The 57,671-nt window shown below is 52.0% G+C and carries 43 protein-coding genes and 1 riboswitch (1 of these 44 running past the window's edge); of the genes, 5 read left to right on the plus strand and 38 right to left on the minus strand.

Annotation, left to right across the window (positions count from 1 at the left end; genetic code table 11):
• Window positions 1-591 precede the first annotated feature (591 nt).
• The 16 genes from queF to ACFQ88_RS34200 form a co-directional block, all read right to left on the minus strand.
• A complete protein-coding gene (gene queF, locus ACFQ88_RS34125; RefSeq protein ID WP_239629881.1) occupies window positions 592-1,092 on the minus strand; it encodes a preQ(1) synthase in 501 nt (166 codons plus the stop codon).
• Between the two features lie 132 nt (window positions 1,093-1,224).
• Window positions 1,225-1,268: riboswitch (PreQ1 riboswitch) on the minus strand.
• 373 nt (window positions 1,269-1,641) lie between these two features.
• A complete protein-coding gene (locus tag ACFQ88_RS34130) occupies window positions 1,642-2,436 on the minus strand; it encodes a hypothetical protein (RefSeq protein WP_379461668.1) in 795 nt (264 codons plus the stop codon).
• A gap of 451 nt (window positions 2,437-2,887) precedes the next feature.
• Window positions 2,888-3,451, minus strand: coding sequence for a peroxiredoxin (locus ACFQ88_RS34135; protein WP_239629883.1), 564 nt, complete (start codon window positions 3,449-3,451; stop codon window positions 2,888-2,890).
• A 61-nt stretch (window positions 3,452-3,512) separates the two neighbouring features.
• Complete coding sequence (locus ACFQ88_RS34140; protein ID WP_239629884.1) at window positions 3,513-3,755, minus strand: glutaredoxin family protein; 243 nt, start codon at window positions 3,753-3,755, stop codon at window positions 3,513-3,515.
• Between the two features lie 34 nt (window positions 3,756-3,789).
• A complete protein-coding gene (locus tag ACFQ88_RS34145) occupies window positions 3,790-4,713 on the minus strand; it encodes an NAD(P)/FAD-dependent oxidoreductase (RefSeq protein ID WP_379461670.1) in 924 nt (307 codons plus the stop codon).
• 228 nt (window positions 4,714-4,941) lie between these two features.
• On the minus strand, window positions 4,942-5,688 hold the full coding sequence (locus ACFQ88_RS34150) for a winged helix-turn-helix transcriptional regulator (RefSeq protein WP_379461672.1): 747 nt from the start codon (window positions 5,686-5,688) through the stop codon (window positions 4,942-4,944).
• Window positions 5,661-6,062: a Fur family transcriptional regulator gene (locus ACFQ88_RS34155; protein ID WP_239629887.1), complete on the minus strand. Its 402-nt coding sequence runs from the start codon at window positions 6,060-6,062 to the stop codon at window positions 5,661-5,663. Before ACFQ88_RS34155 ends, ACFQ88_RS34150 begins: the two co-directional genes overlap by 28 nt.
• Window positions 6,063-6,236: 174 nt before the next feature.
• A complete protein-coding gene (locus ACFQ88_RS34160) occupies window positions 6,237-6,677 on the minus strand; it encodes a protein-tyrosine phosphatase family protein (RefSeq protein ID WP_379461675.1) in 441 nt (146 codons plus the stop codon).
• A gap of 4 nt (window positions 6,678-6,681) precedes the next feature.
• A complete protein-coding gene (locus ACFQ88_RS34165; RefSeq protein ID WP_379461961.1) occupies window positions 6,682-7,152 on the minus strand; it encodes an ArsI/CadI family heavy metal resistance metalloenzyme in 471 nt (156 codons plus the stop codon).
• Window positions 7,153-7,168: 16 nt separating this feature from the next.
• Window positions 7,169-7,594, minus strand: coding sequence for an arsenate reductase (thioredoxin) (gene arsC / locus ACFQ88_RS34170; protein WP_379461677.1), 426 nt, complete (start codon window positions 7,592-7,594; stop codon window positions 7,169-7,171).
• Window positions 7,595-7,632: 38 nt separating this feature from the next.
• Window positions 7,633-9,042, minus strand: a complete 1,410-nt coding sequence (locus tag ACFQ88_RS34175; protein ID WP_379461679.1) for an arsenic transporter — start codon at window positions 9,040-9,042, stop codon at window positions 7,633-7,635.
• A gap of 22 nt (window positions 9,043-9,064) precedes the next feature.
• Window positions 9,065-9,376: an ArsR/SmtB family transcription factor gene (locus ACFQ88_RS34180; RefSeq protein WP_239629892.1), complete on the minus strand. Its 312-nt coding sequence runs from the start codon at window positions 9,374-9,376 to the stop codon at window positions 9,065-9,067.
• 632 nt (window positions 9,377-10,008) lie between these two features.
• Window positions 10,009-11,487 (minus strand): copper amine oxidase N-terminal domain-containing protein, encoded by a 1,479-nt coding sequence (locus ACFQ88_RS34185; protein WP_379461681.1) that lies wholly within the window; start codon window positions 11,485-11,487, stop codon window positions 10,009-10,011.
• Between the two features lie 56 nt (window positions 11,488-11,543).
• On the minus strand, window positions 11,544-12,071 hold the full coding sequence (locus tag ACFQ88_RS34190) for a P-loop nucleotide/nucleoside kinase family protein (protein WP_379461683.1): 528 nt from the start codon (window positions 12,069-12,071) through the stop codon (window positions 11,544-11,546).
• Window positions 12,072-12,106: 35 nt separating this feature from the next.
• Window positions 12,107-13,207 (minus strand): ABC transporter permease, encoded by a 1,101-nt coding sequence (locus ACFQ88_RS34195; protein ID WP_379461685.1) that lies wholly within the window; start codon window positions 13,205-13,207, stop codon window positions 12,107-12,109.
• Entirely contained in the window at window positions 13,204-14,154 is a 951-nt protein-coding gene (locus tag ACFQ88_RS34200; RefSeq protein ID WP_379461687.1) for an ABC transporter ATP-binding protein, read from the minus strand. Before ACFQ88_RS34200 ends, ACFQ88_RS34195 begins: the two co-directional genes overlap by 4 nt.
• A 433-nt stretch (window positions 14,155-14,587) precedes the next feature.
• Between ACFQ88_RS34200 and ACFQ88_RS34205 the strand changes: the two genes are divergently transcribed.
• Window positions 14,588-15,757, plus strand: coding sequence for an ABC transporter substrate-binding protein (locus tag ACFQ88_RS34205; protein ID WP_379461689.1), 1,170 nt, complete (start codon window positions 14,588-14,590; stop codon window positions 15,755-15,757).
• Between the two features lie 91 nt (window positions 15,758-15,848).
• Here ACFQ88_RS34205 and ACFQ88_RS34210 read toward each other — a convergent pair whose 3' ends face one another.
• Window positions 15,849-17,282 (minus strand): S-layer homology domain-containing protein, encoded by a 1,434-nt coding sequence (locus ACFQ88_RS34210; protein ID WP_379461691.1) that lies wholly within the window; start codon window positions 17,280-17,282, stop codon window positions 15,849-15,851.
• 237 nt (window positions 17,283-17,519) lie between these two features.
• Between ACFQ88_RS34210 and ACFQ88_RS34215 the strand changes: the two genes are divergently transcribed.
• Window positions 17,520-19,652, plus strand: coding sequence for a GMC family oxidoreductase (locus ACFQ88_RS34215; protein ID WP_379461693.1), 2,133 nt, complete (start codon window positions 17,520-17,522; stop codon window positions 19,650-19,652).
• 90 nt (window positions 19,653-19,742) lie between these two features.
• On the opposite strand, the gene ACFQ88_RS34220 is transcribed toward ACFQ88_RS34215, so the two are convergent.
• Window positions 19,743-20,933 (minus strand): ABC transporter ATP-binding protein, encoded by a 1,191-nt coding sequence (locus ACFQ88_RS34220; protein WP_379461695.1) that lies wholly within the window; start codon window positions 20,931-20,933, stop codon window positions 19,743-19,745.
• Window positions 20,934-21,094: 161 nt separating this feature from the next.
• Window positions 21,095-22,513 (minus strand): MFS transporter, encoded by a 1,419-nt coding sequence (locus tag ACFQ88_RS34225; protein ID WP_379461697.1) that lies wholly within the window; start codon window positions 22,511-22,513, stop codon window positions 21,095-21,097.
• Between the two features lie 241 nt (window positions 22,514-22,754).
• Between ACFQ88_RS34225 and ACFQ88_RS34230 the strand changes: the two genes are divergently transcribed.
• The gene (locus tag ACFQ88_RS34230) at window positions 22,755-23,348 is read left to right on the plus strand and encodes a TetR/AcrR family transcriptional regulator (protein ID WP_379461699.1); all 594 of its coding nucleotides are present in this window, start codon (window positions 22,755-22,757) and stop codon (window positions 23,346-23,348) included.
• A gap of 186 nt (window positions 23,349-23,534) precedes the next feature.
• Here ACFQ88_RS34230 and ACFQ88_RS34235 read toward each other — a convergent pair whose 3' ends face one another.
• The 8 genes from ACFQ88_RS34235 to speB (ACFQ88_RS34270) all read right to left on the minus strand — a co-directional run bounded on the left by ACFQ88_RS34235 (window position 23,535) and on the right by speB (ACFQ88_RS34270) (window position 33,775).
• Window positions 23,535-25,589 carry a molybdopterin-containing oxidoreductase family protein gene (locus ACFQ88_RS34235; protein ID WP_379461701.1) on the minus strand — a complete coding sequence of 685 codons (2,055 nt, stop codon included), beginning with the start codon at window positions 25,587-25,589 and terminating at the stop codon, window positions 23,535-23,537.
• 202 nt (window positions 25,590-25,791) lie between these two features.
• Window positions 25,792-27,105, minus strand: coding sequence for an MFS transporter (locus ACFQ88_RS34240; RefSeq protein WP_379461703.1), 1,314 nt, complete (start codon window positions 27,103-27,105; stop codon window positions 25,792-25,794).
• 74 nt (window positions 27,106-27,179) lie between these two features.
• Window positions 27,180-28,112 (minus strand): oligopeptide ABC transporter permease, encoded by a 933-nt coding sequence (opp4C, locus tag ACFQ88_RS34245; RefSeq protein ID WP_379461705.1) that lies wholly within the window; start codon window positions 28,110-28,112, stop codon window positions 27,180-27,182.
• A 20-nt stretch (window positions 28,113-28,132) separates the two neighbouring features.
• Window positions 28,133-29,083: an ABC transporter permease gene (locus ACFQ88_RS34250; protein WP_239629907.1), complete on the minus strand. Its 951-nt coding sequence runs from the start codon at window positions 29,081-29,083 to the stop codon at window positions 28,133-28,135.
• Window positions 29,076-30,113 carry an ABC transporter ATP-binding protein gene (locus ACFQ88_RS34255; protein WP_379461707.1) on the minus strand — a complete coding sequence of 346 codons (1,038 nt, stop codon included), beginning with the start codon at window positions 30,111-30,113 and terminating at the stop codon, window positions 29,076-29,078. The genes ACFQ88_RS34250 and ACFQ88_RS34255 overlap by 8 nt, the downstream gene beginning before the upstream one ends.
• A 31-nt stretch (window positions 30,114-30,144) precedes the next feature.
• Window positions 30,145-31,116 (minus strand): ABC transporter ATP-binding protein, encoded by a 972-nt coding sequence (locus ACFQ88_RS34260; RefSeq protein ID WP_239629909.1) that lies wholly within the window; start codon window positions 31,114-31,116, stop codon window positions 30,145-30,147.
• Between the two features lie 23 nt (window positions 31,117-31,139).
• Window positions 31,140-32,777, minus strand: a complete 1,638-nt coding sequence (locus tag ACFQ88_RS34265; protein WP_379461709.1) for an ABC transporter substrate-binding protein — start codon at window positions 32,775-32,777, stop codon at window positions 31,140-31,142.
• Between the two features lie 17 nt (window positions 32,778-32,794).
• Window positions 32,795-33,775, minus strand: a complete 981-nt coding sequence (speB, locus tag ACFQ88_RS34270) for an agmatinase (protein WP_239635570.1) — start codon at window positions 33,773-33,775, stop codon at window positions 32,795-32,797.
• A gap of 364 nt (window positions 33,776-34,139) precedes the next feature.
• Here speB (ACFQ88_RS34270) and ACFQ88_RS34275 point away from each other — a divergent pair, with 364 nt between their 5' ends.
• Window positions 34,140-34,739, plus strand: a complete 600-nt coding sequence (locus tag ACFQ88_RS34275; protein ID WP_379461711.1) for an ANTAR domain-containing response regulator — start codon at window positions 34,140-34,142, stop codon at window positions 34,737-34,739.
• 85 nt (window positions 34,740-34,824) lie between these two features.
• Here the strand turns inward: ACFQ88_RS34275 and ACFQ88_RS34280 are convergent, their stop codons facing one another.
• The 10 genes from ACFQ88_RS34280 to speB (ACFQ88_RS34325) form a co-directional block, all read right to left on the minus strand.
• Entirely contained in the window at window positions 34,825-36,168 is a 1,344-nt protein-coding gene (locus ACFQ88_RS34280; RefSeq protein ID WP_379461713.1) for an SGNH/GDSL hydrolase family protein, read from the minus strand.
• 24 nt (window positions 36,169-36,192) lie between these two features.
• Window positions 36,193-37,503 carry an ABC transporter substrate-binding protein gene (locus tag ACFQ88_RS34285; protein ID WP_239635571.1) on the minus strand — a complete coding sequence of 437 codons (1,311 nt, stop codon included), beginning with the start codon at window positions 37,501-37,503 and terminating at the stop codon, window positions 36,193-36,195.
• On the minus strand, window positions 37,503-39,758 hold the full coding sequence (locus tag ACFQ88_RS34290) for an FAD-dependent oxidoreductase (RefSeq protein WP_379461715.1): 2,256 nt from the start codon (window positions 39,756-39,758) through the stop codon (window positions 37,503-37,505). The genes ACFQ88_RS34285 and ACFQ88_RS34290 overlap by 1 nt, the downstream gene beginning before the upstream one ends.
• Window positions 39,759-39,860: 102 nt before the next feature.
• Window positions 39,861-41,465: a response regulator gene (locus ACFQ88_RS34295; protein WP_379461717.1), complete on the minus strand. Its 1,605-nt coding sequence runs from the start codon at window positions 41,463-41,465 to the stop codon at window positions 39,861-39,863.
• Window positions 41,437-43,206: a sensor histidine kinase gene (locus ACFQ88_RS34300; protein ID WP_239629915.1), complete on the minus strand. Its 1,770-nt coding sequence runs from the start codon at window positions 43,204-43,206 to the stop codon at window positions 41,437-41,439. Before ACFQ88_RS34300 ends, ACFQ88_RS34295 begins: the two co-directional genes overlap by 29 nt.
• Before the next feature lie 92 nt (window positions 43,207-43,298).
• On the minus strand, window positions 43,299-44,888 hold the full coding sequence (locus tag ACFQ88_RS34305; protein WP_379461720.1) for an extracellular solute-binding protein: 1,590 nt from the start codon (window positions 44,886-44,888) through the stop codon (window positions 43,299-43,301).
• 64 nt (window positions 44,889-44,952) lie between these two features.
• Window positions 44,953-45,822, minus strand: coding sequence for a carbohydrate ABC transporter permease (locus ACFQ88_RS34310; RefSeq protein WP_239629917.1), 870 nt, complete (start codon window positions 45,820-45,822; stop codon window positions 44,953-44,955).
• 14 nt (window positions 45,823-45,836) lie between these two features.
• The gene (locus ACFQ88_RS34315) at window positions 45,837-46,787 is read right to left on the minus strand and encodes an ABC transporter permease (RefSeq protein ID WP_239629918.1); all 951 of its coding nucleotides are present in this window, start codon (window positions 46,785-46,787) and stop codon (window positions 45,837-45,839) included.
• 266 nt (window positions 46,788-47,053) lie between these two features.
• On the minus strand, window positions 47,054-52,240 hold the full coding sequence (locus ACFQ88_RS34320) for a golvesin C-terminal-like domain-containing protein (protein ID WP_379461722.1): 5,187 nt from the start codon (window positions 52,238-52,240) through the stop codon (window positions 47,054-47,056).
• 435 nt (window positions 52,241-52,675) lie between these two features.
• On the minus strand, window positions 52,676-53,794 hold the full coding sequence (gene speB, locus ACFQ88_RS34325; protein WP_379461724.1) for an agmatinase: 1,119 nt from the start codon (window positions 53,792-53,794) through the stop codon (window positions 52,676-52,678).
• A gap of 257 nt (window positions 53,795-54,051) precedes the next feature.
• Between speB (ACFQ88_RS34325) and ACFQ88_RS34330 the strand changes: the two genes are divergently transcribed.
• Window positions 54,052-54,660, plus strand: a complete 609-nt coding sequence (locus tag ACFQ88_RS34330) for a transglutaminase-like domain-containing protein (RefSeq protein ID WP_379461726.1) — start codon at window positions 54,052-54,054, stop codon at window positions 54,658-54,660.
• Between the two features lie 681 nt (window positions 54,661-55,341).
• Here the strand turns inward: ACFQ88_RS34330 and ACFQ88_RS34335 are convergent.
• Window positions 55,342-57,671 carry the 3' portion of a YhgE/Pip family protein gene (locus ACFQ88_RS34335; RefSeq protein ID WP_379461728.1) on the minus strand. Its footprint extends 346 nt past the window's final position, so only the last 2,330 of its 2,676 coding nucleotides appear in the window; its start codon lies beyond the right edge, outside the window — the gene reads right to left on this strand; the stop codon is at window positions 55,342-55,344.

The following is a 57,671-nucleotide window of genomic DNA, read 5'->3' on the forward strand; positions in this document are numbered from 1 at the left end:
GGGTTCCGGGTTCCGGGTTCGGGGTTCGGGGTTCCGGGTTCGGGGTTCCGGGTTCGGGGTTCGGGGTTCGGGGTTCGGGGTTCGGGGTTCGGGGTACCGAGCTTACTTTCCAGGGCTCGGCATTTAAGCAGCCTAGTCCATGTACTGTCTCTGGATTGATTCGGCTGTAGCCTACGAATAACCAATAACTTAGCGAAGCCCGGACGCTCTTTTCGGCACAACGAGGCGGTCGGTTTAACCCCGCTGTTGAGCACGATCGCTTTTTCCTAGCCTCTGTAAATGCCTCTCATCGAACCGACCGATTACCTCAGCAGTCCTATGCGTTCTCGGATAAGTCGATCACATGGATCATCGGCACGAAGACCTTCCGCTCAGCAGCATTGTTGTACCTACGAACCGTTCCACAGAACAACAAAACCTCCATTTCCGCTAATGCGAAGCCCATTCTGAGTTCATCGAAATAACCAAAGAATCGGTTACCGATGCTATCCCAAAGAGCTCCATACGGAAATGGAGGTTTATATGCTTGAAGTCCAACAGCCGGAGCCAGCCATTTAGTGACATAGCCCTGCTGGCTAAATGCCGTCCGGATTAACGGTTGTCCACTTTTTCCGGATACATGTCGTGGTTCATCAAGCGGTGCTCGGCCATCGCTTCATACTTCGTTCCGGGACGTCCCCAGTTACAGTACGGATCGATCGAAATGCCTCCGCGTGGAGTGAACTTGCCCCACACTTCGATGTACCAAGGATTCATCAGGCTAATCAGGTCGTTCATGATGATGTTGACGCAGTCCTCGTGAAAATCGCCGTGGTTGCGGAAGCTGAACAAGTACAGCTTCAACGATTTGCTTTCGACCATTTTGATATCCGGAATGTACGAAATATAGATCGTTGCAAAATCCGGCTGTCCGGTCATAGGACACAAGCTTGTAAATTCGGGGCAATTGAACTTGACGAAGTACGGACGGTTCGGGTGTTTATTGTCGAACGACTCCAGCAGCTTCGGGTCATAGTCGAATATATAGCGGGTTCCTTGATTGCCCAATAGCGTAATGTCTTTCAGTTCTTCATTAGTTCTTCCTGCGGACATACAAAAATCTCCTCCTTGTTTTCTGTCGGCCGCTTACGCCGTAACGAAAAGAAGAACGAGATTTGTTGGAGAACGTGCCTGCTCTGTTAGGATGAACTAAAGACGAAATAAACGTACCGGTAACGGCAACGTCTGTCCTTAGTTTTTTATAGAGGGAGTTCGCGAACCTCTCCTGGAACGGGCGGGTGCTCGTGCCAGCTTCTTCTTTTTTCTATCGTACTATACCATAGCCTGTGCGGAAATGCACGTGCAACATGCTGGAATCGCCGCACAGCCCAGAGACAAAACTTCAACAGCCGGGACCAAATTGGACCCCGGCTTTGATCTTCGACGTCCTCCGCTTCAGTCAGCGCGGGTGGATGCTACGCCCCCAGGACCAATGGTACCTCGGGTTTGATCTTGCTGACCTTCTCTTCCCGCACCCAATCAGCCGGCGGATGCAGGATGCTCCAGCATTCACAGTCTAATGACCCCAGCTTTAACCTTTCAGACTTTCCTATCCCTCACCGATTCAATCAGAGGCATGCAGGATGCTCCAGCACCCAGTATCTAGTGGGCCCCGGCTTTGATCTTGCTGACCTTCTCCTCACGCTCCGATTCGGTCAGCCGCGGACAGGTAAAGCAATAGCCGTGTCCCGTGTCCGTCTTATATGCAAGACAGCACACCGCCTTGATTCGCATTTGCTCTCCCGGGATCCGCGGATTTTCCATCATCCGGAATCTGATGTCGAACGGATTTTTTTTGCGCCCGAACACTTCAGGCTCAAGACTGTAGAACAGCGTGTCAAAATCTTGCCGCACCCGCTCGCGCTCCTCGTCGGTTTGCGCTTCCTGCAGCCAGCGGTCCATAGCGTAATGCATCCGGGTACCCATCACACCCCACAGCTGGCCTACGTTAATACCGGCCGCTTCCGCTACACTTTCAAGCAGCGGCTTCACTTGCTGCCCATAAAAAGCTTCCATGGCCGCAAGAACAGCAGCCTCCCGGTTCTCAGCCGGCAGCGGCTCGGCTACCCACGAATTGACCCGAAAAGCTACCCCCGTGCGATGCTCGATCTTGAACAGCTGCACCTCAACCCGATCCAAAGACAAGCTGGCAACTGCATTATCATGCCATAACGAGTATTGAAATGCCGCACACACAGCTCCGAACCAGCTTGCAAAATAGGTTCCGGCCACATCCGTCTCCAGCGCTTTAATAAGCGGCGCATAAGTGCCTATGAACGATGCGGCTCCTTCCTGATGGAGCAGGCTGGACAAGGTGGCGCCATACATCGTATCCGGTTTGTCCTCCAACGTAACATAAAACTGTTTGTCGTAGTACGCGGCATCAAAGCGCTCCATAACTTCCGTTCCCCGCTTTCTCAATTAAGTGATGGTCCATCATCATGATCTAACGTGCGCCTAGCTAGGCACATCCCGGGATTAACCGGGGTTTATATTGATCAGCCGTCTGGCTAAATTATGCTCTATATCGTGATAACGAGAATCATTATCATTATAAAGACCCTTATAATTATTGTCAATCAATACCACGTCTTTTTCGAGCCCCCCATCGGGAAAAGACACAAAAAAACCGCACAAAGTGGAGCTTTGGCATCGAAGTCAATCAGATACTTTGCTGGGAGCCCCGATTATAAATTCTATATGTGCAAAAAAAACCGCACTCTCTGCGGCGGAAGATGCGGCTTCCATCCACAGGATGTGCGGTTGTTTCGTGTTGAATAACTGGCCATCTGCTCTGCTCACCATAGAGGCAGAGCAGTGCAGACCTTCGGATCAGCTAAACCGGGGATTACAACGTTTTTTCGCCTTTTTTCCAATTTGCAGGGCACAAGCCTCCGGACTGCAGAGCTTCAAGAATACGAAGCGTCTCATCTACACTGCGTCCTACGTTCATATCGGTGACCACCTGGTAGCGGAGAATACCCTCCGGATCGATGATGAACAAGCCGCGGTGAGCCGCTCCGCTCGCTTCATCCAGGACGCCGTAGGCGCGCGCCGTTTCTTTCTTGAAGTCCGACGCCATAGGGTAGCTGATCGCTCCAATGCCTTGCTGGTCGCGCGGCGTGTTAATCCATGCGCGGTGCGTGTAAATGCTGTCCACGGAAATGCCGATTACATCGCAATCTAGCTCCAGAAATTTATCGTAATGATCGCTGAAGGCGATAATTTCCGTCGGGCATACGTACGTGAAGTCGAACGGCCAGAAAAAGACCATCAGCCAGCGGCCGCGATATTGCTCCAGAGCCACGTTCTCCTCCAGTGTTTCCAGATTTTTCGTCGATGGAAGGTCGAACGAAGGAGCTTTCAACCCGATTCTTACCGTTTCCGTAACTGCTGCAGATGCTGTTGTCATATTAGTTCATCCTCCAAATGATTTATAAGGTGTATTTTGCTGTAGCTATATCAAGCTTTGCTTATTGAGCCAACGCTTTTTTGATGCGTGTCGGATTCAAGCCGAGAATTTTCGTTTCTCCGATGACGGTAACGGGGATAGAGCTCATTCCCATTGCTTCGAGTTCATCGCGGTATGTCTCGTTATGATCGATGTTGCGATCTTCGAAGGGGATGTTTTGCTCGGTCAAATATTTTTTCAGCTGGCTGCAATAGGTGCAAGTTGTGCTGGAGTAGACGATAACTTGGGATGCGGTTGTAGACATGGCATGATTCCTCCTTGGGTTCGGTTGAATTAGTTTATTTATACTGCGGGATCAATTGCTCCCGCCTGTGAATGAACTTGTCCACCGCCATCGCGGCGATAGCCCCGTCGGCTGCGGCGACAACCGCCTGTTTGACAGGCGATTTGCGCACTTCTCCGGCTCCGAACACGCCGGGCACCGGCGATTGCATATATTCGTCGAGCACCATGAAGCCGTTCTCGTCAAGCGGAACCTGATCCTGCAGGAAGTCGGTTCCCGGCTTGCTGCCCGAGAGAAAGACGAACACGCCGTTTACGTTTAGAAGCTGCTCTTCGCCGCTCGCCTGCTTCACGCGGACACCTTCCACATGTTGTTCTCCGACGATTTCCAAAGGGCGTGAGCGGAAGTACACATCCGTGTTCCCCATCTGCGGCAGCTCGGATACCCCTTGCAGCTCCGCCCGGGGCACGATAAAGTGGATTTTCGCGGCGATTTTGTTCAGCGCAAGCACCTCATCCAACGCTTCCTCGGAATCGCCGATAACAGCGATCTCCTTGCCCTGATAGAATGCTCCGTCGCAGGTGGCGCAGGTGCTCACCCCTCTGCCCAGCAGCTCCTCTTCGCCCTGCAGCATCCGGTTGCGCCCTTTGGAGCCGGTCGCAATAATGACCGCCTTTGCCTCGAACATGCCGTCGGCGGTGAACACATACTTCGTGTCCCCTTCCAGATCAACCGCCGTAATGCTCGTCTGCTTGAACTCGGCGCCGAAGCTTGCCGCCTGGCTGCGAATCCGGTCCAGCAGCTCCTTGCCGCTCAGCTCCTCGGAGATGCCCGGATAGTTAGCGATCTTATGCGTAAGCGCGAGCGCTCCGGTGCCAGGGGCTTTATCCAGCACTAGCGTGGACAGACGCCCTCTCGCCGTATACACGGCTGCGGATGCCCCGGCCGGTCCGCCGCCGATAATAATGACATCGTACATCCTCACTCCTCCTCTCATCATCCACCCTAATTTATATTTGAACTTAAACTAAATATAAATAACTTATAAATGAATACTACCATGGATAGGCTCCCCCATCATGAAGGTTTCGTGAAGCTCTAGTTAAGGTTTCATGAAGGTCCGATGAAGATTTCATGAAGACAACGCCGCCCTGCAAAAAGCGGGTTTAGCGCACAATGTGCGCTAAACCCGCTTGTCATGGAGAGGTCAATCGGCAAGCCGATAGCCTACTCCGCGTACTGTTTCAATATATTGCGGCGCCTTCGGATTGTCCTTCAGCTTATGCCGCAAGCTTTTAACATGAACATCGACCGTATTGCTGCCTCCGAAGTACTGGTCTCCCCAGATGCGATCCATCATCTCTTGGCGGGACAGCACTGTCCCGTTCGTCTCCAGAAGCACCCTGAGCAGGTCGAATTCCGTCTTGGTCAGATCAACCCGGGCATTACCGAGGTGGACCGACATTTTCTTGAAATCAACGACCAGGTCTTTGCGCTGCACCTGGTCGGACCGTTCCTCGGGCTGCCTTCCGCTGCCCGACAGCAGCGATTGAATCCGCGGCAGCACCGCGTCCGCCGGTGCCGACCCTGCAGGCCATACCAGCGATTCGTCATAGGACGATGCAGCCTGCTGCTCCGACAGCTGCTCTGTCCTTTTGACCAGCAGCAGAGCAGGTGCGGTAATCGCAGCCGGACGGCTTCTCAGCTGGGACGTGCCGTAAGTTGCATCCATGATCAGCAAATCGATCCGCAATGCGGCGAGCGCTTGTTCATCCAAATGATGAAATACCAGCACATCGTAGCATTTAGCGGTTAATTCCCGGACCAGCTCATGCAATGCATGAGGGAACGGGCTAATGATTACAATCGAATGCGTGGTCTCGCAGTAAGCACCGATAGGCAAGTCCGCGTCGTTGGACCGAACGCTCACTTCTTCTCTGAACTGCTGCTGCATGCAGGGCACACCCCTTTCAGCAAAATATGTTCTTCCTCGACCTTATACCCCGTCTCCTCAGATACAGCTCGCGCCCATTCCGGCGGGAGATGAGTGAACACTTCGTCCACTTTGCCGCATACCCGGCATACGATATGCTGGTGATCCTCCGTCCGGGCATCGTATCGGCTCGCATCCCCCTCCAGCTTCAGCTCCCGGATCAACCCCTCCTCCGTCAAGTAACGCAACGAATTGTAGGTCGTAGCATAAGCGAATTGATGTCCGCGCTTGTTCAATCTCTCAATAATTTCGCCGGCCGTAGGATGATCCGCGCTCTCCATAATAATCTCATAAATCGCTTTGCGTTGGGGTGTAAGCTGTCCTTTTCTACTCATCATGATCCCCCCGTTCTATCTGTTATATTTAGATTAATTCTAATATTAGATTTAGTCTAAGTCAATATGTTTCTAGAAAATAGATCCCAGGTCCCTGCACCTGTACAACACAAATTCTAAAAGCAAACAGCCCGCCGCATCTATGCGGACAGAGCTGTTTCATACTCTACCGTATTATTTATGATTCCCAAATAAGGCTTCCAATGCATCCCGCTGCGCAGGCTTAATGTTGACCTTGGGGCGAATCGCTTTGGCTGCCGCCTCAGCTTCGTCGATTGTTTTGTACTTGCCCAGCTTCAGCAGCGTTCCCACGGCTACGGAACCGGCTCTTCCGCCTCCACCCGCACAATGAAACCCGACCTTTTTGCCGCTGTTGTATGCTTCTATCACATGATGTATCGCCTGCTGAAGCAGCTGGTCCTGAGGCTGCTCGGCGTTGTCCCCGAGAGGCACTCGAATCCATTCCACATGCGGTGCCGGATAAGCGCACTCCGTCGCCTCCGCGCGCAGATCAACGATGACCTCTACGCCTTCATTGTTGATCATCCCCTCCGCATCCGCCGCTCCGCCAATAAAGATCCGGTCATCCACCAGGTTCTGGTATGGTTTGTTCATGGCTCTACTCCTTTGCTTGCCGGCTGAACGGCTGCCATTCCATCATTACAGGCTCGGACGGAGGAGCGCAGCACAAGGCAACGTCTCTCTCACTTGCGGATTCAAATTCCGAATCTTCCTTGGTATAAAAGATTTCCCACGCATTTCCGTCCGGATCATGCACCCATACTTTGTCCTGAACCGCATAACAGCACGTAGTATTCATCTCGTCGATCAATAGAAGCTTCGACTGGCGCAGCCGCTCGCCGATCGCAAGCACTTCCTCCGTGTTGTTCACCTGAAAGCCGAGATGGTTGAGCACACCGCCCTTATCGAAGGGCCGTACATTCAACGAAAAGTGCAGCGCCGGGCTATCCAGCTCGAACTTGGCATAATTGTCTTTCACTTTGACCGGCTCCGTACCGAAAAAAGCACGGTAAAAATCCAACGACTTCCCCAGATCACTACAGTTCAACGCGACATGCATACGTTTTATCATCGTAATCCCCTCCTTATTTGCCTTCCGCTACAAATTGCTCAATCCGCCGCTTGATGCTGTCGCGAACCTCGCGAAATTGATTCATGATCTCCTCTTCGCTGCCTGTCGCTTTGGCCGGGTCGTCAAAACCCCAGTGCCATTTCACCACACTGTTGTTGGAAATAACGGGACAATGCTCATCGGCATGGCCGCACAGCGTAATGACGTAATCCGCGCGGTTCAGCAGCTCCTGAGACAAGACGTCGGATGTATTCACGCTAATATCCACGCCGGCCTCCTTCATCACCTGAACGGCCCGAGGATTGAGCCCATGCGCCTCCAGACCGGCGCTCCGCACCTCATAGCGGTCCCCGCCTAACGACTGTAAAAAACCGTCCGCCATTTGGCTTCTGCAAGAGTTTCCTGTGCACAAAAAATAAACGAAAGGCTTCGCATTCATGCTTGGATCGGCTCCTTTTATTATCAAATGAGAATGAACTAAACACCTTGATGTCTGCCTTTGGCTTGCTTCGTCAGCACAGCTTTGGCAATTAAGGAAACCGCTGTGACAGCTGCCGTAACTGCCGCAATATAGAGCCAAATGCTTGCATGAAGCGTCTGAATGAAATACAGCCATAAATAAAGCCCTGTAAGAGTTATAAACAAAGTCGGGACCGTTAAAATAACGCCGATTTTGAAATAGTAGCCCCAGCCGATCTTGACGTCTTTTTTGGCTAATACGTGCATCCACAGCAAGGTCGCGAGCGAACCGATCGGAGTGATTTTGGGACCGAGATCCGAGCCGATGACATTGGCATAAATGAGCGCTTCCCTCACAACGCCTTCCGTCTGTGTCCCGTGAATGGCCAGAGCTCCGATCATTACCGTCGGCAAATTGTTCATCACGGAGGATAAAATAGCCGCGATAAAGCCTGTACCCGCCGCCGCCGCGAACAGCCCCTTATCCGCAACAAACTGGATAACGCCGCCCAGCGCATCCGTCAAGCCCGCATTTTTCAAGCCATAGACGACGACATACATGCCGATGGAAAAAACAACGATGGTCCATGGCGCTTCCTTAATCAGCCGCTTCGTTTGAATCACCGGGCTTTTGCGCGCGGCCAGCAGCAGCACTATTGCAGCAACGCCTGCAATGATCGATACCGGAACGGACAGAAATTCACTTAAGAAGTAAACCGCCATTAATACCGCCAGAATGATCCACGACAGCCGAAACAGCGCTTTATCCTTTATCGCATCATTAGGATTCTTGAGCTGGTCCGAGCGGTAGGAGTCGGGTATGCTTTTGCGAAAATATAGATATAATACGAGTAAACTGGCAGCGATGGCAAAAAAGTTCGGCACGATCATCCGGCTCGCATATTCCGCAAATCCGATGCCGAAATAATCGGCTGAGACAATGTTGACCAGATTGCTTATGACGAGCGGAAACGACGCGGTATCAGCGATAAAGCCGCTTGCCATAATAAACGGCAGGATCATCGCCTTTTCGAACCGAAGCTCCCGAACCATTGCAAGAACGATGGGCGTCATAATGAGCGCCGCTCCGTCATTCGCGAACAAAGCGGACACCGCTGCGCCCAACAGGACGATATAAACGAACATCAGCATACCGTTGCCCTTCGCCAAACGGGCCATATGTAATGCAGCCCACTCAAATAATCCGATCTCGTCCAGTACGAGAGAAATAAAGATGATGCCTACAAACGCCAATGTGGCGTTCCACACGATGCCGGTTACCGTACCGACGTCCGAGAAGCTGACGATCCCGCACAATAGAGCCAAAATGGCGCCGCCCGTCGCGGACCAGCCGATGCTTAATCCTTTGGGCTGCCAAATAACAAACATTAAAGTAATTAGAAAAATAACAAACGCAAGCCACGCCATGCGTATAACTCCTCCACTCTATTCAGCAACAACGATTCGACGATGAGAATTCCCCATGAATGGAGGGAATTTGGTTAAGCACCTCCCGAAACGGCGGATTGTCCTCCACTTTCAAGGAGTAATATATCCATTGCCCCTTCCGGTTTTCGTTAACCAGCCCGCCTGCCTTTAACTTCCTTAAATGCTGGCTGACTCCAGGCTGCGAAATACCGACATGATCCACGATATCGCAGACGCATAGCTCCCGGTCCTTCAGAAGGCCGACGATCGTCAGCCTCGTCTTGTCCCCGAGCAGTTTAAACAGCTCCGCCATTTCTTGGATCGGATCCTCCATTGTAACGTTACACCTCGCTCCGCTCTTTAACTATACAATTAATATATAACGATTCACTTATATAATCAATCACTTATTTGTAAATTTACAAAAAAGACAGCGCAAGCTTCGAACTAATAATAAAGCTCGGAGTCCCACTGTCTTATTTGCTTATTAAACTGCTGAGGATGCCGCGGTCAGATCCCTTGGCTGCCATAGTTCCTTACATCTTTAGAGTCAAATTCCTTAACAATAGCTCTCCTTCGGATTTGAACCGTTTATTGTTGCTTATAAAAGCTTCTGCCTCGGATAATTTCGCCGGCCTATACCCCGGACCGCCGCATCCACAGGAATGATAAGTAAACCCGTTGCGATAAAGAAGCTCAACCTTCGACCACTGTTTCAGGTCGTTTTGCCGCGGCGCCCGAAAATCGTGTCCCATATCCTTCATTGTTTCGCTGCATTGCGGGCATTTATACTGTCTATTGTGGCGTTCGCCTTCTTCCAAGTCATAATTGGAAGTTTGTTTGAATACTTTCCTGCAATGAAAACAAGCAAAGATGTCCTTGTACGGCCCGTATATTGCGTATCGGCACATTAATATCACATCCTCGTTGGGCTAGCATTGTTTGAATAAGCCTTTCGACGTTCCTTTAATCAAATAATATGCTTTTCACTCTGCCGTTTGTGCGGTTCACTTCAAGCCGGTCGATGGTCGCGGTATGTTCATCATTCTGATCATTTCGGACCAGCTCATAAATATGGATCGTTACGCTTTGAGCATCGGAATGTTCGACCTCCGTCCTGATTATGGATCCGATGTTATCCTGATTCCGTAAATTGTCGGAAATAGAGGTTGTTTCCTCTGCACCGGTAACGATGTAAAAGGCCTCGGCATCCGTCAGTCGAAACAGATCGGGATCGCCTAGCGTCAGGTCGCCGTTATCGAATCTTTGTATTTGCAGCTCGGTGAATCGATCGGCATATTCTTTATTCAGAAGCTCATAAATTAATTCCTCGCCTGCAGAAAGAGCCTCCAGCTTTTTGCTGAGATCATGCTTACTGGTACTCGTTATCTCTCCAAGAGGTTCAATACTTTGCTTTGCTGTATCGTAAATTGCCAGATTCCCGCTAATGACCTTAGAGCGGTTGAGACTGCTACGCGATTGAACGAGCAGCACATCCTTCATACCACTTAAATGATAAGTGAATACATCGGTAAAGCCATACCGGTACGAATCGGGGATTTGCAAACTAGTAAACAGCTTCGTTAAAAACGGGGCCTCATTACTGCCTGAATTTTGCAGGTAAAATGTGCCTTTAGGCTCAGCATTAAATCCTCCGAATCCATCCCCCGGGTAATCGATGGTTATAGAATTTTCAGTAAATGTCGCAGTAACCTGGCTATATTCAGGATTGGAGAACACAATGTCTTTACCGTCGAACGTGAAATCGGATTCCAATTCGCCCATATTGCGGCTAAAGCCGTGTACTACGGAAACATGCAGATGATAGCGGTTATCGTCTAGCTTGCTCACCTCAGCCATACCTGAGTTTAAAGGATTGGACCAAGGGTATGAGAACATGCCGGTTATAATCGTATCTGTTGAGGCTTGTGCCGCTACCGGAGGCTGAGACCCATCGGGAATTGCCGATATCCGCACCGTTCTCGAATCGGCTTCCCAATCCACCTTTGCGCCAAGAGACTCTGCAATAAAACGAACAGGTACCATCGTACTTCCGTTCACAATTATGGGTGAAGCGTCGAGAGAGAGCTGCTGCCCGTTAAGAATTGCCGTCCCGGATCCAATAGTCAGGGATATCACATTCTGACCTTTGCTTGCAGTCACCGTCGAGATATTGCCGTCCCATGCAACTTGGGCTCCCAGCGCCTCAAATATGCTCCTGAGCGGTACGAGCGTACTGCCGTTCATGATGACAGGCTGCTGCTCAAGCAGCAATAGATTGCCGTTCACTAGTACGGAAATCACTTCGATGGAAGTGCCCGGCTGCGGACTAGACGCTGTCTGATTATCTGAAGCGGCTTCTGCGATAGCTTGCGGGGCCGAACCCCCGGCAGCAGCTATAGCTAACGCAATCGCCAGCTTCCATGCGGATGCTTTTATCTTCATAGTATAAATGGAATCTCCTTATGATTTTAGCTGTTCAAAACACCTATTCTTCGCACTTAAAATCCTCTATCTTTATTCACAATATATTCATCCGAAGCCAAGATATCCTGAACGATCTCCGACGTTTGTTTCCCTGTTGTGTCATATAGATAATTGTTATTGAAAGGCAAAGCGTCGAGACGCTGCAGCAAAAATAACGAACGGTCAAGCAGATGAGAATCCCCGCGTTCCCCGAGCCTTTCCTTCAATGTATCTTCGTTTGCCCGCAGCACGACGTACTTAATTTGAATGGCCGAGTCGGACAGCCGTTCGCATATCCGTTCCAAATCATTTTGTAAAATCCACTCGATTACAACATTCAAGTCGTTACGCAGGAAGCTTTTTGCCAATAAAATCATGTTCTCCCATGTCAGCGAAAAGCGTTGATCCATGGGCAGCTCGCTTCCCGGCAATAACATCTTATTTACGTCATCACCCGTAATCAGTGCGGAGGGCTTGAGGCTTTGAGTCAATTCCTTAGCAAGCGTAGATTTGCCGACTCCACTGGTCCCGGAAATGAGATAAACCACTTTGTCCCCACTCATGTTTCGATAAACCTCCTATCCTGCTGTAACAATCGTTACTCCCATTTGAAGGTCAGGCTGGCGATGACGAAGGCTACAACCATCCAGCCGCCAAGCAGCGCGGCTTCGCGCCATACATCGCCAAGCGTGGCTCCAACGTTCATGATTTGGCGCAGAGCCGTAGACAGATGCGATATCGGAAGCAAATTAACTACAGGCTGCAGCCAGTCAGGCATGTTCTTGATCGGAAAGAAGACGCCGCCCAGAAAAAGCAGCGGAAACGAGATGAAGCCGGCGATCGGGCCGGCGCTTTCCGGCGTTTTGGCGAGCGCGGCGACGATAAAGCCGATCGACATGAAGGTCAGCGTCCCGATCACGACGAAGAAGAGCAGAAGCAGCCAGGAACCGTTGACCTGGGTTCCGAAAATCAGGCTGCCGATCAGCAGCACGATGAGCGCCTGCGCACCGTTCAACAGCAGCCGGGCTGTGATTTGTGCGGCAATGAAGCTCCGCGGCTGAAGCGGCGTGCTTTGGAGGCGCCTGAGAATCCCCCGCTCGCGCCAAGAGGCGATTTGACCGGCGACGCCGTTCAAATTGTTATTCATAATCATCATGGCGACGATCCCCGGTACGAGGAAATCGATATACTTCAGATTAAAGGATTGAATCCCTTGAGGCTGAACCGTGATGACCGGGTTGTAGCCGACAAGCTGCTTGCTGATGCCATCGGCGATCTGTGACATGAGGGGCAGCCCGATCTGATTGGTGGTTTGGCTCATCTCATCGTAATAGACGAGGAGCTTGGAGCCAGGCATGGAGGCGGATTTCGCATTAACCGCGGCCTCGTAACCTTGCGGAACCGCGACGACAAGCTGCTGGTCGCCCTGCTTCAGCTCCTTCATTGCTGCATCGAGATCGCTGCTCTCCGATACTTTCAGTACGGTCAGCTGCTTCATAGAGGATAGTAGAGCCTGCGACGCAGCCGTCTGGTCTTGGTCGATAACCTTGACGGACAACGTTGTGCTGTCCCCTTTTCCCAAGAACGAGCCTAACATCACCATGAAAAAGATGGGAAATACAAGCGTCCAAAACAATACCTGCCGATTTCTGCCAAAAAGCCGCAGCTGGGCTAAAGTCAATTGACGATATGCTTTCATTCCTCCCGCAAGCTCCTTCCCGTCATATGGATGAATACGTCCTCGAGCGTCGCAGTACGCGTCTGAAGATCGGCAACACGGATGTTCCGCTCCGCGGTCTGCTGTACGAATGCAGTCAGCGCATTTTGCAAATGATCCGTGTACAGCACGAATGTGTCCTTGCGCTGGTCCACTTGCTTCACGTCAGGCAGTGACTGGACAAGCGTCAGCATCTCCTGCTGGCGTGCCTCATCCTCCCGAATCGGCTCCGGCAAGCGAAATTCAATGGCGCTGTCCGATTGCAGGCTGCGGACGAGATGCTCCGGCGTATCCAGCGCAATGACTTGCCCTTTATCCATCAGACAGATGCGATCGCATAGCACATGTGCCTCGTCCATGTAATGCGTGGAGAGCACCACCGTCTTGCCCCGCTCCTTCATGCGGAGCACGATGTCCCACAATGTCCGCCGGGCTTGAGGATCGAGTCCGGTAGTCGGCTCGTCCAGGAAAACCACCTTCGGGTCGTTCACGAGCGCCAGAGCTATGGCAAGCCGCTGCTTTTGGCCTCCGGATAAGTTTTTGATGCGGTCGTTCATTTTGTCGCGCAATATCATGTCGTCAAGCAGCGGCTCGATCGGCACGGAGCTTGGATAGAAGCTTGCGTACATGCGGATGATCTCGTGAACGTGAAGCAGGTCGAACAATGACGTCGATTGGAGCTGGACGCCGATGATTTCCTTGACCTTTTTCAGATCTTTTTTCGTATCGAAGCCTGCAACAAGCGCTTTCCCTTCGTCCGGCTGCCGCAAACCCTCGATCATTTCCATCGTTGTTGTTTTGCCCGCCCCGTTAGGCCCGAGGAGACCGAACACCTCCCCTTCCTGAACGCTGAAATGAATTCCATTTACCGCGGTAAATTTCCCATACCGTTTGACGAGTCCTTCCACTTCTATGATGGCGTTGGCCAAAGCCGGTTCCTCCTTTGCGGCATTCCTGCCGGTTCTTTCTTGCGACGCGATATCGACTGCGGATGAATGCTTCAACTGCTTACAAGAATTTCCTTCCTCTAAAGTTATCATACCATTGTTATGCATGTTCACGGTACTAAGGGCAATCGGTTGGAAGCATGAATATGAGATTAAGACAAAAAATATGAATTTTCCAACAAAAACAACGGATATGTATAAAGAAATTATCATTTGCTTGAACTATACTATTTAGGAATTAAAGGAAAATATGTTCATTTAAGGAGGTTGGATTATTATTAATAGAAGATGGACGGGAACCGCAGCAGCTTTCATTATCTTTGCCTACTTACTGTCCGGATGCAGCGGGCAACCGGCAACCGATGTAAAAGAGCAGTCTCAGACGGTAGATTTCAACGCTCCGGTAGAGCTAATATTGACGTCGAGCGGCGGCAATGCTCCGGATTATTTTAATAACGCTTACACGCAATTCCTGCAAAAGAAATTTCCGAACTGGAAGTTCCAGTATATTCAACGGACGGCCGGAACGACGGCTTCCGAGCTCATTACGGCGGGTACGGCTATCGACATTACGATTGAAGCCCACACCGGGATCATCGATGGGGTCATTACACCAGGCATTCAATACGACATCAGCGATTTAATCAAGAAGCATAATATTGATCTGAACCGCTTCGAGCCGGTCACGATTGACGCCATGAAATCGATGGCGGGAGGCCAAATTTGGGGATTGCCCATCAGCATGCTGTCGTTAGTCACTTTTTACAACAAAGATATTTACGATAAGTTCGGCGTGCCCTACCCGAAAGACGGCATGACATGGAACGAATTGGCGGACTTGACCCGGCCTCTGAACAAGCTCGAAGACGGGACGCAATATTTGGGGCTTGTCGGCAACACGGGGCATATGACGCTGATGAACAACTTCTCCCTTCCTTACGTAGACCCCAAAGAAGGCAAATCGACCTTGAACAACGAGAAATGGAAGATCGTGATGGAGTCGGTGTTCAAAGGCGAAGCCCAGGATCCCGGCTTTCAAAACTACGTGAGAGAGAACAAAAACAAAATGCCGGGCAAAGACGAGTTCACCAAAAAAAGAAATCTGGCCACCTACGTGTACTTTTCGGAGCTTGCGACCGACGCGAATATGAAGGGTATCAATTTCGACATCGTATCCTCACCGACATACAAAGAACTTCCGAATGTAGGAGCGCAGCCTATTCCCACCTATGCGATTCTTGCGAAAACGAGCCGGCATAAGGAGGAAGCGATGGAGGTCATCAAATATTTGAGCTCCGACGAATATCAGCTTGAGCGGGCGAAGCTCGGCTTTATTACACCGCTGAAAAACCCGGAAGTGCGGAAGGCGATGGGAAGCGGCTATGACCAGAAGCTGAACTGGAACGCCGTATTTTACAATCCTTTCGCTGCCGTGCCTGCCAAGGGCTCCTTTGAGAACATAGGGGAAAAACCGCTGGTCAGCCTCGTCCCGGATTATATTTTGGGCAATAAAGATTTGAATACGGTCATGAGAGAAGCCGAGGAAACCGCGAACAAAGCGATTGAGGCGGAGAAGAGGAAATAGCTGTTGTAATCACCATGCGGCTGCCGAGATATGCATCCGTGCCGCAGCCGCATGGGTTGTATCTTAAGCTGCCGTCGGTTATGCCCCAGCTCTATTTCTTCAATCGAATCCAGCTGTCATAATCGTGGATCGCCCAGCCTGAGAAGGAAGAACGCTTGTGAAGCAAGCTGGTCAACTTGTCCAGCTCCTGCATCATAACAGCTTGTCCCTTAGTGAAAAAGGTGATGGGCCCTTCGCTGCTCGGATTCGTCTCGACGGCGATAATAACGGATTTGCCGTTCCGTTCCGCTTGATCCAGCTCGGTCATAATACTGGAGAAGATGTCCTCCGACGTATCGCGATAAGCCATCAAGGTTGTTTGGTCCAACTGGCGGATCATCCATTCAGACAACGTGGTTCGCCCGCCTTGCCCATCCGGCACGTTATATTGCTCGAGCCAGCTCGGCAGAGCCGCTCCGGTGATCAAATCAGGGGAGTCCGCTCTAGTTTGCTGCACAAAACCGCTAATCGTGTCTCTCCAATTCCCAAGCAGCGCATCGCTTTGTTGGGACCAGATCGGCATGGTGAACGGCTCGATGTCGAGCTGAATCCCCTTGAAACGGGCATCGGGTTTGACACCGGCATTGTATGTTTTCACCCAATCGATCATTTTGTACATTTTCGCCTGGTTGTCGGGCAGGATCCAATTCGGCGCTCCGCCCATAGCATGAACGTCCATACCGTTCCTTCCCGCTTCCCGGATAAAATCGGCGTATTGTCCGGTCGGAACATCCACGTCCACTTGTAAAAATATGAGATTGATCTGATATTGCTTCAGATACTGCAGCACCTCGGATTGGTTCTGCAGAAAGCTACCTGTATTCCATACATAAGTTGCCTTTTTCTGTGCGCTGTCTGCAGTAACCGCAGCAGACATCTCTTTCAACGCCAAATCGAGCATTGCCGCCATTTCCTGCCGGGTCATCGTATCGCGGGGCCTGTACGACCAAACGCCGGCGTCCTGGCTGACGTCCGGGCCAAACCAGCGGTGGCCGATGACGGAATGGACTGCTTCCAGTGCCCAAGCTTGGGGCTTGTCGGTGAAAGCGACCTCCGGACCCACGGTCAGGCCGCGACTCTTTGCATATCTCCATACCATAGAGGCGGCTTCTTCACGTCGAACCGGTTGATCCGGAGAGAAGGAGGCTGCTGCTGTCCCTTCGACGATCCCAGCCTGAGCGGCCGCACGAATGTAAGTCTCTGCCCAGTGACCGCGGGTATCGGAAAAAGCGCTTGTTCCGCCTGGATCTTTCAGGCCGAAAGCGGATGCTGCGAATTTGGCGAATTGAGCGCGGGTCAACGTTTGTTCAGGCCCATATTGGCCCAGTGTAATACCGTCGGTGACTCCGAGCGCTTTTAAGTCTTCTATATATGTATGATAAGGACTCGTCTCCGGTACGTCCGTAAAGCTTGCGGCAAAGGCAGGATGAGCGGCCATGGAGCAGATAACGAAAGCAGCTAACAGCAGGAATGGCGTTTTTCTCATTGAATGTGAATCCCTCCAAGCAATGAAACCCGTTTTAATACTTTTCGAAATCAGCAGCAGACATGGGTCGGTCCGATTTATAAATGTCATGGAGCAGAAGCCTTCATGCTTCATGATGAATTTTTTTCTAAAAAAAGATTACTAGATTACCTTATCCGGCAGCATATTTGTTATATTTAAAGCAGCTGTTAGTTCAACGAGTTATGTACACCAAATATCATTGGGTGGTGAACATGGATGCAATCTGGAGATCAAAAGTATATTTCAGACGAGGTGCTGCCTGTTTTGGAGGCCGTGGCCAATCGGATGATTCCGGAAGACACATGGCCATCGGCAGCCGATGGAGGGGTCTTGGAATATCTGAACCGTCACGCAGGCGAGGATCGCGCAACCTGGTTGGATTTGATCGTACCGGGACTTCGCGCAATGGACGCAAATGCAAGCGCTTTATATCTTCAGCCATTTACGAAGCTTTCGGAGAACAAGCAGGACGAATTGTTACGTGACTTGGAGCATGATCGTTTGCGTGATTTTCCCGTTTCGCAGAAGCTTTTTTTCACCACTCTATTGAGCTTGGTTGTTGAAGGTTACTATGGAAGTCCGGATGCTGGAGGGAACCGCGAGGGTACATCGTGGAGCATGATCGGTTTTCGGCCTGGCCCCGTCTCCGGTCCCCATGAGCCTGTCATGGAAACCGATCTGCAGCAGCAGAACTTCAATCAACTCCGTGACCGGTACGATGCTATCATTGTGGGGGCAGGTGCGGGAGGCTCGGTAGCGGCGGCGGTACTGGCCGAATCCGGGCTTCAAGTGCTTGTCGTCGAGCGCGGGAGCTGGCTGCAATACAATGAAATAGGCCGCGATCATGCGCGCAATCATCGCTTTAGCAAATACGGTCATAACACAGGACCGGCGTTGGAAGGCCATCCTCGCACGATTCTTCTGGCCAACGGAGACGAGCGGATTACAGCACCATTTGAAGGAGACTATCATAATAACGCGATGACGGTGGGCGGAGGTACACGCATTTACGGGGCGCAAGCGTGGCGATTTCATTCGGATGACTTTCGTATGGCTACTCGTTATGGGATTCCGGAAGGCAGCTCACTCAGTGATTGGCCGATCAGCTACGATGAACTCGAACCTTATTATGAACGGGCGGAGTGGGAGGTCGGCGTTTCTGGTGACGGCAGCGCTCACCCTGGACGCGGGAACCGGCGGCTCCCTTATCCAATGCCGGCGATACCGAGGACACTGGAAGCAGAGCGCTTGGCTCAAGCGGCGGCAAAATTGGGATGGGATGCGGGACCTGTTCCTCTTCTCATCAACTCGGTCGAACGTAACGGCCGTCCAGCCTGTGGACGATGCGGCCAATGTGTCGGATTTGCTTGTCCGACCGATAGCAAGAACGGCGGTCACAATACCATGCTGTTGAGGGCCATCGAATCCGGCAACTGTGACCTCCTATGCGACACCATGGTGGAGTACATCGACACCGAATCAGGGAAGCACGCCACCGGGGTTCGCCTGGTGACGGAGGTGTCCGGCACAATCCGGCGTAGACAAGTGCACGCAGAGCACGTGGTGATTGCAGCCGGAGCTATCGAAAGCGCGCGCCTGCTCCTCCATTCTGCAAGCGATGCAGAACCATACGGAATAGGCAATCGAAACTGCCAAGTAGGAAGAAACCTTCAGGGGCACGTCTATACCGGTGCCTATGGTCTCTTCGATGATCCGGTTCAGGACGGTCTCGGGCCTGGAGTGAGCATTGCTACCTGCCGCTTCGCACATGGTAACGGCGGCGGGATTATCGGCGGCGGGATGCTTGCCAACGAGTTCACGCGGCTGCCGCTTATTCACTGGAATCGTGCGCTTGAGCCGGATGCCGCTCGCTGGGGAATGGCAGGCAAAGAAATCATGCGCGAGAGCTACTTGCGCACTAGCCATGTTCAGGGGCCGATCCAGGATATCCCGACCCCCGAGTCCCGAGTGCGGCTCTCCCCGACGGTCAAAGACCGTTTCGGAATCCCCGTGGCCCAGCTGTCGGGAAAGGTGCATCCCGAATCCCTTCGAGCTGCAGCCATGCTAGGGGAGCAAGCGGAGACCTGGCTCTGGGCTGCAGGGGCACGCCGGGTTTGGCGAACTCGGCCGGGCGGCGGACTCAGCGGCGGGCAGCATCAAGCAGGGACACTGCGCATGGGCAGCGACCCTTCAACCTCCGTCACCGACCCTTATGGCCGTGTACACGGATACGATAATCTCTGGGTAAGCGACGGCTCCGTGCATGTGACCAATGGCGGGGTTAACCCGGTGCTGACTATTCTTTCCTTGGCTTTCCGCACGGCAGAAAACCTGGTGAAACAAGCTTAGCGAGAACAAATCTATCTGCTTTTTGTGACTATAATGCAGCACAGCCCTGATGCGTCAGTCGTGATTAGCTTTTATAAACAAATCCCGAGTCTAGCCTTCAACAAGCACCGCTTGATCGGAGGCTTTTTGTTGCCGGATCACTTCCTCATCCATCCGCCATCTCTCGCCGGTATCCGGATGAAAATACAGCGCATGCGACATATCCGCGTACAAAACAATAGGCTCGTCCTCTCGCGGCATATGCTCCGGTAAGGTTCTGGCGACCAGCATCCGGCTTTGCCCGATGTCGATGTGCAAATACCGGTCGGCTCCCATCAGCTCGCTGAATTGATAAGTGCCCGGGATGGCCTGCACCGCTGAACTCCGCTCCGCTCCCTTTTGTGAAGCCGGGCTGAAAATGAGATGCTCGGGACGCAGCCCGATTTGGACAAGACGGTGGCCTTGGCGATGATGCTGGAGCATACGCGCCTGCACTTCGGGAATGCTCCATGCGAATCGGGATGTATGAAACGTCAGCGAGCCGTCCGGTGCCGTTTCCAATCGGCCCTCGATGAAATTCATCGGAGGGGAACCGATGAAGCTGGCTACGAACCGGTTGTTCGGCAGAGCATAGATGTTCTCCGGTGTGTCCGCCTGCTGGATCACCCCGTCCTTCATTACGACGATCCGATCCCCCATCGTCATCGCCTCAACTTGATCGTGAGTCACATAAATGGTGGTCACCTTCAACTGTTTATGAATTCGTAAAATCTCGCTTCGCATCTGCACGCGCAGCTTCGCATCGAGATTGGACAGCGGCTCGTCCATCAGGAACACTTTGGGCTCCCGGACCATAGCCCGTCCCAGCGCTGTCCGCTGCCTTTGCCCGCCGGAGAGCATTCTCGGCTTGCGGTTCAAGTACGGCTCCAGCTCCAGAGCCTGGGCCGCCTTCTTCACCATGAGCTCGATGGCATGCTTAGGCTGCTTGCGAAGTCGAAGCGCAAAGGCAATATTCTCGAATACGGTCATATTCGGGTACAACGCGTAATTTTGAAACACCATCGCCATATCCCTGTCCTTGGGCTGAAGATCGTTGATCAGCCTGTCTCCGACATACAATTCGCCCTCCGTAATATCCTCCAGCCCGGCGATCATTCTTAGTGTGGTCGATTTGCCGCAGCCGGAAGGACCGACCAGCACGAGGAATTCCCCTTCCTTTATGTCCAAATGGAAATCGTTAACGATAGTTTGCTTGCTTTTGCCATACCGCTTGTATATATGATGCAGTCTTACTCCTGCCAACATTCCTGCCTCCCCTTCGTCTGCTCTGGCTGATGCCGCGACGCGCAATTTCAATACATCCCTATATGGTAATGGAAAAAGAGAATTCCTTCATCAAATTCCAGTTAAAGGTTTTGTAAAGACGAAAAAGAGCACAGCCGCCGGAGCCGTGCTCTTGCTTATTAACGGGATTCCTTTGCCCCGCCTCGGGCGGAGCGAAGAGTCATCAGCCAGTACAGCAGGCCGGCAGCGCTGACGGAGGCTCCGAGCAGGCAGACTCCCTTCCAGCCGGCGTAGGCGTACATACCGGTCGATGCGATCGAACCGGCGGCGCTGCCGATCGAATAGAAGATCATATAGCCTCCGGTAAGACGGCTGCGGGCTTCCGGGCGAACGGCATAGATCATGCTCTGGTTGGTAACATGGACGGCTTGGACGGCCAGATCCAGGATCACAACTCCCAAAGCCAATACAACCAGCGACTGGACGGCATACTGGATCAGCAGCCATGATCCCAGAAGCAAAGCCAACGATATGCCGGTTGTCCATTGGCCCAGCCCCCGATCCGCCAGCCGTCCAGCCCGGACAGCCGCCATCGCTCCCGCTACCCCGGCAAGCCCGAAAGCCCCGATAGCGGTATGCGATAAGGACAAAGGAGGAGCACTGAGAGGCAGCACCAACGAACTCCAGAAGATGCTGAATACGGAAAAAATAAAAAAAGCCAGCACAGCTCTTATGCGCAAAACCCGCTCCTGCATGAATAACATTACTACCGAGAGGATCAGCTGCGGGTAAGGGACTGACGTTTTCTCCTGTGTATCGCTGGGCATGACGCGATACAAAACCACTGCAGCCGCAAGTGTCAACGCGGCGGAAACGAGATATACCGAGCGCCAGCCGGCAAGATCCGTCAATGTCCCAGCGACCGTCCGGGCAAGCAGGATACCAATGACGACCCCGCTCGTCACCAGGCCGACGGTACGTCCTCGCTCGCTTGGAGCCGCCGAAGCGGCTGCAAACGCCACGATGGTTTGCGTCACGACGGCCAACAGCCCGACGCAGGCCAAAGCTGCAAACAACGCGATACGATTCGTCGCCGTGCCGACCGCTACCAGAGCCAGCACAGATAGCAGCATTTGCCCGGGAATCAGCCGCCGTCTGTTCCATAGATCCCCGAGCGGTACAAGCAACAGCAGTCCGGATGCGTAGCACAGCTGCGTTACGGTAATAACCGCTCCGAGGGAGGATGGAGCGATGCCGAATTCATCCGCGAGCGTATCGAGCAGCGGATGCGCATAATAAATATTCGCGACAGCAAGGCCGCAGGCGACGGCGAACAGCAAAGCTGTTGAACGCGGTATGGACGCAGCTGCTGCTTGATCAGGCGCATGCGATGCTGCTTTTGCTTGGAGAGCCGCGGGTTCGCTGATGCTTATTTCATCAGCGGCCGCATCCGTCTCCCTCGAATGACTCGCGCTCCATAAATCAGTGGCATCGCGTTTACCATGTGCGCCTCCTGCCCTTGGTGTACCCTCCGCACCTTCTGTACAATTGACATTCATTGCCTTTCCTGCCGGAGCTGTTTTCAAATCCTCCTTCATCGACACACCTCCATTTTCACTAAAGATCATTTTGTACCGTTCGGTACTTAAAGATTGAATTCATAGTACTCCTACTCACGAATAACTGTCAAGAGAACATCAAGTACCGAATTTCAGATTATGGATCGGAAACTCTCTGTTGCGGATAAACGACAAGCTATCGCAACCAATACCAATTTGACAAACGGAAGGAAGCATTTTATATTTATTTTATACCGATCGATATGAAAAGGGGACTGTTATGGTCAGACAGCGGGAATTTGATAAAGAGACTGCTTTGGCTGCGGCAATGGAGCAATTTTGGGAGAAAGGCTACGAAGCGACTTCGTTGAGCGATTTGACAAGCAGAATGGGGATCCAGCGCCCCAGCTTGTACGCAGCCTTCGGGGATAAAAGAGAGCTGTTCGAAGCGGCGCTGCGAGCCTATACGCATCGACACACTTCCTCGATACGGACCAAGCTGCACAACCGGCCGTCCGCAAAGGAAGCCATTCGCGGCGTGTTTGAAGATATCGTATCGGAAGGATACGGTAAGGACGGAGACAATCAAGGCAGTCGCGGATGCTTCTGCATCAATACCATGGTGGAGCTTGCGCCCCATGACGTGAAGTTCGAGGTGCTCACGAGAGAGCATCAGATGTATTTAAGCGCTTTGTTCCAGGAAACCATCGAGCGCGGAGTCCGCTCAGGCGAGCTGGAGCCGGCTGCGAATGCCAAAGCATTGGCGCAAACGCTGGTCGTCTCGTTAATCGGGCTTACCGTCATGCTGAAATCCCAGCCGGACCGGACCTTCGTTGCAAACACTATAGAAACGACGCTGAGTTTGCTTAAGTAATCTCCCTTTTAGCACAAAAATAAAGCCATCGCCTCCTTCGACTTCGACTTCGACTGCGACTGCGACTGAGACCGCGACCGTGACATTCATGGCCAGCTGCCAAGTGCACTAGCAGACCGCTCACTCCTGAGCTGAGAGCAAAAAAAGGCATCCATCCCGCAAAGGATAGATGCCTTTCCATTTTCATCAAGAATCCAGGACGGGACTCGCTTTCTCCACCTGTACCCGTCCGGAAAAAAAGGTCGCCCCGCCTCCCATATCCGCTACCCGGTCCGGCGTAAGCGCGTTGACCAGCCGTTTGCTGCCCGGAGCATCGGCCCAGAGCCCTTGGCTGACAACGACGCCCGGAAGCACATCCTCGCCGACCGAAGCGATCAGCTCGCATTCGCCGCGCCCGTTCCATACCCGCACGCAATCTCCGGTGCGGATTCCGAGAGGCGAAGCATCCGCCGTATTCATATGCAGCTTCGGCGACTTTTCCATACGAACATGCTTCTCGTTGTTCGAAAACGTAGAGTTTAAGAAATTGTGATTCGGCGCCGGAATGAACAAGAACGGCAATGCCTCGTCCTCGCACAATGGAGTGTACGTCGGAAGCGGAGGAAACCCTTTTCTCTCCATCGTCTTGGAGTACAGCTCGATCTTCCCGCTCGGCGTGCGCAATTTCCCGGGAAACAGCGGCTTGACGTCGGCTTTCATAAACTGCTTCTCCGTCAGCGCTTCATACGTGATTCCCGCAATATTCGGGTTGGCCGGATAGCTCAAGGCCTGCCGGATCAAGTCCTCCTCCGTATCCCGCAGCGCCTGCTCCTCATACCCCATCGCTTGCGCAAGCAGACGGAACACCTCCACATTGGACTTGCTCTCTCCGTACGGCTCTATGACCGGCTCCTGAATCTGCACATAATGATGCCAGTATGAACGGTAAAAATCCGTGTTCTCGAACGAAGACGTGGCAGGCAGCACGATGTCGGCGTATAGCGCCGTTTCGGTCAGGAACAGGTCGTGAACGACGGTGAACAAATCGTCCCGCTCCAGCCCGCGCCGGACTTTGTTGGCCTCAGGGGCAACCACCGCAGGATTGGAGTTGTACACGTACAGCGAACGGACCGGCGGCTCCAGCTCCAGAAGAGCGCTGCCGAGCAGGTTCATATTGATACGGCGCGTGCTCTTCGGCAGCAAATCCGGCCGCTGAAGCGCAGCCGCGTTATGGTCAAGCGCCGAGCCGTTGCCCTTGATGGCGCCGCCGCCTTTGACGAGCCATTGGCCGGTCAGCGCCGGAAGACAGGAAATCGTCCGGATGCACATGCCTCCGTTATCGTGATGCTGCGGTCCGTTGCCGATCCGGATAAAGGACGGAGAAGTCTGCCCATACAGCCGGGCCAGCTTCACGATGTCTTCCGCCGGTACTCCCGTAATCGCGGATACCGTGGCAGGGTCGTACTGCTTCACATGCCGGCGAAGCTCCTCGTGTCCGACGGTGTACTCGCGCAGGAACGCTTCGTCCGCCATTTGCTCCGCGAACAGAATATGCATGATGCCTAGAGCCAGCGCCGCATCCGTGCCGGGCAAGATCGGAATGAACCAGTCCGCCCAGCGGCCGGTCTGATTTTTGTGCACGTCGATGACGACGATTTGCGCGCCGTTCTTACGGGCCTTCTCGGCCAGCACCACCTGGTGCATATTCGTGCTGACCGTGTTGATCCCCCACATGATGAACAGCTTCGCATGAACCGTATCCTCCGGATCGGTTCCGACGCTCGAACCCATCGTATAGTGGTAGCCTTCCGTCCCCGCCGCCTGGCATATTGTGTACAGCAGACGGCTCGCGCCCATCCGGTGGAAAAAGCGCCGGTCCATCCCTTCGGTGCCGATGCGGCCCATATTTCCGTAGAAGCTGTACGGGAGAATCGCCTCCGCGCCCTCTTCTTCTATGACCTGCTTCCAACGGGATGTAATCGTATCGATCGCTTCGTCCCAGGTGATGCGCTCGAAGCGGTTTTCGCCTTTTGCCCCAACGCGCTTGAGCGGATATTGAAGCCGCTTCGGATCGTAAATGCGCTCCGCCATATTGCGGACCTTGTTGCAGATGGCGCCTTGGGTAACCGGATGCGCCGGGTCTCCTTCTATTTTGACAATGCGGCCGTCCACTTTGTGAACAAGCAAACCGCATTGATCCGGGCAATCCAGAGAACATACGGATGGAAATACGCCTGTCGGGCGGTCGATGGCAGAACTCATGATGCAGCCCCTTTCCGTTGCGATAATGAAAAGCAATTCAAAACTCCTATCTATCAGTTTAAGCAGAAAAAGGCCGAATAGTAAAGCAGGCCGCCTTGCCGTCTTTACTCAGAAGGATTTTTACCGTCTCCGCTTAAAAATAAATAGACCGCCCTCCCCTACCTGAGAAGAAACGGTCTATTTCTGTTATCATCCCAAAAAGCTACTGAGCCAACGTCCGCAGCTTCAACTCCGGCTCCGGATCGGGGTCTTTGTTCATATTGGCATGGATGTAGAACATGACTAGCGCCGCGAGGGATGCGAGCGTCCCCAGGAAAAACACGGAACCGATCCCCCACAGATCGAAAGCATGGCCGAACATAAGCGGTCCGATCATTCTGCCGACATTCGCGAAGCCCCCGGCCAGCCCCATATAGAAAGGCGCGTGGACTCCGGTTCTCTCCGAGAAGAAGGTCGGTATGGCGGGCAGCAGCATCATTTCCCCCAGCGTAGCCAAAATCATCCCGATAACGAGATACACATACAGCTCGTGGAAAAATAAAATAAACGAAAACGCCGACACCGAGAACAATGCACTCACCAGCATTTGCCGTACGATCGTTTGCGCGAACCTTCTCTTAATCCATCCCGTCAAAGGCTGGCCGAACAAAATAACAAGCCCGTTGACCGTCCAGAGCAGGCTGTAAAATTTCAGATCCATTCCCTGCTCTTCAATATACGGGGCGACCCCGGTCGACCACTGGGTGAACGACAGCCAGAAGAACAGCGAGCCGATCGAAAGAAACAGGTACAGCTTCACATTGCGAAGCAGCTGGGATCGGTCCAGGTGAACAGGTGCCATGCCTTTGCCGGCTTTGTCCGCTAGACCCGCCTTGTTCTCGTCCCCATCCGTATGCCCCTCCCCGGAGTCTTCCGCAGCAGAAACGGCCCGCTCTTTCATGAAAAAGAACAGAAACACAGCGAACAGCAGCGTCGTCGTGCCCGTAAGCATATACGTCAGCGAGAACGAGATCGAAGCGAGAAGCCCCCCGACCATGGCGCCGATGGATAAGCCGAAGTTGTTGCAGACGTACATGACGTTGTACAGCCTCCGCCGGTGCTCTTTCCAGCGGAATCCGACATAAGCGTTCATCGAAGGCATCGAGATGCCGTTCGTGAAGCCGAGCAGACAGACGAGCGCAATGTAGAGCGGCCAGCTGTCGGTTCCGGCGATGGCGAACAAGCAGAGCGAAGAGACGGCGAAGGATCCGGAAATCATCGCCTTCGGGCCGATGCGGTAATACAAGTTGCCGCCGGCGAACTCTCCCAATACGCTGCACAGCGCTTGGTACAGGACGATCAGCCCCGCTTCCCCGTACGACTTGCCCATTACGTTATGGACATACAGCGTCGTGAGCGGCCACATGACCGCTTTGCCCGTAGCATTGACGAAGCTGGCCATTAAGAAAAACAAAGCATCCCTAGGGAGGCTTTTGAATAAAGACATCATCGATGCCGGTATTTGTCTCCAACTCATCGCATTCCCACCATTATCTTCATAAAATAAATCGCCGCCGCAAGACGATGAGCGAAGTCACGCTCCTCTTCGCGTCATGCGCTGATTTTTTTCGGATCCATAGCATCCCTTATGCCGTCACCGATGAAATTGATCGACAGCACCGAAACAATAATGATCAAGCCCGGAGGAATCCAAAGCCATGGCTGGCTTGTCAGTGCCGTGATCGATTGGGCCGCATTCAGCATGTTCCCCCAGCTGGCGGTAGGAGGCTGAACTCCCATTCCGAGGAAGCTTAAGGAAGACTCGGATAAAATCGCTGCAGCCGCTCCGAACGTCGCATTCACAAGAATCGGACCCAATGCGTTCGGTAAAATATGGCCGAAAATAAGCCTGGGCGTGCTGAAGCCTAGCGTAATGCCCGCCTTAACGAATTCCGTTTGCCGTAACGTTAGCACGCTCCCCCGGACCAGTCTCGCTACCGGAGGCCAGCCGAGCAAAGCCAATACTATTATAATATTCGATAACCCCGTGCCAAGTACAGTCACCAAAACAAGTATAACCATTAGCGTAGGAAACGACATGACGACATCGATGACCCTGTTGATCACCATATCGATCCAGCCGCCCATATACCCTGCGACGGCTCCGATCACCGTGCCGATGACGACATAAATGGCTACCGTCACTATGCCGACGGCCAACGATACGCGGGTGGCGTAGATCAGACGGCTAAGCACATCGCGCCCTACCTGATCCGTGCCAAGCCAATGCTCGGCGGAAGGCGCGGCCGAGAAGGCTTTGCCGATGGCATTCGGATTGTAGGGGGCGAGCAGCGGCGCGAAAATCCCCACCAGGATCAGCATAGCGAGCGCAGCCAGACCGACCACCGCCATTTTATGCTTCATAAATCGCCGGGCGATCAATTTGGCGTAGCTGTCGGAAACAAACGGAGGCGTGCGGCTGTTCAGAATAGAAGGCAGAGCTTCCGCTGCAGTCAATTCCTTTTGCATTTCCATTGAAGACATACGTGACTCCTCCCATCAACTTAATTGTATTTAATCCGCGGATCTACGACGGCATACATTACATCCGACCACAAATTGGCGCACAGCACCGTCAAAGCCGCCAGCATGTTAATCCCCATCAGCAGCGGAAAATCCCGTGATAATATAGCTTGAATCGTCAGCTGTCCCATCCCGTTCCATTGGAATATGCTCTCCGTAATGACGGCGCCTCCGATCAAAATCGGAATATCGAGTCCAGCTATTGTAATGACAGGGATGAGGGCATTCTTCAACGCATGCTTATTCACTACGAAAAATTCCTTGACCCCTTTCGCTCTCGCCGTACGCAGGTAGTCTTGGCCGAGCACTTCCATTACACTCGAGCGGACGTACCGTACCATTCCGCCGGCTATCGAGGTTCCCAGGGTGATCGTCGGGAGCACCAGATGAAGCACGGCATCCCCTATGCCCCCGTCTCCTCCTACCGTGCTCATTCCGCCGGTCGGAAGAATCCCGAGCTGAACGCCGAACACATAGATTAATCCGAGCCCGAGGAAAAAGCTGGGGATGGACACGCATAGAAACGAGTTTGCCGACATGAAATAATCGAATTTGGAGTTGGCTTTCACTGCACAGTAAACGCCTATAGGGATGGAGATCAAATAACCGAACACGATGGAAGTGCCCATCAGGAGGAGAGTGGCTCCCAACCGTTCCGATATCATCTGGACCACCGGCTGAAAGGAGCTGAAGGAGTGGCCCAGGTCGCCGTGGGCCAGATTGATCAGCCACTTCACGTACCGGATCATGAATGGGTCGTTCAGGCCGAGCGCTTCCCGGCGTATGGCCTTATCCGCCTCGGACACGTCGGGATTGACATACATATCTACAGGATCGCCCGGGGCCAGGTTGATGATGACAAAGTTCAGGAACGTAACGCCGAAGAGCACCGGAATGGCGATCAACAGACGCCGGATAACATAATTAAGCATACGCCGCCCCTCCCGTCCGAACCGCTATCTCTTCCCCCAGCGGAAAATGACAGGCGACGCGATGCTCGCCGCCCGATAGAGGAGGCTCCTGCTCTTTGCACTTCGGCTGCGCGACAGGACAGCGGGTATGGAATCTGCAGCCGGAAGGCGGTGCAGCCGGACTCGGGACATCGCCTTCGAGTACGATGCGGCGGGCGTTTCTCAGCGCCGGATTGGGCGCCGGGTAAGCATCCAGCAGCGCTCTAGTATAAGGATGCTTCGGCGCAGAGAAAATGCGCGCCTTCGGAGCGATTTCCACGATTTTACCCAGGTACATGACGGCAATCCGGTCGCTTACGTATTTCACGGCACCGAGTCCATGTCCGATGAACAAATAGGTCAGTCGGAATTGCTTTTGCAGCTCCTTCATCAAATTCAAGATTTGCGCCTGAATCGAGACGTCCAGCGCGGATACCGGCTCGTCGCATACGATAAGCTTCGGCCTTAATCCTACCGCACGGGCAATCCCGATGCGCTGGCGCTGTCCGCCGGAAAATTCATGCGGATATTTGCCCAAGCTTTGGGGCGACAGCCCGACCAGATCCATCAGCTCGCACGCTTGCCTGAGCGCTTCGGCCTCGCCCAGTCCGGACAGCGTCTTGAGCGGCTCCGTCAACAGCTCTACGATGCGCTTTCTCGGATTCAACGACGAATACGGATCCTGGAAAATCATCTGCAAATCCGAGCGAAGCCTGCGCATCTGGGGCATATTGAGCGGAGCGAGATCTGTCCCTTGAAACAGGACGCTTCCTTCGGACAGCTCCTCCAGCTTGATGATGCTCCGGCCCAGCGTCGATTTGCCGCACCCGGACTCTCCTACGAGTCCGACGGTTTCTCCGGGGTAGACGTCCAGATCGATGCCGTCCACCGCTTTGATATGGCCGACCGTTCGGGAGAACACGCCCCGCTTGATCGGGTAATATTTTTTGACGCCCCGCAATTGCAACAGAGGCTCTTGCCGAACTATTTCATCCTTTTCCGCTATGAGCATCGTCATCGCCTCCATCGGGTCTATTGTCTTCTCACGCAGGCTCGGCGCCTGCAAACCAGCATTTGACTTTGTGACCTATGCTGACCTCGCGGAGCGGCGGCATTTGCTTGCACTGCTCCGCCGCCAACGGGCATCGTTCCTGATAACGGCAGCCTGCAGGCATGTCGAGCAGGGAAGGAACCGCACCCGGTATGGACTGCAGTTCCTCTTCCTCCAGCTCGAGATGCGGGATGGATGCCATTAATCCGGCGGTATACGGATGCATCGGCCGCTCGAACAGCTCGAACACCTCGGCTTCCTCCACTACCTGCCCCGCATACATGACGATGATCCGGTCCGCCATTTCGGCTACAACCCCCAAATCGTGGGAGATCAAAATGATCGACGTATTGGACTCTTGGCGGATCCGTTTCATCAGCTCCAAAATCTGCGCTTGAATCGTTACGTCGAGCGCCGTCGTAGGCTCATCGGCAATCAGCAGCTTCGGCTTGCAGGCAAGCGCCATGGCGATCATAATACGCTGCTTCATGCCCCCGGATACCGTATGCGGATATTGGTGCATCACTTCCTCCGCTCTCGGGAAGCCGACCGCCTTCAGCAGTCCGACGGCATACGACCACGCCTCTTTGCTCCCGAGCTTGAGATGAATCCGTATCGACTCCGTAAGCTGGTTGCCGATCGTAAACACGGGATTGAGCGACGACATCGGGTCCTGGAAGATCATGGCGATGTCTTTGCCCCGCAATGCGCCGAGCTCTTGATCGGTCATGGCCGCCAGATCGCTGCCTTGAAACAGGATCGACCCGCTCTTGATATAGCCGTTGCGTCCCAGCAGTCTCAATATCGACAGGGAGGTGACGCTTTTGCCGCAGCCCGACTCTCCTACAATGCCGAGCGTCTCTCCCTGTCCGAGCGAGAAGCTGACATCGTCGACCGATGTCACTTCTCCGGCCTCCGTGCGAAACGCCGTTTGTAGTCTGTGCACTTCCAACAGAGTATTCATGGCCTCACCCCGGCTTCCCCGTATTATTTGCGGTACCACTGATTAACGTCATAATGCATTCCGTCCACTACGCCGCCTTTGCCTTCCACCGACTTGGAGATGGCAATCAGATTGTATTCGGAATAAACCGTGATCAACGGCACATCCTCTTGAATCGTATTTTGCAGCTCGGAATAAATGGCGAACCGTTTCGTCTTATCCGTCTCGTTCATACCCCGGTTGAACAAATCGTCGATGGTTTTGCTCTTGTACCGCATGTCGTTCAATGCGGCGGTGGAGCGGTAGATGTTGGCGGGCCCGTCGGGATCCATGATGCTGCCGAAGCTGCTTAGCGCCAAATCGAAGTCGCCTTTGACCAGTCGCGACACTGTCGTCGGGAAATCGAAATTCACCTGCTTTACCTTCAGCCCGATGGCTTGGAGGTTTTGTTGAATAATATTGCCTGCCATTTCCCGGGTTTTGTCCCCGGTCGGCACGATGAGCTCGATCGATTTATTCATATCGAAGCCCGCTTCCTTCAGCATTTGCTTCGCTTTTTCAGGATCGTACGCGTATTTCTTCACATTCTTGTCGTAATACGGGTGCGAGGTGGAGTAAGGGCCGTCCTGCAGCTCTCCGGCACCCGGCATCAGCTGGTCGACGATCATTTGGCGGTCAATGGCGTAGGCAAGCGCCTGCCGCACCTTCTTGTCAGGGAAGCGTTCCATGTTGATCTCGACCGAATTATAACGCCTTGTCTTCTCCTCCTCCGTCCGGAGGTTCGGGAACGACTTGACCGTTTTCCATTCGGACGCCGGAATGTTGCCGGTCCCTTGCGCCGCATTCATATCCAGCTCGCCGGACTGAAGCTGCGCGACCATGTTGGCGGCCGGCATAATTTTGACGAACACCTTGGCGATCTTGGGAGCGCCCCGGTAGTACGATTCATTCGCCGCCAGCTCGACGTACGACTTGTTCTCGTATTTGACGAATTTATAAGGGCCCGACGTCACGTTCGGATTGCGCCAAAACGGGTTCTGGTTCAGCTGGGAGGGATCGGTGCTTTCCAAAATATGCTTCGGTACGATCAGCAAGTCGCTGAACCGCTCATAGATCAAGTTCGGATCGACCGGCTTGGCGGTTTTGAGCTCCAAATGCTTGTCGTCGATAACCTTGATGGACGAAAGCTTCTCCGTCCCTGCCGGAAGCATCCCTTTCTCGTTTAATCCGTCGAGCGCGAATATCGCGGAACGCAGTGTCGTAATCGTCTTCGGATTGGCAATGAGGTTAATCGTAAATTCGACGTCGTGTGCCGTGATCGGCTTGCCGTCCGTCCAGCTGGCGTTTTCCTGGATGGCAATTTTGAACGTCTGGTTATCGTCGGTAGTGAACGATTCGGCCAGCGCCATTTTAAAATCCAACGGCCCGACCGTCTTGACCAATGAGTCGAAAAAGTATCTGTAAGTGAATACGGCTCCGCTCGATCCGCTGCCGTCAGCATCAATAGGATTGAACATCAACGGCGGATTCGTAATTCCAACCGTCAATTGGCTGCTCTTCGCAGCGGCTGCACCGTCAGGGGCCGCTTGTGCCCCCTGATTCGTGGAGGAGGGCTTGGTACAGCCTGCAAGCATCAATACGGCGAGCGAGATAAGTCCCCATGTCTTGTGTGTTTTCTTCATCGACTCATTCTCCTTTTCTAGCCTACGGATACGGCGTCTACGCCCGGGGACACGCTGTCCATCCGGCGTTTGACGGCCAGCAGGCAAACAAATTCGAAAGCGATATTCGCCGCATTGAGCGCCGTAATGTTATTGGCGTCGCGGTCCGGCAGCACCTCCACCAGATCGAAGCCTATAAAGTTGAGCCCTGCCAGCCCCCGCAGCATTTTTTGCGCCTCGTAGGTGGTGAAGCCTCCGACCTCCGGCGTCCCCGTACCCGGAGCATACACCGGATCGAGGAAGTCGATATCGAAGGTCAGAAACACCGGTCTGTCCCCGACCCTGCTCTTGATCTTTTCGCATAATTGCGGAATCGTCAGGTCGCGGACATCGTCGGTCGTCAGCACCTCGAAGCCCATTTCCCGCGCATCGCTCAAATTGTTCGGCTTGTAGCTGCTTCCTCTCATCCCCATCTGAATCGAATGCTCCGCATCGATCAACCCTTCGTCCACCGCATAGCTGAACACGGCGCCGTGCGACCACATGCGCTCGGGGAATTTGGAACGGCCGGTGTCCGAATGCGAGTCGAAGTGGACGAGGCAAACCGGTCCGTGCTTCTTCGCAGCCGCCCTCAAATGCGGGAGCGAGATGGAATGGTCGCCGCCCAGCATGATCGGCACGATGCCCGCTTCGAAGATCGGCGTCAGCTGCTCCTCAATCGCTTGATACGATTGTTCGATATAGCCGGGATGCACCGCTAAGTCGCCATAGTCGATGCCGGACAAATATTCGGAAATATCGATCTGATGGACGGGCGATATCGGCCGTATGCGCTGCGACATCGTGCGAATGGCCGAAGGTCCGAAACGTGCACCGACAGCATAGCTTACTCCCGTGTCGAACGGCACCCCTACTACGGCGAAGTCGACATTCTCTAACGTCTGGACATGCGGCAAATGCATGAACGTGTGAATTCCTGAAAATAAAGGCTTTCCCATTTCAATTTGCGGACGATACATCTTCATAACTCCCACTCCCACTCCCCTGTGTCTTTTTAGTCTGCAAACAGCACAAAGAGGCCGTTGTCTTATGCAACGGCCTCTTTGCCTATACAAACCATCGGATCGATGGTTTCGTACTATGCAGTTGTTTGATGAGTCTCATTATAGCGAATCGATAGCATATATGTCAACTATATTGACATATATTTTTAAATATTCATAATTAATCTTCTAATTCGTCATATATACTAACATATATATTACATTAATATTGACTTTTCAAAGACTACTAACGGATAATTAACATATATCTCACTTATCGTTTGTTGGTTTGCTCTGTTGTAGTCTCAACTTTCCAATATCATTTCGAGGTGATGACAGGATGAAAACCCGGATTTTGCACATTCACGACATTCCGACAACCAAATGCCGAGTCGATGTAAGACTGAAGGAGCTGAATTATTGGGTTGCCTCCATTCCCGCCGAAACCCTCCCTACGCTGCAGCAGCGCAGATTCGACATCCTGGTGCTGGATGTGCCCGCCTGTCGGCTCAAGCAGTGGCTGCACGAGGTTAACTCCCGCTTCTCTCTTCCGCTCCTCTGGTGGTGCGAGGAAAGAAAACCGGCCACGGCAGCCCCCCATGACAAAGTGGACGGAGTCCTGTGCTGCGGCATGAACGACAACGAGCTTCAATGGTCGCTGCTGCTGGGCGTCAAAAACCATCAGCGCCGGCTGCATCTGGAGCGCGAATACCAATTTCTCGCCACCAAATTTCAGGAGAAGAAGCTCGTGGACGACGCCAAAATCATGCTCAGCAAGATTAATAACATCAGCGAGACTACAGCCTATGAGATGATGCGGACCCAGGCCATGAACGAGAGGAAAAAGCTGGTCGACATCGCCCAAGCGGTCCTCAGCACGAACAGCCTGTTAGTCAAAGCCTCCTCCTCCAAGCCAAAGAAATATGACTACACGCAGTAAGCGTCATTCGGGTAAACTGACATCGGAAAGTCAGGACGCGCGATGCTCGTGGCGACCCCAACCCGGCCTAAAATACAGGTCGGGTTTATTTATCTCTTGCCTCTTTATTTCCCTTTAACAACAAAAACTCGCCAACGACAAGCATTTGGCCAAGGTACACCTCATTCCCCTCATAGGCTTCGGGGTTTTGATCATAATCTGCTTTATTTAGTAACATATGGCGCTTATCCGATGCTTCCGGCATCAACGTGAAGGTAACGGTGTGCTCCGCATCCTCCATCTCAGGCAAATAAAAATACTGATGCCTCAGGTTTGCGCTATGGACAGTGAATCGATTAATCAGTATGGGCAAATGGGAATCGACCGTAACACGGAGCTGACCGGAGAACGGGCCGCCTGCGTCAGCTATCCCAAGTATCGTCCCTTTGAACTTAACGGTAATAGTGTCACCTGGCACGGCCAGCTTTACAAGCCGCGGGTATATAGTCTTGATGGTTTCCAGATTATAGCCGGTATAAGGAAATTTAGCGCTAAAATCATCAGCACGTGTATCTAAGACCTCCAGGCTCCCGCTGAATTCGGCCGCCTCCTTCATTGTGGCTCTTTCCCAGTTAGTAGCGAACAACGGGGCCTTCAATACGCGAGGGGCCGGATTTTTCTTGCTCTCAAGCATTTTCATTATGCATCGAGCGACCGTCCCTGCATACAGCTGATCGCCGATTCCAACCGGGTGCACGCCATCTTTCGAAAAAGCCGCCCGCCCTTCACGATCGATCCATTCTGCCGCCTTGGGCACCAGCTTATCCCGGGCATACAAGTCTCCCACTACGTATCCCAAAAAAATGCCGGGTATCCCATAATATTCGCCAACCGTTTCAAAAGCCTTTATGCTGGAGGGAAAGGAGGGCTCCGATTGCGGGCTGTAAGACGGTATTTGATCGCTCTTCAGCGTGTACACAAAACAAATATCGGTACTCGGATTGTTCCTCCAGATCTTCCTTACCATGCCTTCAATATCTTGTTCGCTTCCGCCGTTTACCGCAAACTCCACGAAGATCAAGTCGGGGTTGTGGGCCAATAAATGCTGCTCGATACGAGCCGCTCCAAAGTCAGCTCCCGTACCGTTAATCGCTGCATTGATCTCCACAATATCGGCCTTCGGAAACCGGGATTTCAGCCATGCGGTTGTACGCGGGCGCCAGCCTTGCTGTAATGTGATGCTTCCCCCGATATATCCAACCTTAACGTCTTGGCCTTGCTCCAACCGGTCGAGGACATGGGGAAGACCTTCTCTCCTATGCAGCTCCCTCGGGTTATCGTATTCAGGCAGCATGAAGCCGTAGTCTTGCGTCACTTCCCCCATATCCCGAAGGTCGATACCTCGTGCGAAATCAACACCGGTGGATTTTGCATAATCTTTGGAATTCATCTCCATACCCCCTCCACGTTAAGCCTACTTGAATTGCGGTAACAGATCCTTATTCGCCTGCTCTTCCGCCTTATTTAATGCGGTATTGATATCGGTTACTCCGGTGACGACATCCTTAAGGGCTTGCGTGAGGTATTTATCCGGCACACGATCGAATTGGGTGGATTTCACCATCGATTGCGGCTTCGTCATGAAGATGGCCTCGATATGCTTGCCCTTCAAATAGTCGAGACTGCTTCCGAACGATTTCATAATTTCATCGTTTTTAATGACGGGGAGTACACCCTTACTAGCCAAAAACGTCTGATACTCGGTTGAAGCCGATAAATACGAAATGATCTTAAAGACAAGCGCGGAATGCTTCGTTTGCGATGAAACCGAGAGCAGACTGGGCGCGCCGCTGCGATTGAAACCGTTCAAGGTCGGGGCTTGCACGAAATCCCAGTTGAAGGCTTCGCCCGACTTAACTATTCCTTCCAGACGCCCCAGCTCGAAATGATACGGAATCATCGCCAGCGTCTTCTCTTTATAAAACAGATTCAGAGCACTGGTGTAATCCATATATTCGATTCCCTGCGTGCTGAATCCGCTTTTCAGCAGTTCCAATGTCTGTCTCATTTCTTGATTGTTGAAGCTTGCTTTCTTGTTTGCCACATCGACAAAGCCCGACTTGAAGAGGGCGTACGTGAAGCTGTAATTTCCCGGGAAAAAGCCGGTATACCGGACTCCCCCTTCCGTTCTCGTTAATTGTTTGCCCAACGCGATGGCATCCTCGTACGTCATTCCGTCTTTCGGATAGGGCACGGCCAGCCTGTCGAATATATCCTTGTTATAATAGAGCACCGAGGCATAGTTCGAATAGGGAAGCGCATACAATTCTCCCTTCGGGCTAAATGCCTTGATCGTATCGATCAGCGTCGGCTGATATCCGTTCAAGTCGATCTTGTCTTTTTTGACCGCATCCTCCAAATTCATAATCAGGCCGCCATCAATCTGCAGCGGGAAGCTCCAAGCCGTAGTATAGTATAGATCCGGAAGCGTGCCGCTGGCCGCAATCTCGCTAATGTAAGTCCCTTTGCCCGGCTTAATTACCTTAAAGCTTACGTTAGGGAATTTGTTCTTTATCGGCTTAGCGAAACGTTCGTTGAACATATCCTCGGACATATTCTGCTCATCGTAAAATACCAGCTCTACCGGCGTCTGCAAATCGATTTTGGCATCTTCCTCCGCTTTAACCGGAGCTCCCTTTCCCTCGGATGCTCCTCCGCCAGAAGCGCACCCCGAAAGAATCGTTCCTACCAGCACGGCAGTCATTATGGCCGATCCGTTTCGCATCACACAGATCCCTTCTTCCATAAGAAATTAGTCTTCTGTTCAATTCCAACCGAAGGAGCAAACAACTTGACGGCAAACACTTCGAAGTAGGGCGATCCGTGGGTAGCTCTGAACAGAAGCCGGATACGGGTGACCCTCCTGGCATTTACCTTATGTTTATTTAAAGTGAGATAATTTCCCTTTACCTCAACTCGTTCCTCGCTGTTGTCCTCCAGAGTCAAAATCACATCATAATCCCTGATTAAGGTCTCGATAGGACCGTCAAAATGCTCCAAATCGAGCCTTGAATTGAACACCAGATGGATTTCGTCCAGATCTCTAGGCGCCGCAAAAGACATTTCCAGCCATGCTTGCCCTTCCGTTCGATCGGAAGCCCAGACATTCGGAACTCCATGTGGCCTCGAGTAGCCATTCAGCACATTTCCAGGATCATACATAGGTTGGACAGGCAGCAGGTCCTTAAAGCAAATGCTTCGATTGAACCGCTTCAGTTTGCCCGGCTCTTCAGGACGATAATGGAAGCTGACAGCGCCTGTAATCCTTTCCTCATTGCAATAAACGGAAAGAACAGGGTTTTCTTCCAATACGATATATACTTTATCATCCGCGGGCTTCTTGCACCCGAGGCTCAGCGTTATCCAGCCATCGTGACCTCCGGCTATTTCCACGTTGCAGCTTTTGATCTCGTAATCCGGGATGTAGGTTTCTTTTCGTTCCCCGCCCATAAGCTTTACCTGCAGTGTCTCCGTATGCGCGGAGCCGTTCCTGATCTTGATTCGCACGCTTTCCGCTTCGTTCGTACCTATCGGCAATACCAGACAAAGTCCTCTTTCCAGCTGTACCGCCTCGGATGGCAGCTCATTGCTGTAGCTGCGCTGTGACGAAGCGCGGATCGATACCCCGTCTGCAAAATAAGGGTCCAACGTTTCCCTGAGCCCGACGATCGTTTGTCCGTCCCGGAGCAGCATCGCCTGCAGCTCCGGCATATGCTCATGTACTAACGCAGCCGGGTCTACTCCGTATTTGCTGCAAAGAGAAGCCGCCGCCCCAACCGCCTGCCCCATACAACCGCAGGTAGCCATAACCCTTGTTGATCCGAAGGCGACGTGGGTAGCGCTCATATTACGCCCTGCGAACAGGAGATTGGGAATGTTCCTGGAATACAGACTGCGGAAAGGGATATTGTATAAGCCCGGGACAAAGTTCCACGCCGTAGCCGGCCCCTCGTCATATATGCCTTTGGCGGCGTGAAGATCCATCGCCCATCCCCCTACGGCAACGGCATCCTCGAAAGCAGGCTTATTCGCGAGGTCGTTCTGCGTCAGCATATAATCGCCGATAAACCTTCTGGACTCCCGCTTCCCCGGAATCGGGCATACGTAATCAAGAATAAGATTGTCCACATCGTCAAATTCGCCGCTGTTCTTAATATAGTCCCAAATCCCGTATACCAGCTTCCGAAGCTCCAGGGCGATGTCTTCATTGTCTTTGATGGTATCGATATGTCCGCCGTATTCCAACCACCACAAGCCGCCGATTCCGTTTATTTTCCGAGGCAGACCTCGATGGTTCAAGCCTTTTCGGATGCTCTCGAAGAAGCTCAGCTTGGTCACATCATACGCAAATTCGGGCCGCTTATACGGAACGGCAAATCCTGCGTCCCTCGCTTGAAAAAGAATCGTATCCCCCATCACATAATGGTCCGACACCTCGGGAGCCAAGCTTTCATGGAACTCCTCCCGCGCTTCTCTTCCCCATCTGAAGTGGGCCCCTGCCTGATAACCGACAATCCCGTCGCCGGAGCAATCGATAAAATAAGGGCTCTCAAAGCGGAATTTTCTTTCGGAAGCAAGCTGAAGACCTTCCACCCATTGAATTCTATCGTTCTCCATCCCCGTTTCATGCACGCATGTGTTCAGAAACAGGGAGATGCCGGGCTCAGCGTAGACCATATCCAGCAGGACCGTATCCGAAATCGAGAGCATGAGCTTCTTGTTATAGAAAGGATTATAATGAAACACCTTCAGCTTGAGCTCTTCTACTATTCCGCCCTCCCTCGCATAGTAAGAAGGACTGTTGCCCAAATAGGTCGATCCGTTGATATGAACCCGGACCTCGCTGCTTGCATTCCCTCCGAGCACAGGCCGGTCGTTAATCAGCGATACCTTCAATCCATGCCGGGCTGCGGCGATGGCGGCGCATATTCCGGCAATCCCGCCGCCGACGACGGTTACATCCGATTTGATTAGCTCCATAACGAACCCTCCATAATAAGATACACTTATCATGGTAGTGGATTTCATAACGACTTATTTACAGGATTTTGCGAAAAACTCATAAGATTTTTAGAGCCGGTCTCAATTTAATTTTTTGCGGTATTGCTTAGGCGTAATCCCCGTAAATTGTTTAAACAGCTTGCAAAAGTACCCTTCGTTAACGATCCCAACTTCATCGCATAGCTCCAATAAGGAATAGTCTCGCACCTTTAATAACTCCAGCGATAGCTCGATTTTTCTCCGATTGATGTAATCGACGACGCCTTCATTCATTGTTTTCTTGAACAAGCTGCTGAAATAGGACGGAGCCAGATTCACATGCTCGGCAATGGCTTGAAGCGATAAGCGCTGATTCAAATTTTGCTCGATAAACCGCTTGGCTCTTATGATCTCCGTACGGTATGCGTGGCTGCCGTCCTGCAAGGTTTCGTAAATAAAATCGCGAATAAACCCAAGCTGCTCCCAAAAAGTAAGGAATTTCGCCGGAAACTCTTCCGCATTCTGCGTCACGCCGCTCCGAGCTTTGAATTTCGCCGTAACATCCCTGTAAAAGTCGCGAAGCAAATCCGCCATGAAGGAATGGTGGATTTTGTTTTCATAGGCACTCCGGTGCAGGAGCTTGAACCGCTGATCTATTTCCTCCCTGGACACCTCTCTGTTCAGCCAAGCAAGGAAATCCCTCAGCTCCCTTTGAAAGTCCGTCCGGAAGCCATTGTTATAATGAAAACGATGGAGGGACGTTTTGACCGTATGTTCATCATGATAATAAAAGTCCTCACACACGCCGACCGCTTCTATATAGGCTTTTCGGATCGACTCCAAGCCCCGGTTCGCCCCTCCGAAAGCAACGGATACGGATTGATTCAGATATTGATGCACATGGTTGACGATCTGGCGGCCTACCGTCTGACAGGCGTTCTCCGTATCCATATCGCTGCGGCTTCGTTCCCAGGAAAGAAAGCCGATGAAGCGGTTATCGTATAAATCGGAGGCCAAGCTCGCACCGAAATTCATCACCGTTTCTTCAACCACATTGGTAATGGCATACCTAAGAATGCTTTGATCTACCGCCGAATATTCGTTACGGAAGCTATCATAATGATTCATTTCGACGATAAAGCAGCAGTAATACGATTGGAAAAAGTAAATCTCCATCCGTTCAGCCATCTCCGCTGCCCGGTGCGAAGGAATTTCTCCTCGAATCAGCTCGTTAAAAAACTGCTTTTGTACCCGGTGCTTATTTTCCAGAACGGATTTATGTAAAGAGTGAAGCTTCTCGTCCTTTTGCTTGATTTCGTCCAAAATACCGGCTGCTTTATGAAGCGCCCGCTTTACATCCTCCTCCTTCAGAGGAACCTTCACAATGTATTCCATAATATTGGCGCGAATGGCCCTCTGAGCATATTCAAACGAAGAGTATGCCGTCAATAGGATATACTGGGTATGAGGAAGCTGCTCTTTTAGCTGCTCGATCATGGAAATCCCATCCATCTGGGGCATGACAATATCGGATATGATAATATCCGGCTTCAGCTTTAACGCTTCTTCCACGCCTTTCCTGCCGCTATACGCCTTTCCAATCAGCCGGAATCGCGTGTCCGTCATCGAAAGCTCCTGAAAAAACAGCTCCAATCTTTGAACCATCAGATCTTCGTCATCAACGATAAGGCAGGTATAAGTTCTCACTATCGTGCATCTCCTTTGATGCGCTTGCAGGGAACAAGGCGCGTACTCGGGTTTCTTTCTTTAGTGTACTTATGATTTGAAGACCGTACTGCTCGCCATAATGAAGCCTGATTCGGCCATGAATATTATTCAATCCGATTCGTTTCCTGTTTACTTGTATATCCTTCGGTTCAGGACTTAATATACGCTCTATGCGTTCATGAGGTATTCCCTCTCCCTGATCGACTACTTCGACCACGACAAATTCGCCTTCCCGGTACGCACGAATGGCAATGGGGCCTTCCGTTTGCCCCCCGTTGTATCCGTGAAACAAACTGTTCTCCACCATAGGCTGCAGCAGCATTCGAAAAACGGGAAAATCCATCAATGAATCTTCGATATGCTCCACTAATTCGAAATGACGGTTATACCGGATGTTTTGAATCGAGATATAGTCCTTGACGTTCTGCAATTCCTGACGCAGCGATACTTTCTCCGCAGAATCCGATATCCCGTACTCCAGCAATGAAATCAGGGAAGCGATGACCACATCGACTTTATCCAATTGGCCCAGACGGATCACATTGCTTATGGAGCCAAGCGTGTTATATAGAAAATGGGGATTGATTTGAGATTGCAGCACTTGGATTTCCAGCTTTCGCTGCAGCTCTTTATTGATCTCCAAGCGGCGAATCAGCTCTACGATTTGCTGGAGCATCCGGTCGAAAGCCCGTGACAGATCGCCGAACTCATCGTTCCGGTTGGTAGAAATAATGACATCGAAGTTGCCCTGCTCCACCAGATTCATTTTCGTCTTGAGGTAATACAGAGGATTTCTTATGTACTTGGCGATAAAATACGAAATAAACAAGCTTAAGAGCAAGCCCCCGAACAGCAGACCGACATAGTAGGTTTGAAGCCTTGCCAGTGCTGCCTTCATCCGCGATTCGTCGTTGATCGAGATAATGTGCCAATTGAATTTTTCCGTCGGCTGCTTCAGTACGGAGACCGGTTTGCCCTCCTTGGTGTACAGCTGAATACTTGTGCCGCTGGTTTCAATAATTTGTTCCGCCGACCATTGTCCGATAGAAAAGGTATGGTCCTGCACATCCGGAAACCCTTTATTTTCTGAAAATCCGACGATGATATTACCCGATGAGGTGATCAAGGCCAAATTCATTTGTTCTTTTTTATTAATCTTAAAAATCGTCTCTTCGATCGCTCTAAGGTCCAAATCTACTGCAACGGCCATAGGAGCCGATAGTCCGTTCATGGATCGGACCATGGTCACCGTCCAGCCTGAATACAGCGACTTATAAGGCTCGCTTACGATCGTAGTCCACTTGTTCTTCATGGCCGCATCAAACAGAGGCTTTCTGTCCTGAAGCGGTTCATCGAAGATTCGGGTAGGCGTACTGCCGCCAATAATAGATAAATCACTTTTGATGATATAAACGTTACTGACATAATTGCTGTTGAGCTCATACAGCTCCCTTAACTGCTTTTTAATCACATCCGTGCTGTTCAGGTTGGCTTTCACCGAGGTTTCAACGGAGAATAAAATCGTTTGAAAGGAAGAGAAATTGACGGTTAAATACTGGTCGACCTTGGCCAATATTTGGCTCGTATAGTAGGAGTCGTTAGTTCTTATTTCCTTCTGAACGTAAGCGTACGATAATTGGCTTATCAGGATAATACAGCTTAAAACAAAGGCAAAGCACATGAGAAATAATTTGATAGGCAGGCTTAATTTTCTCCGCATCGTTCATCTTCCTTTGACGGCTGCATTCATGTACGAAAGTATCATACCATAGAGACGGGGAAAAGAGGGACATCGATCGCCCCTCCTTCGAGTTACTTTATTACACCTTGTTCTTTAAACTGTTTCGTTACGATATCTTTATATTTCGGAAGCTCAAACTTGGTTTCCAAGGTTTTGATATAGTTATCCCAATTGGATAGCGGTTCTTTGCCGCTCATGAATTTCACCAAGCTTTCGTTGATAAACCGGACTCGTTCTGCAGCCAAAGAATCGTTCGGATCCGGCGTCAGGAACGCTCCGGGCAATGTTGGCGCCACATACTTCTGGTTATTGGTGAATGCCTCCGCCGTCTTCGGATTGGCAAAATTGAAATACTCGGAATCATCGCCGCGACGGGGCATGCGATAATGATCGACCCAGATGTACTTATCCTTGACTTCTTTCGTGAGCGTTTTCGTTTTGGGCTTGCCGTCCACCAGATCCCAGTGCGTTCCTTTCAGCCCGTAAGCAAAATGGGGATAGGCTTCTTTATCCGTATAATAATATTCGAGCATGGACAAGATCCGGATGATTTTGGCTTTATCCGCCTTCACGGAGATGGCCCAGGAATTGCTTTGGAAGCCCTTCCTCTCCAATATTTGATCACCGTAAGGACCTTTCATTGGAGGAATGATGATCCATTCCGGCACCTCACCGCCGACCTCCTTCATTTTCTCCTGCGCTTCCGGCTCCAGCCTGCGAGCATCTCTTACCATGAAGCCGACCTTACCCTTGTAGAGCTTTTGATCGAGCAAAGCGGAGTCGTTCATCGTAACCCAGTCCGGATCCACAACCTTGGCTTCCATCATTTTTTGAATGTAAGAGAGAGCCTCTTTCATCTTCGGATCCGTAAACAGCAGCACGGGCTTGTTATCCTTCACATCAATCGCACCAGGAGGGTTAACGCCGAACATCCACATCAGCATATCGAAGCCGTAGGTTTGCAGAACGCCTTCTTTATTCATGCCCCCTATAAAACCGTACGTATCGTTCTTGCCGTTGCCGTCCGGGTCTTGCTCGGTAAAAGCTTTCATTACGGCGAACAGCTCATCGGGGGTTGTCGGCACCTTCAGATTCAATTTCTTCAGCCAGTCGTTACGGATGAACAGACTTCCGATAATTCCGCTCACATTGTCATATCCGGGAACAGCTATCGTTTTTCCCTTATATTGCATGGCTTCCCATGCTTCTTTCGTCCAGCGCTTCTTCAGCTCCGGAAATTGATCCAAGTACGGAGTCAAATCCGCTAGGATGCCTTGGTCATAATATTGAGCGAGATCGGAACGGCTTTTCATGAAGATCAGATCCGGAATATCTCCGCCGGCAATAAGCGTATTCAGCTTGGTTGTCGCTTGACCGCCTTGGGGAACCGTCATTTGCAGATCGATGTTTACCGCTTTTTCCAACATTTGGCGCGGGATGTCCACTTCGCGGGAAGGAATCGGAGCCGCTGCATTGAAGGTTCCTTGGTTGAACATCGTGATTTTCATTTTTTCCGCGAATTTGTCGGTCTGGGCTTGTGGACTATCGGAAGGCGCCGATGGCGATTCCGCTGCTCCCCCGCAGCCCGACATGACCGTGCCTAAGCCAATTACGGCAGCCAAGACGGGTAATACCGCTTTTTTGCTATTGTTGCGTTGCATACGGACCTCTCCTTTATATTCACTATTAATACATGACCATAACAGCGTCAGCAATCCATTCTTGTTACCCCTTAACGGAGCCCATCAGCACGCCTTTGGTAAAATGCTTTTGCAAAAACGGGTACGCTATCAGAATCGGCACCGTTGTTACAACCACGGCAGCCATCTGCAGGGCGAGAGTGCTGACAGGCTCTGCATTGGCAAGGACATCGGCGCTTTGGGCCTGCACATTCAGCAGAATGTTGCGCAAGACCACCTGCAAAGGCATCAGGTTCGTATCATTAATGTAAACGATCGCGTCGAAATAACTGTTCCAATGTCCCACAGCATAGAACAAGGAAACCGTGGCAAGGACGGGCAGCGAGAGCGGGATTATGATTTTCCACAGCGATTGGAGCTCGCTTGCGCCGTCAACCCTGGCAGACTCTTCGATTTCGGCTGGCAGCTGCTCGAAGAAGCCTTTGATAATCACCAGATTGAACGCGCTGATCAAGTGCGGGATAATGAGTACCCACGGTGAATTTAGCAAGCCGAGCGAACGGATTAATAAGTACGTGGGAATCAGTCCCCCTCCGAACATCATCGTAAAGATAATGAACAGCAAAAAGGGGCTGCGGCCTGGCAAATATTTTTTCGATAGCGGATACGCGGCAATGACCGTAAAAAGCATGTTGAGCGCAGTGCCTACGATCGTACGAAACAACGTGATTTGATATGCCTGACCTATGCCGTGCGCTTGGAAAACCTCCCGGTAAGCCGTGAAGGTAACGGCCTCGGGTATGATGACAATCCCTTTTTTCAGCACTTCCGATTCCGGAGTAACGGAAACTGCGACTACATACAGAAAGGGAAACAAGCACAGCACGGAGAGTAAGAATAGAACGGTATAGATGACGACTTGTCCCGCTTTTTCCCCGAATGATTGATGTAACATTGCAATGGATCACCTCACCAAATTTGCCCGTCGAATTTCTTGGCCAGCTTATTGGCAGCCAATACTAGCACAAATCCGATGACGGCTTTAAATAATCCTACCGCGGTAGCCAATCCGATCCGCAGCCGCTCCAAGCCTTCTCGGTATACCCAGGTATCGATAATATCGATCTTCTCCTGATTGAAGGAATTGGCGAACATGTATACCTGGTCGAAGCCTGCATCCAGTATATGGCTTAGCTTCAGGATCAGCATAAGAATGATGACGCCTCGAATGCCGGGTAACGTAACGTGCCAAAGCTGTCTCCACTTGGAAGCGCCGTCTATGCGTGCCGCTTCATATAAGCTCGGATCGATCCCCGATAACGCCGCAAGATACAATATCGCTCCCCATCCGATATCCTTCCATATATCAGAGACGACAATCAGCGTTCTTCCCCAGGCAGGCTCCGTCAGGAAGGAGATCGGCTGTAGCCCGTTATCCTTAAGAAGCAAATTAACCAATCCGTCTCCCGGGGCTAGCAAGGCGACCATCAGTCCGTACACGATAACCCAGGACAGAAAATGAGGCAAATACGTAATCGTCTGCACGACTCTCTTAAACCATGGAACGGCGACTTCATTCAGCAGCAGCGCAAGGATGATGGGAGCGGAGAAGCCGAACATCAGCTTATACACCGAGATGACGATCGTGTTCCACATAATATCCCAGAAATAGACGCCGTTAATAAAATCCTTGAAGTTTTTGAGCCCCACCCAGGGACTGTCCCATAGACCCAACACCATGTTGTAATTTTTGAACGCGATGATGATCCCCGCCATCGGGATATACTTGAAGACGGCGAAATAGATCAATGCCGGGAACAAAAGAAGATACATCGTCTTGTATCTTTGTAAATTTCTTACCAGCATGGGTTTCCGGCTATTGAGGAGGGGGATGCCCTCCTTCGCCAGCTTCGTTTGCATTTCATCACCTCTGCTTTATTTGTATTTATGATAGCACGGGATGAAACGCAATAATTCTTCGATTTTAAGCATTTCTTACAAGATCTTAAGTAGGCAATGGAACGTTCCGCCACCGAGCGGGAAACATTCGAACTTCCGCATGGTTCACCCTTTCCTCCAAGATTCAAATAGAAAAACCCCTCACGTCCGACAGTAGTATGTTCGTTGTAACCACGAACTTGCAGCATACTATCTTCCGTGAGGGGATGCATCACTTATGAGAAAACCTATCCGTTCAAGCTTTCGATGGATCCATACTTAATGCGTGCTTCTCCGGCTTCGCTTAACGACGGGGCGTCCACTTCGATGCTGCCGATTGCGCTGCGCCACGCTGCATCATCGGTAAAGGTCACATCGATCGGTTGGCCTGCCGTGTTATTGCTTGTATCCGCCGTCAACAGCGGGCCGGGACGATTAGAATGCCGCTCAAACCTGACTGCATCGGCCCTCGTATAAATCATGTCGGCAGGCGGAGTCGGCGGATCTAAGGTAGTCGGGGACACTCTCGTCATCCGGACATACTCGCTGCCGTCTCCCGCAAGGTCAAACGTCCCGAGATTAACCCAGCCGGAATTGGAGGATTGATCGATATACGTGACCTCCGTCACCGACTGGTGCTTCACTTCCACTTTAACGTTTTTATCCTGGCCCGAAGTGTGGGCGATCTTGTAGATGGAGACGGTATACCTCCCTTCCGGGAGCTTGGCGATCCACGTCGCCGCTGAGCCTTCGACCGTTGTATAGCGGGACTTGACGCCGGTTTTGTAGCCGGATAAATTGCTTTGGCTCCATGAGCCTTGCGCGATGTATAAACCTTCTGTATTCGTACTGTCCACAATGACCACCAAGTCCTTGATCGCGATGGACAGGGGAGTCGTGATCAAGTTGGTCCCGTTCCATGTTACCGTTGCTTGAACCTCGATACGCTCCGTTACCCCATCGAGGCGATGGAGCGTCAGCACACCGTTGCTGTCAACGGAAGCCAGGTCGGTTCGGTTGACTGTGTACTGCACTTCCGCATTCGTCAGATCAGCCATCAACCCGGTACTCAGATATCCTGTTACTTTCAGCTGTGCGGTTTTGGTCATTTCGAGCACGTTCCGGTCTGACGAGATCGTGACCGACTCCAGCTGCGGATTCGCATTTGGACTTACCCACATGAAGGCATCGGCAACGACCCGGGCGTTGTTGGCCTTGTTGTTCAGCTCGATATACCCGCCGTTACCTGCAGCGAAAGGAAATGCCCCCAAGAATACCCATGTTCCATCTCCCGTCTTTTCATCTACCGTAAGCGTCTGCGATCCCCCGTCATAATACACGGTAACCGGGGCATTCGTCGTCCAGTTCTCACTCGCGACCGTGATTTGAGGGAGCTTGTAATAGACATTGTAGGTTACGCTTTCCGGCAGCTTCGGACGAAAACGAATTTTGCTGGTCGCCGCGCCTGTCGTTGATTTCGCATAAACATAGCTGTCATAGTAATAGCCGTCCGCCGATGTATCCCGTATCCAGGTTCCTTCCGTTTCGGCTTCGACATTATCTACAATGATAGACGACCCCGGCTGCCAAGCCGGCTGGACCGGAGGAACCGCCACCCGATCAGGCAGATACAGCGTTCTCGCGCGGGTCTGCTTATTCTCTGATTCCACATAATAGGTGAACGTTTGGGTCAGGTTATTTACCCGGATCGACCATTCCATTGGATAAATCATGTCGGGTACCGTAGTATATGTGTTCCCGCCGTCCAGCGAGTAGTGCAGCGTTGCCGGCTTGGTCGTTTTGGCCTGCACATAGGCATCATAGGAGGTTTCATCAGGCTTGACGATCAGCATTCCTTTGACAGCGTCGATCGGACTGTGCGTATCGAAGAAATAGCTGGCGTCGGAAGTATCTGCAGCTGCTCTTGTTTTGTGCAAAGGTACTTGGATGTTCAATCCTTCAACGATGATCGCCGTGATACCGCGGGGTGATACCTTCGTTGTAATCTTGCCGTTTTTCATGACGTCCGGCTCTTCCGCCCCATTGTCGCGGATGATTTTGACAGTATACGCACGGGTTGGATCAAAGCCGATCAGACTTTGATTGAGCTTGATGGTCACATTCTTTTCAGTGCGGGATTCGCTTGCGAGACTGATGTAGAACTTATCGCCGCTCTCCGCCGTAATCCAGTTCATTTGAGGATGATTGGACTCGATAATCCCCTTAGGCATCCACAGCCAAACATTGGAATTACCATAAAAGCTTCCCGGCTTATGACCGTACAAATGGTATTTGAACCATAAGAAATCCGTTTCAAAAACGGAAGGAAACGATATGCTCCCGTTCGATCTCAGCATTTGCTCGCTGATCAAATAATCCATTGTTTGGCCAAGCTGCGCCGGGATATGGTGATAATAGATGGAAGTAGCTTCGCTCGGACCCAGCAGCGGATAGTCCGGCTCGAGCTGACTGACGGTAAAGCCCTTGTAATAATAGCCGGGGTAGCTGGAATACCGGCCGATGACCGAATTGTGCGCAATATCCGCAAGCAGCTTGTCACCGGTATACAAAGACAAGCGCAGCATAAAAGGCGCCTCTTGCGCATTCATCCGATAGGCCGAAGACGTATTTCCGGCTTCATAAGTAAGACCGCTCGGCGACACAAGCCAACTGTCGGCCGTTTTTCCTCCGGCCTCGTGCTCCGGAAGCGTTTCACGCGGATAATCGTATTTGGCGCTTGCAGGCCAATGGAACGATTCCGCGAGCGGCGACTGCGGAGCCGTGATCGTCACGGTGCCTTCTGGAACCGGGCGCGCCACGAACATGGTGGCATACCGCTTGGCTTCCTTGTAGGCGGCATTCAAATATTTGGTATCCTTCGTTTCCTCGTACAGCTCCAGTATTTCCATCCACAGCTTGCCGAAGTTAAAAATAAACTCGTTCTTGTCCACGTTAACGGATGCAGGAGTATCGATATGCTGCGCTATATAGCTGTCCGCTGCGGTTTTGGCCTCTTGCAAATATTGCGGATTCCCGGTCATGCGATACATCATAAGCGGTTGGATGACGGGGCCACGATCTTTCAGCTCCGGATTGCGGAACCGGTATTCCTCCTGCCCCATTTCATATACTCCCGCCGTACCGCCCGTCAATTGGTGCAGAGCGGCTATAGTGGAAACATCGAACGGCATGGATGTCATTTTCCATAAGGACGGCACACTGTAAACCGGCTTCTGCTTCGGAGACCACCCGACATTGTTACGCGATAGTCCATACTGAATAGACGGCAATGCTCTAGTGTCGTAAAGCTGATCGTCACCTGTTACATAGTACGCTCCTAGCAGCACGCCGTTCGAGGTAGTACGAACCGCATCCTCGTTCTCGATATCAATGAAGCCCTTGGCCCTGCTCCACCATCCGCTCGGCGACGGAACGTAATCGGCGGAATCGTCACCTTGCGGTTCGATTTTGAGTAGATCGATCATGTTAAACATCGCATCGGTAAGAGACTTGCCGGAACCATTTTTCCGATAGGCGGTATAATGGTACTCGCTGCGGAGTATATCCTCGTAGGCCTTATATAAGCTGCTTCTTTGTACACTGAGCCCGATATGAAACCGGTATGTGTACTCAGCGGTCATCAGCGAATGATTCCCGAGCTGGGGCGCATACACAATCGGCTGCACTCCGCCTTCATTGTTGACCAGGCTCATGCCCAGCCGCTGATTGGATATGCCTCCCGCCGGTTCATAGGCAAGCGGCAGTTCTTTAGCCGGAATGAAGACACCATACGTAAAGGAGGCTCCCGTATCATCGTTTTTCTCAACCAGACTCATCGGTGCGGTCAGCTCCCACAGGCCTATCGATTCCACCGTACCGATCATTTTCGCATGAGACTTGAACCCGCTCAGCACTTCATTTACGGCTGAGGCCGACTCCGCTGTGAAGGATTGATAGCCTATCACATAATTGCCGTCCCGACGTGGGGTAAAGCTGTATGCCAGCTCCGGCCGGTCCCCCGCCAGCGACCATTTCACTTGCAGATCGTAGTCGCTTGCGTGCAAAGAGTCTGTCAGCGTAGCGGTTTGGCCGTCAGGAAATTCGATCCCGTCGAACGTAATCCATCGCTTGTTCATCGTGCTGTAATAATCGCTTCGGCTCCCCGCATTTCCGTCCAGCAGGACCCACTGCTCCTCAAGTCTCTCCGCCTCGGTATTGACGGCCACCCAGCTCCCGGTATCCTGATCCTTGTAGAATAAGTCTCTAACGATTGCTTTGCCGCCGTCCCAAGAAGCTTCATAAAAGGTTGCCTTGTAGCTTTCGTTTTGGATGCTTCCTTTTTCTTCGTATGCGAGATTCGTGAGCGTACGGCTGCGCAGCGGAGGCAGCGGAGGTGCTTTTTGCTTGATATTGCCCTCGAATTTTACGGCGTCGACCCGTGTTAAAATGTTGCCGGTCGTAGGCTGAATACGGGTCAGTCTGACGAATTCTTCTCCGATTCCGGAAAAATCGTACTCCCCCAAATCAATCCAGCCGGCACCCCCGACCGAAGGTCTAAGGTCCAGAAACTTGACGTCCGTTACTCCGTTATGGACGATTTCAATTTTTACGTTATTGTCCGCTTTATCCGGCCAATCCAGCTTATTGAACGATATTCTTGCCCTGCCCGCCTCCAGCCTCGGATTCCAAGATACCGTTTTGCCGATGGTATCCGTCCACGCGGAACTGGAATTGTTATAGCCTTTCACGCCCGTGCTTGAATTCCAGCTTTGAGCGGAATATCCATTGTTAGCGTTCTGAGCGTCAGGGGTAACGATTCCATCGATGGAGATGCTTCCATCATCTATGATGATAGTCTTATTAGGCGCTTTTTGCTTGATATTGCCTTCGAACTTTACAGCATCTGCCCGCGTTAGAATGGTACTGGTCGTGGGTTGTACACGGGTTAGTCTGACGAACTCCTCACCGATGCCGGAGAATACGTACTCCCCCAAATCAATCCAGCCCGTTCCGCCAGAAGAAGGCCGCAGATCCAAATACAGGACATTCGTCGTTCCGTTATGAACGATTTCAACTTTTACATTGCTATCCGCTTTATCCGACCAATTGAGCTTATGAAACGATATTCTCGCTGTGCCTGCCTCCAGTCTCGGATTCCATGTGACCGATCTGCCTGCGGTATCCGTCCATACCGTGCTGGAATTGTTATAGCCCTTTACGTTGGAAGAGACGTTCCAATTCTGTGCGGAGTAGCCATTGACAGCATTCTGAGCATCTGGAGTAACAGCTTCATCGACGGTGATGCTTCCGTCATCGATAATGATGGTCTTATTGGGCAGCGTTTCCGCCTGAACGGCTCCCGGTGCCGAACCGAACGGATAGAGGAATGCCGTGAAGAGGCAAATCATTAGGATCAGCTTGATTTTGTCCAGCATAAGCCCCATTTCCTTTCCTATTGTTTTTGGTGGATTAAGATACATTCTTCCTCTGATGCCGATTCACAAAATAGGATCAGACTCAAGATAGCGCTTTCATCATTAACCAACCTCCCTATGCCATCGTCGATTTCCAATGTCTTTTGTATCTTAGCACGTCCCGCTCCGATAAAATTGTCTGATTTTACGAATTTCTTATAAGATCTAATTACGAAGGATAGTAGGCAAACCGCTCGGCTAGAGGCAGTCCTATCTGAAAAAAACGCCTTGCGGCGTCTTTGGCGGACAATATACGTTTGTACGCGGAGAGGGAAGCAGGTGTGGGATTCCGGCCGCCGGCATAATGACAAAGAAGGAGCCATCCCTATTGGTCGGCTCCGTCGTTTGTTCCGGGTAGCTCCCGCTTCTATCCCTCTTTAAGGAGGGTTCTCGCAATCAAGCTTCGACTACCGCCGTCGCCCGCTCCAATGCACTGCGCTTGTTCAGAGCGAGCAGCGTGATCACCTCATACACAACCTGCGCCGCATTCAGCGCCGTCACACGGGTCGGATCGCGGTCCGGCAGCACCTCAACCAGATCGAAGCCGATAATGTTCAAGCCGGCGAGGCCGCGGATCATTTGAATCGCTTCATAGGTCGTGAAGCCCCCGACCTCCGGCGTTCCCGTTCCGGGAGCGAATACCGGATCGAGAAAATCGATGTCGAAGGTGAGGAACACCGGCTTCGACCCAACCCGCTCCTTGATGTGGCTGCACAGTGCCTCTGGCCCGAGCTTCTTCACCTGATCCGTCGTCAGCAGGTCAAAGCCGAGCGCCCTCGTCTCCTCATAGTGGGTCAAGCTCGAGCAGCCGCGCATGCCCATTTGAATCGAGCTCGACGTGTCGATCCAGCCCTCCTGCGCCCCATGCCAGAACATGCTGCCGTGCGAAAACTGCCGGCTCTCCTCGATAGGCTTCCACGCATCGGAATGGGAGTCGAAATGAACGAGACTGATAGGGCCATAGGTCCGGGAGGCCGCTCTAATATGCGGGTAGGAGATCGAATGGTCGCCGCCTAATATGATCGGAACGATGCCCCGTTCGTAAAACGGCTGCAGCTGCTCCTCGATCGCTTCGTAGCTTTGCTCGATATAGCCGGGGTGTACGGTCAAATCGCCGTAATCGATGCCGGACAAATACTCGCTGGAATCGATCCCCTGAGCCGGATTCGTCGGACGGATTCTCTGCGACATGTCCCTAATCGCCGAAGGTCCGAAGCGCGTGCCGATAGCAAAGCTCGCTCCCGTGTCGAACGGATTCCCGATCACCGCATAGTCCACCTGATCCAAAGTCTGCACGTGCGGCAGGTGCATAAATGTGCGAATTCCTGCAAAAGCTGGCTTTCCTCTCTCAAATACCGGACGATACATGAACAACACCTCCGAGTGATAGTAATGCCGGAGCCTGATTACAGCAGGCAAGCGGGATCCGGCCATGGCAAAGCCGGTCGGTTGTGGCGGCTTGATCAAGGACGAATGATACGGGGGAACCGCATCGTCTTTCTTAGCCGAACGCACAAAAAGCCGCCTTCTTCTGGAATCAAAGAAAGCGGCTCTATTGCCGACACAAGCTTGGCATCGTTGACAAGCTTGAATGATTTAGTTTTTGACTTTCATGTTACATAAATTAACATAGGACTGGCTTTTAGTCAATATTAAACTTTTCTTTTTACTCATATTGACAAATCCATCCGTTTTAAGCATAGTTAGTATCAATTATTCTCACACACACATAACAATTAGCCATAAAAACTGTGCAACGGAGGGACAAATTCATGAAGTTGGTATGCGAGTCCAATCAGTTAATCGATTATTTGCCACATTCCGACGTTATTGACTTTCATCATCCGCGCATTCAAGATACGGCACGCAGCATCACCTCAGGGCTGACGGATGAGCAGGCGATCGTCAAAGCCGTATTCGAATTTGTCCGCGACGAGATTGCCCATTCCTGGGACATCCAGAGCAGGCAGGTGACCCGCTCCGCTTCCGAGGTTCTGGAGCACGGCCACGGCATTTGCTATGCCAAGTCGAATTTGCAGGCGGCCCTGCTGCGCAGCCTGAACATACCGGCGGGCTTCTGCTATCAAAGGCTGACGATCGGCGATACGCCGGACACCGGCCATTGCATTCATGCGCTGAACGCGGTCTACTTAAGCTCATTGCAGCGCTGGATCCGGCTAGATGCCCGCGGCAACAAAGAAGGGGTGGAGGCCGAGTACTCAACGACCGAGGAAAAGCTCGCCTTCCCCATCCGCCTCCATTACGACGAAGCGGACTACCCGGTTATTTATGCCCGGCCGAACGGTAAAACGATGGATACTCTCGCCCGCAACAACGACTGCCTGATAATGTATCAGCATGGTCTGCCTACGGAGCTGTAGGGGGATCGGCTATCGCATAAGCTGGCCCGAGAGACGGCTCTGCGAAAAGAGAGGCTGCGTCTGCGGTAGATCTAAATAACCAGTGAACGCTTCAGAAGCCTGCGATTTCAGCATTCGATTGAAAACTTTCGTAGTCGGTTACGCTGCAATTTTCCCTGGTTGTCCTAGAATCTATTGTTACGAACGCGCCGTCCATCGGTCTTGGAGTCAGGCTATCGGACAGGAGATCCGTTATTCCCTAGAAAAATGCTACTCTTGCCGTTCGATCGGACCGAGAGGCCGTTACTTGCCGATTTTACCTGCAAGAACAGCATTTTTTGGTGAAATAACGGATCTGTAGTCCGATCACCTTAGAAATAGAGCACTTTTTGATAAAATAACGGATCCACGGTCCGATCAACAACCAAATGTTCTCCTCGAGCCAACTGCAATCTGATTCGAAGTGCATGTTCGCTATCACACGATCATGCCGATGCAACCTAAGAGCTTTCCCCAGGAAAACTGGCATCGTAAGCAGGAGATACCCTGCCTACTCCTATCACCCTTTTTCCGTAACCGGATTTCTCGGCAGCAGGAGGCTCTGCTTCTGCAGAGCCTCCCTTCAACAACTACCGCCGCTCATCATCGTTCCACAGCCAGTGGCCAACCTTTTTCGCAACAGCGTTTTCGTCAAAATAACTCCTACGATATCAGCTTCGTCTGCTTGGCCTTCTCGGCCACCCGCTTCGTATAGCCGCTGAGCGGCTTCTTCAGCACTACAGCGACAATGTAGCAGAGCAAGATGAAGACGAGCAGGAAGAAGATGTCCTTCAGCACCACTTCCCACAATATGCCGCCGACCGCCTCGCGCATCAGCCCTACCGCATACGTAAACGGCATGAACGGATTCAAGCTCTGGAAGAACGGGGACGCCGTACTGATCGGGAACGTCCCTCCCGAGCTCGAGAATTGCAGCACGAGGAAGATGATCGCAAGTCCTTTGCCGATATTGCCGAACACGGACACAAGCGTGTATGTGATCGAAATGAACACGGCGCTTATCAAGATCGCGAACAGCACGAACCAGATTTTATGGACGACATACGTGCCGAGGATGAAATAATCACCAAGCGTCACGATCAAAGCCTGGCAGAAGCCTATCGTAAGGAAAATCAGTAATCTTCCGAAGTACACCTCATAGCTTTTGTACACGCCTTCCGAGCCTTCTACATCCACTTTTAGCAGCGACACGAGCAGCATAGCGCCAACCCATAGCGATAACGTCGTGTAAAAAGGATTCATCGCTGAGCCGTAATTCGGAATCGGGTATTTTTTGTCCTCTTTAATCAGCACAGGATTGGCCAGGAAGTCGCTCTCCTTCTGAACATCGTTCTGCAAAAACTGCAGCAGCTCGCTGATGCTGTTTTGCCCTTCCAGCCGCCGTATTTGGTCCGCCGCTTTGTGGACGGCAGCTTCAAATTCCGGAAGATTGTTCGAAACGAGACCCGCCACTTCATGAACTGCATTTTCCACCTCGACAAAACGGGTCTGGTACATATTCGAAAGCTTACGCAGCTCATCCTCCAATGCGGGCAGGTCGTTACGGATAAAATCGGCCGCTTGGTGCACCTTTTGCTCCACCTTGGGCAAATCATTCTGGATAAAAGGCGCCGCGGCATTAACGGCATTCGTAAACTCATTCATCTTATTTTGAATCGTACCTGCCGCCTCGTGAAGGCGTGCACGGATTTGCGGCAAATTGCTCTGCAGCGCGTCCAGCTCGGTCTGGGCAAAATGAATGCCCGTCTGCGCATCCTGCAAAATCGCCTTAATATCCGGCAGCTTCGTCTTCAACGTTTGAAGCACATCGGATGCATTGGCTGCAACGGATTGAAGCTGCTTTAATGCCTTCGTTATATTCGGAACGATTTCCGTATCGTAACGGGAAATAATCGAGCCCAATGCGGCGCTGGCATCCTTGGACAGCTTGTTCAAATTGTCGACGATTTGCTTGGCCGGCCGCTCGCCTTTTTGAACCGCCGTCACAATCGCATTCATCAATTGGACCTGCTCGCTGAAGTTCGTCCGGACGGCGTTCAGCCGGTCGATCACGCCACTGAGCGGTCCGCCGGGCAAATAACTGTTCAACCGGGTGAACAGGTCGATCTGCCGGTCGAGGACGTTCACCGCTGTCGTCAGCCGGTCGGCCAAGAACGTCAGCACGTTCAGCAGCGGCTTCGGATCGATATTCGCATCCTGCAGCTGCTCCGTAATTTGCGTAACGGCATCCGCCGTCTGCTGCAGCAAGATGAGGTTTTGCTTCACGACAGGGATGAGCGCTTGAAAAGCCGGCTCATTGTTTTTCAAGAAATCGCTAAGCCCGTCGGCAAACGCCCTTCCGTCCGTAGCAATAGCTTCCAGCTTGGGCAATGCCCCGAGCGCCGCACCGACAATTTCGTCCGCTTTGCGAACGTCGTTGATCGCCGTGTTCAGGACGTCCTCCACTTTCGAAAAGTTTTGGTCGATCTCCACGATGCGGTCCGCCGCACGCTGGATGTCCGGCAGCTTTTGCTGAATGACGAGCACTTCCTGCGCCACTTCGTTCAGTCTCGGCCACTGCTCCTCGATTTTCAGAATCGTTGCTCCGGCCTTATCGATATCGGGGATTTTTTGCTCCAGCTCGACGATTTTATCGCCTTTCTCCTTAATATCCGGCAGCTTTTGCTCGAGCTCCAGTACCTTGCCTCCCATCTCGGCAATTTCCGGCAGGCGGGATTCCAGCTCCAGAATCCGGCTCTCGACCTTGCGGATGGTAGGCAGCTGCTGCTCGAATTCCAGCCCCAGCTCCTTCATGCGGGACAACACGGTTTCGCTTACCGTTTTAATGAAATTTTCGCTGATCTGCGCCGTAACATTAGTCGCGCCCTTTTCGGTGATCTTCGGCGCAACGGCATTGAGCTTCTCGTTGACGGTATACTGGATTTCCGGCTTCTGCACGTTCCCCTCGACGATCCCCGCTATTTTGCCGGAAA

This window comes from Paenibacillus sp. NPDC056579 (genome assembly GCF_042793215.1).
In the GTDB taxonomy this organism is placed as follows: domain Bacteria; phylum Bacillota; class Bacilli; order Paenibacillales; family NBRC-103111; genus Paenibacillus_S.

Coding starts and splice junctions, on each gene's coding strand:
- queF (WP_239629881.1), bottom strand. CDS start 1,092: ATGTCCGCAGGAAGAACTAATGAAGAACTGAAAGACATTACGCTATTG.
- ACFQ88_RS34130 (WP_379461668.1), bottom strand. CDS start 2,436: ATGGAGCGCTTTGATGCCGCGTACTACGACAAACAGTTTTATGTTACG.
- ACFQ88_RS34135 (WP_239629883.1), bottom strand. CDS start 3,451: ATGACAACAGCATCTGCAGCAGTTACGGAAACGGTAAGAATCGGGTTG.
- ACFQ88_RS34140 (WP_239629884.1), bottom strand. CDS start 3,755: ATGTCTACAACCGCATCCCAAGTTATCGTCTACTCCAGCACAACTTGC.
- ACFQ88_RS34145 (WP_379461670.1), bottom strand. CDS start 4,713: ATGTACGATGTCATTATTATCGGCGGCGGACCGGCCGGGGCATCCGCA.
- ACFQ88_RS34150 (WP_379461672.1), bottom strand. CDS start 5,688: ATGCAGCAGCAGTTCAGAGAAGAAGTGAGCGTTCGGTCCAACGACGCG.
- ACFQ88_RS34155 (WP_239629887.1), bottom strand. CDS start 6,062: ATGAGTAGAAAAGGACAGCTTACACCCCAACGCAAAGCGATTTATGAG.
- ACFQ88_RS34160 (WP_379461675.1), bottom strand. CDS start 6,677: ATGAACAAACCATACCAGAACCTGGTGGATGACCGGATCTTTATTGGC.
- arsC (WP_379461677.1), bottom strand. CDS start 7,594: ATGAATGCGAAGCCTTTCGTTTATTTTTTGTGCACAGGAAACTCTTGC.
- ACFQ88_RS34175 (WP_379461679.1), bottom strand. CDS start 9,042: ATGGCGTGGCTTGCGTTTGTTATTTTTCTAATTACTTTAATGTTTGTT.
- ACFQ88_RS34180 (WP_239629892.1), bottom strand. CDS start 9,376: ATGGAGGATCCGATCCAAGAAATGGCGGAGCTGTTTAAACTGCTCGGG.
- ACFQ88_RS34185 (WP_379461681.1), bottom strand. CDS start 11,487: ATGAAGATAAAAGCATCCGCATGGAAGCTGGCGATTGCGTTAGCTATA.
- ACFQ88_RS34190 (WP_379461683.1), bottom strand. CDS start 12,071: ATGAGTGGGGACAAAGTGGTTTATCTCATTTCCGGGACCAGTGGAGTC.
- ACFQ88_RS34195 (WP_379461685.1), bottom strand. CDS start 13,207: ATGAAAGCATATCGTCAATTGACTTTAGCCCAGCTGCGGCTTTTTGGC.
- ACFQ88_RS34210 (WP_379461691.1), bottom strand. CDS start 17,282: ATGAGAAAAACGCCATTCCTGCTGTTAGCTGCTTTCGTTATCTGCTCC.
- ACFQ88_RS34215 (WP_379461693.1), top strand. CDS start 17,520: ATGCAATCTGGAGATCAAAAGTATATTTCAGACGAGGTGCTGCCTGTT.
- ACFQ88_RS34225 (WP_379461697.1), bottom strand. CDS start 22,513: ATGAAGGAGGATTTGAAAACAGCTCCGGCAGGAAAGGCAATGAATGTC.
- ACFQ88_RS34230 (WP_379461699.1), top strand. CDS start 22,755: ATGGTCAGACAGCGGGAATTTGATAAAGAGACTGCTTTGGCTGCGGCA.
- ACFQ88_RS34235 (WP_379461701.1), bottom strand. CDS start 25,589: ATGAGTTCTGCCATCGACCGCCCGACAGGCGTATTTCCATCCGTATGT.
- ACFQ88_RS34240 (WP_379461703.1), bottom strand. CDS start 27,105: ATGAGTTGGAGACAAATACCGGCATCGATGATGTCTTTATTCAAAAGC.
- opp4C (WP_379461705.1), bottom strand. CDS start 28,112: ATGTCTTCAATGGAAATGCAAAAGGAATTGACTGCAGCGGAAGCTCTG.
- ACFQ88_RS34250 (WP_239629907.1), bottom strand. CDS start 29,083: ATGCTTAATTATGTTATCCGGCGTCTGTTGATCGCCATTCCGGTGCTC.
- ACFQ88_RS34255 (WP_379461707.1), bottom strand. CDS start 30,113: ATGCTCATAGCGGAAAAGGATGAAATAGTTCGGCAAGAGCCTCTGTTG.
- ACFQ88_RS34260 (WP_239629909.1), bottom strand. CDS start 31,116: ATGAATACTCTGTTGGAAGTGCACAGACTACAAACGGCGTTTCGCACG.
- ACFQ88_RS34265 (WP_379461709.1), bottom strand. CDS start 32,777: ATGAAGAAAACACACAAGACATGGGGACTTATCTCGCTCGCCGTATTG.
- speB (WP_239635570.1), bottom strand. CDS start 33,775: ATGTATCGTCCGCAAATTGAAATGGGAAAGCCTTTATTTTCAGGAATT.
- ACFQ88_RS34275 (WP_379461711.1), top strand. CDS start 34,140: ATGAAAACCCGGATTTTGCACATTCACGACATTCCGACAACCAAATGC.
- ACFQ88_RS34280 (WP_379461713.1), bottom strand. CDS start 36,168: ATGAATTCCAAAGATTATGCAAAATCCACCGGTGTTGATTTCGCACGA.
- ACFQ88_RS34285 (WP_239635571.1), bottom strand. CDS start 37,503: ATGCGAAACGGATCGGCCATAATGACTGCCGTGCTGGTAGGAACGATT.
- ACFQ88_RS34290 (WP_379461715.1), bottom strand. CDS start 39,758: ATGGAGCTAATCAAATCGGATGTAACCGTCGTCGGCGGCGGGATTGCC.
- ACFQ88_RS34300 (WP_239629915.1), bottom strand. CDS start 43,206: ATGCGGAGAAAATTAAGCCTGCCTATCAAATTATTTCTCATGTGCTTT.
- ACFQ88_RS34305 (WP_379461720.1), bottom strand. CDS start 44,888: ATGCAACGCAACAATAGCAAAAAAGCGGTATTACCCGTCTTGGCTGCC.
- ACFQ88_RS34310 (WP_239629917.1), bottom strand. CDS start 45,822: ATGTTACATCAATCATTCGGGGAAAAAGCGGGACAAGTCGTCATCTAT.
- ACFQ88_RS34315 (WP_239629918.1), bottom strand. CDS start 46,787: ATGCAAACGAAGCTGGCGAAGGAGGGCATCCCCCTCCTCAATAGCCGG.
- ACFQ88_RS34320 (WP_379461722.1), bottom strand. CDS start 52,240: ATGCTGGACAAAATCAAGCTGATCCTAATGATTTGCCTCTTCACGGCA.
- ACFQ88_RS34330 (WP_379461726.1), top strand. CDS start 54,052: ATGAAGTTGGTATGCGAGTCCAATCAGTTAATCGATTATTTGCCACAT.